The sequence below is a fragment of the Sphingomonas sp. RB1R13 genome (assembly GCF_036663775.1).
In the GTDB taxonomy this organism is placed as follows: Bacteria; Pseudomonadota; Alphaproteobacteria; order Sphingomonadales; family Sphingomonadaceae; genus Sphingomicrobium.
The window spans coordinates 994,936-1,052,469 of sequence record NZ_JAXOJM010000001.1 but is presented as its reverse complement, the minus strand read 5'-3'; the positions used below and the strand labels follow the sequence as shown (position 1 = coordinate 1,052,469).

The window sequence follows — 57,534 nt, the reverse complement described above, 5'->3', positions numbered from 1 at the left end:
AGTCGTCGCCGCCGTGACCCGCTACAAGCTGTGGGGCTGGCTGTGGCGAGAGTGGTTCACGACTGTCGATCACAAGAAGATCGGCATCATGTACATCATTCTTGGCGTCATCATGCTGGTGCGAGGATTTGCCGACGCGCTGATGATGCGCGCGCAGCAGGCGATGGCGTTCGGCGCCAACGAGGGTTATCTCAACGCCCACCATTACGACCAGTTGTTCACCGCCCACGGAACGATCATGATCTTCTTCGTGGCGATCCCGCTGATCGTTGGCTTGGTCAATTTTGTCATGCCGCTTCAAATCGGCGCGCGCGACGTGGCTTTCCCCTATCTTAATAATCTGAGCTTCTGGCTGACCGTGGCCGGGGCGCTGTTGGTGATGGTGTCGCTGTTCGTCGGCGAGTTCGCGCGCACCGGCTGGCTGGGCTACGTCCCCGTCGGCAATCTTCAGAACAGTCCCGATACCGGGGTCGATTATTACCTCTGGGCGCTCGAAATCGCCGGTGTGGGAACGACGCTGTCGGCGATCAACATGGTCACCACCATCATCAAGATGCGCGCTCCGGGCATGACGATGATGAAGATGCCGGTGTTCTGCTGGACCGCACTGTGCAGCAACGTCCTGGCCATCGCGATCTTTCCAGCGCTGACCGGCGCCTTCCTGATGCTCCTCCTCGACCGTTACATCGGCACGAATTTCTTCACCAACGACCTTGGTGGCAACCCGATGATGTACTGGAACCTGGTCTGGGTTTGGGGCCATCCGGAGGTCTATGTGCTGGTCCTGCCGGTGTTCGGAATATATTCCGAGGTGACCTCGACGTTCTCGGGTAAACGGTTGTTTGGCTATTCATCGATGGTCTACGCGACCGTCGTCATCACGATCCTGTCCTATCTCGTCTGGCTCCACCATTTCTTCACGATGGGGTCGGGGGCCAGCGTCAACAGCTTTTTCGGAATCGCAACGATGGTCATCGCGATCCCGACCGGGGCCAAGATTTTCAACTGGCTGTTCACGATGTACCGCGGGAAAATCCGCTTCGAATTGCCGATGCGCTGGGTCGTCGCGTTCCTGCTGACATTCACGGTCGGCGGGATGACCGGAGTGCTGTTGGCAGTCCCGCCGGCGGATTTCGTGCTCCACAACTCGCTGTTCCTAGTCGCCCACTTCCACAATGTGATCATTGGCGGGGTGGTGTTCGGCTTGTTCGCCGGGATCGATTACTGGTTCCCCAAGGCGTTCGGATTCAAGCTCGACCGCTTTTGGGGCAATGTCCATTTCTGGGGCTGGACGGTCGGTTACTGGGTCGCGTGGACGCCAATCTATATCGTCGGCTTGATGGGGGCGACCCGTCGCGTCCATCACTTCGACGATCCGGCAATGCAGCCCTTTTTCATCATTGCCGCGATTGGCGCGGTCATCATCCTTGTCGGGATCCTCGGCTTCGTGATGTCGATCGTCGTCGGCATCATTCGCCGCGACCAATTGCGCGACACCACCGGCGATCCGTGGAACGGTCGGACGCTCGAGTGGTCGACCAGCTCGCCGCCGCCGGCCTACAACTTCGCCTTCACGCCCGTGGTCCACGAACTCGACAGCTGGTACGACATGAAACGCCGCGGCTACGAGCGGCCGGCGGATGGCTATCGCCCGATCCACATGCCGCGCAACACCGGCGCGGGAGTGATCATCAGTTTCCTCGCGCTCGTCATGGGGTTCGGCATGGTGTGGTACATGTGGTGGCTCGCCGCGCTCGGTTTCGCGGGGATCGTGGTGCTTACGATCGGTCACAGCTTCAACCGGGATCGAGACTATTTCATCCCGGCCGATGAGGTCGAGCGGATCGAGACGGCACGAACCACGCGGCTTACGGGAGCGGGGGCATGAGCGACGTCACCGCAACCGGCCCCGTGACCGTGCCGCTGCCCGCGCGGCATTTCCACCACGCCCCGGGCGCGGAGCATGTTCACGAACCCGGCGAAGCAACGCTGCTTGGATTCTGGATCTACCTGATGAGTGATGCGCTCATCTTCGCTTCGCTGTTCGCAACGTTCGGGGTGCTGAGGCAAAACTATGCCGGTGGCCCTGCGCCAAGGGATATATTCGACCTGTCGCTTGTGGCGCTTAATACCGCGCTGCTGCTGATCTCGTCGATCACCTTCGGCTTCTCGATGCTGGCGATGGACCAGAACAAGGTCCGCGCGACCCAGGCTTGGCTGGTCGTCACCGCGCTGTTCGGTGCCAGCTTCGTCGCAATCGAGCTATATGAGTTCGGCCACCTTATCGCCGAAGGCGCGACGCCGCAGCGGTCGGCATTTCTGTCAGCCTTCTTCACTTTGGTCGGCACCCACGGCGCTCACGTCACCGTTGGGCTGGTGTGGATCGCAGTGATGCTCGTTCAGGTCGGGAAGCGCGGGCTGACCGGCGAAAACAAGCGCCGACTGATGTGCCTCAGCCTGTTCTGGCATTTCCTCGACGTCATCTGGATCGGTGTCTTCACCTTTGTATACCTGCTGGGGATGATCCGATGAGCTCGCCAGACGTTACCCATGGCACCGCACCCGCGCATAGTCACGGCTCGCGCAAGACCTATTTGATCGGTTTCGCGCTGTCGGCAATCCTGACTGCGGTTCCATTCTGGCTGGTGATGACCGGCGCCCTGAGTGCGCAGGCGACGGGCTTCGCGGTCATCGCCCTCGCAGTCGCGCAGATTCTGGTCCACACCACCTGCTTCCTGCATGTCAATCGCCGCGCCGAAGGCGGCTGGACGATGATTGCCCTGCTTTTTACTGCAGTCATTTTGTTGATCACGATCTCCGGGTCGCTGTGGATTATGTACCATCTCGATGCGAACATGATGCCGATGAATGCCGGCGGGGATGGCGAACTTCGGTGACCAGCCGCGGGTCAGGGCGCGTTTTGTTTTCGCCCTCCCGCTGCGCGTTGCCCTGACGTCCACTGCGCTCGGATGGTGGCAGTTCCGGCGGCGATTGTGGAAGCTGGCGATGATTGCACAGGTTGAACAGCGGCTAACTAATGGTCGCGGTCGCGCGTCGATCCGCCGCTAAACGGGATCCCGTATCGCATTTTTGCTTGCGTAAATGGAGCAAATTGCTGCATCTGCAACCAGATGCGGGGTCCCATGGACGCCGCCTTCACACATGCGCGCGATTCGCGGGAGACGGGACGATCATGCACGGCTTGCCGCCTGCCCAAGGACTGTACGACCCCGCCAACGAGCGGGACGCCTGCGGCATGGGCTTCATCGCTCATGTCAAAGGCGTCAAGTCGGCGGACATCGTGGCTGACGGGCTCAAGATCCTGGGCGCGCTGGTCCATCGCGGCGGGGTGGCGGCCGATCCCGAGGTCGGCGACGGCGCGGGGATCCTCATCCAGCTGCCCGATGCCCTGTTCCGCGACTGGGCGGCGGGGGCTTCGCTCAACCTGCCCGAGCCCGGCGATTATGCCGTCGCGATGTGCTTTTTGCCGCGCGACGAAGCGGCGTCGGCCGTGGCGATGGACCGGCTCGAGCATTTCATCCAGCTGGAAGGCCAGCGCATCGTCGGCTGGCGCGAGGTGCCGGTCGACCTCGATGCGATCGGCACTTCGGCCAAGGCGTCGATGCCGGTGATCCGCCAGGCGGTGATCGCGCGCGGGCCGTCGGTCCGCGACCAGGACGCGTTCGAGCGCAAATTGCTGTCGATCCGCAAGCAGACCCAGAATCCGCTGGCCGACCTTGCCCAGCGCAAGGCGCTGCCCGCGCTGAGGGATTTCTACATCGCGTCGATGTCGAGCCGCACCCTGGTCTACAAGGGAATGCTCCAGCCGGCGCAGATCGCGCATTTCTACAAGGATCTGTTGAACCCGCTGACGGTGTCGGCACTGGCGCTGGTCCATCAGCGTTTTTCGACGAACACCTTCCCGTCATGGCGGCTGGCGCACCCCTATCGGCTGATCGCGCACAATGGCGAGATCAACACGGTGCGCGGCAACGTCAACTGGATGAACGCGCGCCGCCGGACGATGGAATCGGCCCTGCTCGGCGCCGACCTCGACAAGATGTGGCCGATCATTCCGCATGGCCAGTCGGACACGGCGTGCCTCGACAATGCGCTCGAGCTGCTGATCGCGGGCGGATATTCGCTGGCGCATGCAATGATGCTGCTGATCCCCGAGGCATGGGCCGGCAATGCCGCGATGGATCCGGCGCGACGGGCATTTTACGAATATCATGCCGCGCTGATGGAGCCGTGGGACGGACCGGCGGCGGTGGCCTTCACCGACGGGCGGCAGATCGGCGGCACGCTCGATCGCAACGGGCTTCGTCCGGCGCGCTATCTGGTGACCGACGACGACCGGGTGATCATGGCCTCGGAAAGCGGCGTCCTGCCGATTGCCGAAGAAAAAATCGTCAAGAAGCACCGGCTCCAGCCGGGACGGATGCTGCTGATCGACCTGGAGCAGGGACGGATCATCGAGGATGAAGAAATCAAGGCCCAGCTGGCGGCCGCCCAGCCTTATGCCGAGTGGCTTCGCGAAACCCAATTCCGGGTCGAGGAATTGCCCGCCGGCGCCGAGCCGCAGGTTACGCCGCGGGCCGAACTGACCCAGCTGCAGAAGATCTTCGGCTACACCGCCGAGGATCTGAAATTCTTCCTGGCGCCGATGGCGCGCGATGGCGACGATCCGCTGGGGTCGATGGGGACCGATACGCCGCTGGCGGTACTGTCGGACCGGCCGCGGATGCTGTATGATTATTTCAAGCAGAACTTCGCGCAGGTGACCAATCCGCCGATCGACCCGATCCGCGAAAGCCTGGTGATGAGCCTGGTGTCGATGGTCGGGCCAAGGCCCAATCTGCTCGGGCTGGAAGCGGGCAATCACAAACGGCTGGAAGTGAGCCAGCCGATCCTGACCAACGTCGAAGTCGAGAAGATCCGGTCGATCAGGGACAGCCTCGACGGGGCGTTCAGCACGGTCACGCTCGATGCGACCTGGCCGGCCGGGGGCAATGGCGAAGGGCTTGAGGCGGCGTTGCAGCGGCTTTGCTGGGAAGCGACCGAGGCCGTGCTGGCCGACGTCAATCTCATCATCATTTCGGACCGCGCGGCGAGCGTCGAGCGGGCGCCGATCCCGGCCGCGCTGGCGGTTGGGGCGGTTCATCACCAGCTGATCCGTCAGGGCCTGAGGATGCAAGCCGGGCTAGTGGTTGAGACCGGCGAAGCGCGCGAAGTCCATCACATGTGCGTGCTTGGCGGCTATGGCGCCGAGGCGATCAATCCGTGGCTGGCGTTCGATACGATCGATGCGCTGGATCAATCGGGCAAGGGACAGGAAAAATACATCAAGAGCCTGGGCAAAGGGATGCTCAAGGTGATGTCCAAGATGGGCATTTCGACCTTCCAATCCTATTGCGGGGCGCAGATTTTCGACGCGATCGGGATCGGGCAGAAGGTCATCGACCGCTATTTCACCGGGACCAAATCACCGATCGGCGGGATTGAACTGGCCGAGCTTGCCGAGGAATCGGCGCGGCGCCATCGCTTTGCGACCGGCCCCGACGAGGAACTCGACCTAGGCGGAATCTATGCCCAGCGCGAGGGCGGCGAAGCGCATGCCTGGACCTTGTCGAGCATCGCCAACCTGCAGCATGCGGTGCGCGGCAATGTGCCCGCGAAATTCCGTGCCTTTTCGGCCGAAATCGACGCCGGCGACCCGCGCCTGCCGACGATCCGCAGCCTGTTCACGCTGAAGCCGGCGGGCCCGGCGATCGACGTGTCCGAGGTCGAGGCAGCGGCGTCGATCGTGCGTCGCTTCGCCACCGGGGCGATGAGCTTTGGGTCGATCAGCCGCGAGGCGCATACCACGCTGGCCAAGGCGATGAACCGCATCGGCGGGAAGTCGAATACCGGCGAGGGCGGCGAGGAAGCGGCGCGCGCCATCCGGCTGGCCGATGGCGACAGCGAGCGATCGTCGATCAAGCAGATCGCCTCGGGTCGTTTCGGGGTGACGACCGACTATCTGGTCGAGGCCGACGAATTGCAGATCAAGATCGCGCAAGGAGCCAAGCCCGGCGAGGGTGGCCAGCTTCCGGGGCACAAGGTCGATGCCGCCATCGCCGCAGTGCGCCACTCGACGCCCGGCGTAGGGCTGATCTCGCCCCCGCCGCATCACGACATTTACTCGATCGAGGATCTGGCGCAGCTGATCCACGACCTGGGTTCGGTCAACCCGACGGCGCGGATTTCGGTCAAGCTGGTGTCCGAAACCGGGGTCGGGACGGTCGCGGCGGGGGTTGCCAAGTGCAGCGCCAACCACATTACCATCTCGGGCTATGAAGGCGGGACTGGGGCGTCGCCGCTGACATCGCTGACCCATGCCGGGCTGCCATGGGAAGTGGGGCTGGCCGAAACCCACCAGACGCTGCTGCTCAACGGACTGCGCGGACGGATCACGGTGCAGGCCGATGGCGGACTGAGGACCGGGCGCGACGTGCTGATCGCGGCGCTGCTGGGCGCCGATGAATATGGCTTTGCGACCGCGCCGTTGATTGCGGCTGGCTGCATCATGATGCGCAAATGCCATTTGAACACCTGCCCGGTGGGGATTGCGACGCAGGATCCGGTGCTTCGCGCGCGCTTCACCGGAGCGCCCGAGCATGTCGTCAACTATCTGTTCTTCGTCGCCGAGGAATTGCGCGAACTGCTGGCCTCGCTTGGGCTGCGCTCAATTGGTGAAGCGGTCGGGCGCGCCGACCTGATCAGTGCCGCGCACAGCGATCACTGGAAGGCGCACGGGGTCATCCTCGATGCGCTGCTGTTCCAGCCACCGGGGGGATTGCCCGAGCGTGAACCGCTCGAGGCGCGGACCCCCAAGCGGATCGACGCGGCGATCATCGAGGCGCTCGGCAAGGAGGGCAAGCAGACCATCGAGCTTCGCGTCGGCAATAACGACCGCACCGTCGGCGCGGCGGCATCGGGCGAGCTGGTACGACGGATGGGGGCAAGACGCCCGGCCGACGACAGCATCACCGTGAAACTGACCGGGTCGGCGGGGCAAAGCCTCGGCGCGTTCCTGGTCGAGGGAATTACCATCGAGGTCAGTGGCGACGCCAATGACTATGCCGGCAAGGGCTTGTCGGGGGGGCGGATCGTGGTTCGCCAGCCCGAGGGCGCGCCGCGCATCGCGGCCGACAACATCATCGTCGGCAACACCTGCCTGTATGGCGCGACTGCGGGCGAAGCCTATTTCAATGGTGTCGCCGGCGAGCGGTTCGCGGTGCGTAATTCGGGCGCGACTGCGGTCGTCGAGGGGATCGGCGACCACGGCTGCGAATATATGACCGGCGGGATCGTTGTCGTGCTGGGCAAGGTCGGGCGCAATTTCGCGGCAGGCATGTCTGGCGGGATCGCGCTGGTCTATGATCCCGATGGCAGCTTCGGACAGCGCTGCAACATGGCCAGCGTCGAGCTCGGCCCGATCGAGGATGCGGGGCAGTTGAAAGCGCTGATCGAGGCGCATCATGCTCGCACCGGAAGCGCCCGCGCGGGCGACATCCTTGCCGACTGGGACCGATCGATTGGCCAGTTCAAGCTGGTCATGCCGACCGATTATCGCCGCGCGCTGGACGCGTTGTCGGCCAAGCAGGATCTTGCCGCATGACCGATCCGACCGGCTTCCTGACGATAGAGCGCAAGGACCGCACCGCGCGCCCGATCGCCGACCGCCTGACCGATTTTCGCGAATATGTCTTGCCGCTGGGCGATCAGGACGTCGCGGTGCAGGCAACGCGCTGCATGGATTGCGGCGTGCCCTTTTGCCACACGGCGTGCCCGGTCGGGAATCTGATCCCCGACTGGAACAGCCTGGTCAGCGAGGAAGACTGGCAAACGGCGAGTGAGCGGCTTCACCGCACCAATAATTTCCCCGAATTTACCGGTCGCGTCTGCCCGGCGCCGTGCGAGGCGGCGTGCACCCTCAACCTCGACGACGTGCCGGTGACGATCAAGACGATCGAATGCGCGATCGTCGACAAGGCGTGGCAGCAGGGCTGGATCCGCCCGCAGGTCGCGGCGCGGGGTACCGGCAAGCGGATCGCGGTCGTGGGATCGGGACCGGCGGGCCTCGCCTGCGCGCAGCAGCTGGCGCGGATGGGACATGCCCCGACGGTATTCGAGAAGAATGACCGGATTGGCGGACTGCTCCGTTATGGCATCCCCGACTTCAAGATGGACCGCGCGCTGATCGACCGGCGGATTGTCCAGATGGAAGCCGAGGGGGTGATCTTCCGCCCCAATATGGAAATTGGCGTGACCGTTTCAGTCGACCGGATCCTCGACGATTATGACGTGATGGTGCTCGCCGGGGGGGCGGAATGGCCGCGCGACCTCGACATCCCCAATCGCGGGGCAAGCAATATTCATTATGCGATGGATTTCCTGACCCAGTCGAACCGCCGCCAGGCAGGATTGCCGATCGAGGGCGAGGAGTTGCTGGCGACGGGCAAGCATGTCGTCGTCATCGGCGGGGGCGACACCGGGTCGGACTGCATCGGCACGTCCAACCGCCAGGGCGCGGCATCGGTCACCCAGCTGGAGATCATGCCCGAGCCGCCGCTGCGCGAGAACAAGCCGTTGGTGTGGCCGCACTGGCCGCTGAAGCTGCGCACTTCGACATCGCAGGAAGAAGGGGTCGAGCGGATGTTCTCGGTGGCGACCCGCGATGCGATTGCCGAAGGCGGGCAGGTCCGGTCGCTGCTGGTCGAGCGCGATGGCGAGCAGATCGAGATACCCGCCGACCTGGTGCTGCTGGCGATGGGGTTTTTGGGATCCCCAGCCGATGGGGTGGTCGGCAAGGCGGGGGCCGAGATCGACCGCAACTCCTATGCCACCAGCCGCGCCAGCGTGTTCGCGTGCGGTGACATGCGGCGCGGACAGTCGCTCGTGGTGTGGGCCATTCGCGAAGGACGCGAGTGTGCCAAGGCCGTTGGTGAACATTTGACTGCAACAAAAACGTCATAACATACGGGATCCCGTTGTGCGCTGCAGCAAAGTGACGCACAAGGTCGGGATTGCCTGAGTATCCGCTCGTCGAATGAAGCGGGACTCCGGCGGGGAGAGGGTCAACCAAATAGGGGACCCCGTTATGAACAAACTATCGATCGCCGCCGCATTGTTGATCGGCCTGTCAGGCGCCATTGCCGCGCCAGCCGCCGCTGCCGACCTGGGTGGGGGATTTTCCGCATCGGGCGGGGCGACCCTGGTTTCCGACTATCGATTCCGGGGGATTTCGCAGACCGACCGCCGCGCCGCAGTGCAGGGCACCTTCACGATCGGCCATTCGTCGGGCTTTTATGCCACCGTCTGGGGGAGCTCGATCGATGATTATGTCGAGAATGGATCGGACCAGGAAATTGACCTGATCGCGGGCTATTCCAAGACCTTCGGCGCGACCAAGCTCGATGGCGGCGTGCTCTATTATTATTACCCGGGGTCGGGCGGGATCAACTCGGACTTCTTCGAGCCTTACATCTCGGTGTCGCAAACCTTCGGGCCGGTGACCGCCAAGGCGACCGCCAATTATGGCTTCAAGCAACGGGCGCTGGCGCTCAACCAGGTCAGCCCGAAAGAGGACAACCTCTACCTCGCCGGCGACCTCAGCGCCGCCATTCCCAAGACCCCGGTAAGCCTGACGGCGCACCTCGGTCACACCTATGGGCCGAGCTATCTGTCGATCGGCAAGGGCTATACCGACTGGGGCGTGGGGGCGAGTGTCGCGGTCAAGAACTTCTCGGTTGGCGTGCAATATGTCGACGCCAGCAAGGACTTCATCAACCCATTCAACGGTCGCAACGAGAGCAAGGCCGGGGTCGTCGGAACAGTCGGCGTGACCTTCTAGCGATCGCCACATCGGCCACCAAATGACGCCCGTCGGGACCATCCCGGCGGGCGTTTTTCCGTGGCGTTCGAGCAGGATGTGCGGTGGGTGGAGACACGGTTGGACACGGTATCACCGGACGCTAAGTGGCCGAAAAAAAGGCCGGGCACTGCTGCCCGGCTGGATAAGGTTCAGGAGAGGATGCCTCGAAAGGCATGACTTACATCGCACTGCAGCAAAGATGTTGCAAGTGCGAATAGTTCACCGGTCCGTTGCTACAATTTCACCATGCCGGCGAGTCGGCGGAGCAAGGCGCGCGGCAGCAGCCGATGGCCCTGCGCACCTGCCTTGTTGAGCAGCCCGGGAATAACCACCGCGCGCCCGGCGTCGATACCGTCAAGCCCGGCGCGGACGACGTCTTCGGCGTTGGCTGCCAGCCGGTTGATGGCGCTACTCGGGGCGAAGCCCGCCGCCGTTCCGAATTCGGTCGCGGTCGGGCCGGGGCACAGTGCCGAGACGGTGATCCCGGTGGTCCGAAGTTCCTCATGGAGGGCTTCGGTGAACGACAGCACGAACGCCTTGGTCGCAAAATAGACCGCCATGCCGGGACCGGGCTGGAAAGCCGCGGTCGAGGCGACGTTGAGGATGCGGCCCTGCTTGCGCGCCATCATGTCGGGCAGGACGGCGTGGGCAAGCTGCGTCAGCGCGCCGCAGTTGAGGTCGATCATCGACCGCTGGCGGGGGCCGTCGAGACTGGCAAAGCGACCGCCGAGCCCGAAGCCGGCATTGTTGACCAGCAGGCTGACGGTTTCGCCGTGCGCGAGAATGTCGGCCATCAACCCCGCCACGGCGCCGGCCTCGCCCAGGTCGCAGGCCATAACGCGGGCATTGCCGAGTTCGGCGGCAAGCGCATCGAGCCGGTCCTTGCGGCGGGCGACGAGCACCAACCGATGCCCGCGCGCGCTCAGCTGGCGGGCGAATTCGACGCCGAGGCCGGCCGAGGCGCCGGTAATGAGCGCAACGGGCGCGGCCATGACGTTTCCCTGAAGTGCGAGTGCGTTAGGCGACGGTCGCCTTGACGATGAAGCCCGGCTCCCGCGGCGGCTCGCCCTTGGGCAGGGCGTCGACATGCTCCATGCCGCTTTCGACCTGGCCCCACACGGTATATTGCTTGTCGAGGAAGCTGGCGTCGTCGAAACAGATGAAGAACTGACTGTTGGCGCTGTTCGGGGCAGCGGTGCGCGCCATCGAGCAGGTGCCACGGACATGCTTAGTGGCATTGAACTCCGCCTTCAGGTCGGGCAGCGACGAGCCGCTCATGCCGGTGCCGGTGGGATCGCCACCCTGCGCCATGAAGCCGGGGATGACGCGGTGGAACTTCACCCCATCGTAAAAACCTTCGCCGGCCAGCTTGGTGATCCGCTCGACATGGCCCGGGGCGACGTCTGGAAGCAGCTTGATGACGACGTCGCCGCCGCTCGAAAGGGTGAAGGTCAGCGTGTTGGCGTCGGCCATGGGGAGTCTCCGGTTGGAAAGATTATGCGGCCATGTAGGGACGCGACCCGGGTTGCGCCAGCCGTAAGCGCGCCATAGAGCAACCCCGGCGACGCCAAGCGAGAGGGAGGGCCATGAGCGAGAGCGAACTGCCCATCGTCGAGCGGACAGCCGACGCGGTCGAAACGCGGGTTCCCGAACCGCGTGAAACGATCATGGATCGCGAGGACCGGTTGAAGCCGGCCTTCGTCGACAAGGTGCTCGACGCGGTCGAGGCGGGGGATAACGAGACCGCGCGCGCGCTAGTCGAACCGCTCCACCCGGCCGACATCGCCGACTTGATCGAACTGGCGCAGGCCGACGAGCGCGAAGGGCTGGTCGCGGCGCTGGCGGGGATCGTCGACGCCGACGTGATCGCCGAACTCAATGACCACGTCCGCGAGCTGCTGATCGACGAGATGGAGCCGCAGCAGGTCGCCGACCTGGTCGGGCAGCTCGACACCGACGACGCGGTCGCGCTGATCGAGGATCTGGAGGACGACGAACAGCGCGCGGTGCTGCGCGCGATGGAACCCGACGATCGTGCCGCGATCGAGGAAGCGCTGAGCTATCCCGAGGAATCGGCCGGGCGGATGATGCAGCGCGACCTGATCGCGGTGCCCGAACATTGGACCGTCGGCCAGGTGATCGATTATCTGCGGTCGGGCGACGATCTGGCGACCGATTTCTGGGAAGTGTTCGTGGTCTCGCCGACGCACCACCCGGTGGGGACGTGCAAGCTGTCGGCCATCCTGCGGTCGGACCGGGCGGTTGCGGTGGTAAGCGTGATGGCCGAAGAGCAAATGCTGATCCCGGTCGGCATGGACCAGGAAGAGGTTGCGCTGCGCTTCCAGAAATATGCACTGATTTCGGCGGCGGTGGTCGATCCGGCCGGGCGGCTGGTCGGCATGATCACGGTCGATGACATCGTCCACATCATCCAGGAGGAAGCTGGCGAGGACACGCTGCTGCTATCGGGCGCGGGCGATGGCGATATCAACGAGCCGATCCACCTGACCATTCGCACGCGGCTGTGGTGGCTGGTCGTCAATCTTGGCACGGCGATCCTGGCAGCAGCGGTAGTCGGCGGGTTCGAGGCCGAAATTGCGAAACTTGCGGTGCTGGCGGTGCTGATGGGCATCATCTCGGGAATGGGCGGCAACGCCGGGACGCAAACGCTGGCGGTGGTGGTGCGGGCGTTGGCGACCAACCAGCTGACCAGTTCCAACACCGTGCGAATGATCCGGCGCGAATTGCTGATTGCAATCACCAACGGCGTGGTGCTGGCACTCATTACCGGTGGGGGGACGATCCTGATCTATCACAATGTCCCGCTCGGACTGGTGATGGGCGCGGCGATGATCATCAACAATATCGTGGCTGGGCTGTCGGGCATCCTTGTGCCGATCGGCCTGGAGAAGATGCGGATCGATCCGGCGGTGTCGTCGGCGGTATTCGTGACGATGGCGACCGACGTGATGGGCTTTTTCAGTTTCCTTGGGCTGGCTCAGATGGCGGGGCTGGCCGGATAGGGATTGATCGGTCCCCGGGGTCGCCTATGTCATCAGCGTGCCGCTTCACCTGACCAAGACTGCCGTTGGCTGTGCGAGCATCGAGGCGCTGGGCAATCGCCTGGCGCGGCGCGCCTCTGGCGGGATGGTCCGAGTGCCGACGCGGATGCGGCCAAAGCGCGCCACCGAGCTGATCGGCGGATCGCTCCACTGGATCGTCAAGCACCGCATCGTCGCGTGCAACGAGATCATCCGGATCGACGACCGCAGCGACGGGCGGATCGACATTGTGTGCAGCGACCAGCTGGTCATCCTGCCCGCCGCGCCCAAGCGCGCGCACCAGGGCTGGCGATACCTGGAGGAAGAGGCTGCGCCCGACCCCGAGGGCGGGGACGACAGCGGGCTGGGGCAGTTGCCGCCGTCGCTGTACGGCAAGCTGGCGAAGCTCAATCTGGTCTAGCGGATGGCTGGTCTAGCGGATGGCTGGTCTAGCGGTAGGCTGGTTTAGGGTTGGCGCAGGGTTTGGCCGGGCCTAGCGTCGGCAGAAAGGGGATGGGTCGATGAAGACGATGTTGCTGATCATCGGAGTGTTTGCGCTGCTGATGGGCCTGCTGTGGGTCGGACAGGGGCTGGGCATAATCCACTGGCCGGCGTCGAGCTTCATGCTCGACCAGCGGCCGTGGGCAACGCGCGGGGCGATATTGGCCGTGGTCGGGCTGGCGCTGATCGTGTTTGCCAAGCGGACTTAATTCCCCGACTTGCAGCCTTCGACGGCAGACGATCCGGTCGTGCGGATGATGCAGGCGGGGGCGCCCGTCAGGCTGACTAGCGCCACGCCGTAGGCTTCGACCTTTGCGGTGTCGCTGACCGCGGCTTTGACGACGGCGGGGCCTTCGGCGGTGATGGTGGCGTCTTTCAGGCTTAGTGCCGAGGCATCAAGGCTGGACGCGCCACGAACGAAGGCGGTCATGCGCAGTGATGCGCCACTGAGCCGGGCCGAGGCCGCGCCGCCAATGGTGATTCGTAGTTGATCGACAGCGACCTGGCCGATGTCGGCAAGCCCCGAGCCATTGATCGACAGGTCGAAGCCGAGCCCCTTGACCCGGTCGATCGCGAGGCTGCCCGAGCCATTGAGCCAGGCGGCGGCAAGGTCGTGAGTGCCAAGCGCGATCGTCGCGGGGCCGGGCGATGTGCCGGTAAAGCCGCCCCAGCTCGAGCGGTTGACGTGGACGACGAGGGTGTTGCCCTGGACATCGAGCGCGATCGCATCGAGCGCGGCCTGGCTGCCGGTGGCGGTGGCGTAGGGGGCGACCCCGGTGGCGAGAGTGACCTTGTAGGGGCCCTCGACGCGAACCCGGTCGAACGAGGTGATGGCAAAGGTGCGGGTCGCAGCAGTCGCCGGGGTGGCGACGGTCGCGAACAGCAAGGCGGCAGCGAGGATGGCTTTGGTCATGCGCCATCCTCGCCGCACATGGTTAACGAATGATGTTCACGAGCAGGCGACGTTGCCCGAGCCATGCTTTTCAATGGTGCATTTCGCGCCGCCGGTGAGGGTGACGTCGCCCGAACCGAGGATTTCAATGTCGGCGGTGCCCGTGGAGTGGCCCTTGATGTCACCCGAGCCGGCAATGCTCAGCTTGGCGATTTCGGCGGTCAGCGCGGCGGCGTCAATTCCGCCCGAACCGGCAATTTCGTAATTGACGGTCTTGGCCTTGCCGGTTGCCATGACGCTGCCCGACCCGGCAATTTCGAACGAGACGTCGGCGACGTCGACCGCGGCGAGTTTGAGATCGCCCGAGCCGGCGACTTCGCCCTTGAAGCGCGGACCGCTGAGCTTGTCGATGCTGATCCCGCCCGAGCCGGCGATGGCGGCATGGTCGAGGCTTGGGACGGTCACGACAAAGGTGACGGCGTCGGCCTTATGGCTGCTCCAGCCCCAGCTCCAGTTCCACCCGTGGCGCTTGGCCGTGCCAATTTCGAGCGTGCCATCTTCGACTTCGACGCGCAGTCGGTCGAGCGCCTTTTCGCTGCCGGTGGCGTGAACGCTTGCGGCGGGGCCGGTTCGGACAGTGACGTCATAGGGGCCCGCGACCTCGATCCCAGTGAAGCCCGCGACGGTGAAGGCGCGATCGACCTTGGGGCCGGAGTCGGCGCTATCCGATCGGTTGCAACCGCTCAGGGCGACGATCGCAGTGCCGGCAACGAGAATATGGGTGACGCGCATGAAGCCCTCCTGTGTGTTGCTAGGTTAATACAGTGAGGCGGAGGGTTGCGCAAGACACAAAAAAGGCGCGGCGTGTGACCGCCGCGCCCCTTGTCGTGGGTTTGAGGATCGCGCCCGTTAGGCGGCGAGCTCTTTCGCCTTGTTGTGGATCGTCGCGGCGGCGTTGAGGATTTCGAGAATCTGCTTCAGCGCAGTCGGCTCGTCGACCTGCTCCATCGCGGCCAGCTCGCGAGCGAGACGCGACGAGGCAGCTTCGAAGATCTGCCGTTCGGAATAGCTCTGCTCGGGCTGGTCGTCGGCCCGGAACAGGTCGCGGGTGACTTCGGCGATCGAGGTGAGGTCGCCCGAGTTGATCTTGGCCTCATATTCCTGGGCACGGCGCGACCACATGGTGCGCTTTACCTTGGGCTTGCCCTTGAGCGTCTCGAGCGCGTCCTTCATCGTCTTGTCGCTCGACAGCTTGCGCATGCCGACGGCATCGGCCTTGCCGACCGGAACGCGGAGCGTCATCCGCTCTTTTTCAAAGCGAAGGACATAGAGGTCGAGGCTGGTGCCCGCGATCTCGGTGTTCTGAATTTCGGTGACCTTGCCAACACCGTGCTTGGGGTAAACAACATAATCGCCAACATCGAAGCTAAGCGCCTTCGCAGCCATTCGTTCGCCTTCCTATGCTTTGCGAGCCCGCCGACGCGCCTCAAGTGCACCATGCCCCCCAATTGGCGATGCATTCGAGACGACCCCCGGTCGTAGCGATCCCGTCTTGTCGTCGTTCGACTGTTACCCCCCGCAAGGAATGCGGCGGCCTGTGACACTCTTGTAACATGTTTTTTATCAAATCGCCAGTCCAAGCTGGATGGGTTCGATATCCGAATCGGTGACGAGTGCATGGAGGCCAAGCCCGAGCAGGCGGATCCCGCGCGGGATCGGGAAGAGCGCGACGAGCAGGGCTTGCCCGGCGGCGGTGAAGGTGGCGGGATCACGGATCGGCGCCGCAAAGCTTTTCGAACGGGTTATGAGGGTGAAGTCGCCATATTTGACCTTCAGCGTCACCGTCCGCCCGGCGACCCCGCCGCGCTGGATGCGGTCCCAGGCGAACCCGGCGACGCGATCGAGCTGATCGGCCAGCGCGGCGGGATCGGACAGGTCGTCGTCGAAGGTCCGTTCGGCGCTGACCGATTTCGATTCGCGATGGGCGCGGACCTCGCGATCGTCGATGCCGCGCGCGATCCGCCAATACCAGCCGCCCGACGAACCGAAATGGGCTTCAAGTTCGGGTAGCGACCAGGCGGCGAGGTCGGCGCCGGTGTGGATCCCGAGCCGCTCCATCCGGGCGGCGGTGACCGGGCCGACGCCGTGAAAGCGCTTGACCGGCAGAGTCGCGACGAAGGCTGCGCCGCGGTCGGGCGGGATGACGCAAATGCCGTCGGGCTTGTTATGGTCCGAGGCGAGCTTGGCGATGAACTTGCAATAGGACACGCCGGCCGAAGCGGTAAGCCCGGTGTCGGCCTTGATCCGGGCGCGGATCTGCTGCGCGATGGCGCGCGCGCTGCCGAGGCCGTGGCGGTCTTCGCTGACGTCAAGATAGGCCTCATCGAGGCTGAGCGGTTCGACGTGGGGGGTATAGTGTTCGAAGATCGCGCGGATCTGGTGCGACACCGCACGATAGACGTCGAAGCGCGGCTTGACGAAAATAAGGTCGGGGCATCTGCGGCTGGCGGTGACCGAGGGCATCGCCGAACGGACGCCAAAGACGCGGGCTTCATAAGAGGCGGCGGCGACCACTCCGCGATGCCCGCCGCCGACCGCAACCGGGCGCCCTCGCAACGCCGGGTCGTCGCGCTGTTCGACCGAGGCGTAGAAGGCATCCATGTCGATGTGGATGATCTTGCGGGGAACGTCGTTCACGCCCCGTTCTATCAAATCCTCGCGCCAATGGGGAGAAGCTTTCCTTGCCCGCCGAGTCATGCTTTAGGGCGCGCAATTGCAACATCGATCATCAGACGGGACGCGCCATGAACATTCATGAGTATCAGGCCAAGGAACTGCTCGCGAAGTACGGCGTCCCCGTCCCCGCCGGCCATGCCGCAATGACCGCCGACGAAGCCGTTGCCGCCGCCAAGCAGCTGCCCGGACCGCTGTGGGTGGTGAAGGCGCAGATCCACGCCGGCGGGCGCGGCAAGGGCAAGTTCGTCGAGCTCGGCCCCGATGCCAAGGGCGGCGTCCGTCTGGCGAAATCGATCGACGAGGTTCGCGCGCACGCCGAGGAAATGCTCGGCAAGACGCTGGTGACGATCCAGACCGGGGATGCGGGCAAGCAGGTCCAGCGGCTGTACATCACCGATGGCGTGGACATCGCCAAGGAATTCTACCTCGCGCTGCTGGTCGATCGCGACAGTGGGCGGATCGCGATGGTCGCGTCGACCGAGGGTGGGATGGATATCGAGGCGGTGGCGCACGACACGCCCGAGAAGCTCCATACCATCACCATCGACCCGGCGACCGGTTTCATGCCGCATCATGGCCGCGCGGTGGCGGCGGCGCTCGAACTGACCGGTGACCTCGCCAAGCAGGCGGCGAACGTCGCGTCGAAGCTGTACGACGCCTTCATCGGCACCGATGCCGAGCAGATCGAGATCAACCCGCTGGCGGTGTCGGCCGATGGCAAGCTGCTGGTGCTCGACGCCAAGGTGGCGTTCGACGGCAACGCCATGTTCCGCCACAAGGACCTGGCCGAACTTCGTGATTTGACCGAAGAGGATCCGGCCGAGATCGAGGCATCGAAGTACGACCTGGCTTACATCAAGCTGGACGGGGACATCGGCTGCATGGTCAATGGCGCGGGCTTGGCGATGGCGACGATGGACATCATCAAATTGAACGGCGCCTTTCCGGCCAACTTCCTCGACGTCGGGGGCGGGGCGACCACAGAGAAGGTCACGGCGGCGTTCAAGATCATCCTGAGCGACCCGGCGGTTAAGGGCATCCTCGTCAACATCTTCGGCGGGATCATGAAGTGCGACATCATCGCCGACGGGATCGTCGCGGCGGCCAAGGAGGTCAATCTGTCGGTGCCGCTGGTGGTTCGGCTCGAGGGTACGAACGTGCAGCAGGGCAAGGATATTCTCGCCAATTCGGGGCTGCCGATCGTGGCCGCGAACGACCTTGGCGATGCGGCGCGCAAGATTGTGGCGGAAGTGAGGAAGGCGGCTTGAGACCCTAAGGCGTCGGCTTGGGTTCGGGGAGCAGCGGCGGCGTCGAGTCGATGTAGCTGAGGAAGTCGCTCCAGATGTCGTGGGTTTCCCGGTCGATCAGCCGCAACGTACATCCCTGATGCATGGCGTAGCGAATCGAGCCTTCGATCCATTGCTGATAGACAGCGTCGCAATAGGTGGTCCGATAGGCGTCGGCGCTGACCGCCGAATTCTCCAGCGCCTTGGCGGTAGCCGCGTCCTGGCCCGCACCCTCGCCGTGGAAGCGATTGAACGCCACTGCGCGATAGTGTTTGAGCCGCGCGGTCGCCCGCCCGATCTTGCCGTCCATGCATTGCGCCATCGAGCGGGTGTCCGAGCCATTGCAGGGATCAACCTTCGCCGGGGGCGGTGCGGCGGCGAGCGCAATCACGAACAGCATCATCATGGCTTACTCTCCGACACGATCGGCGATGTTCACCATGGGCACGCCGCAAAGTCCATCGCACGACCTTACGGAATGCGTCCGATTTGACCTTCCTGCATATCGGCAACATAGGCACCTTAACCATTGGTGTTGGAGAGACGCATGAAGCTGCTCGTCGCGGTCAAGCGGGTGATCGATTATAATGTGAAACCCCGCGTCAAGATGGACGGCTCGGGGATCGACCTTGCCAACGTCAAAATGTCGATGAACCCGTTCGACGAAATCGCCGTCGAGGAAGCCATTCGCCTGCGCGAAAAGGGCGCGGCGACCGAGGTTGTCGCGGTCTCGGTCGGACCGGCCAAAGCGCAGGAGACGCTCCGCACCGCGCTGGCGATGGGCGCCGATCGCGCAATCCATATCATCTGCGAAGACGAGGTCGAGCCGCTCGGCGTGGCGAAACTGCTCGCCAAGGTCGCCGAGGAGGAAGCCCCGGGGATGATCATCCTTGGCAAGCAGGCGATTGACGATGATTCGAACCAAGTCGGGCAGATGCTCGGCGCGCTGCTCGGGTGGCCGCAAGGGACGTTCGCGAGCAAGGTCGAGGTCGCCGGCGACACGATCAACGTGACGCGCGAAGTCGATGGCGGGCTGGAGACGGTGGCGCTTAGCGGACCGGCGATCGTAACGACCGATTTGCGGTTGAACGAGCCTCGCTATGCTTCGTTACCCAACATCATGAAGGCGAAATCAAAGCCGATGGCGCAGAAGACCGCCGCCGATTACGGGGTCGATATCTCGCCCCGGCTGGAGACGCTGAAAGTGGTCGAACCGTCGAAGCGCCAGGCCGGGATCAAGGTCGCCTCGGTCGACGAACTGGTCGGCAAGTTGAAGAACCTGGGAGTGGTGGCATGAAGACGCTGGTGCTGGTCGAGCATGACGGTTCGACCGTCAAGGACCCGACTCTGCCCGCGGTGACCGCAGCGGCGCAGATGGGCGAAGTCCACCTGCTGGTGATTGGGTCGAACGTTGGCGCGGTGGCGGCCGAGGCGGCGAAGATCGCCGGTGTCGGCAAGGTCCATGTCGCCGATGCGCCCGGGCTTGAGCACCCACTGGCCGAGGCGCTGGCGCCGATCGCGGTGCGGCTGATGGCCGACCATGATGCGTTCGTGGTGCCGTCGACGACAACCGGGCGCAACGTTGCCCCGCGAGTTGCGGCAATGCTCGATGTGATGCAGCTGAGCGATATTACCTCGGTCGAGGGCGACAACACGTTCACGCGGCCAATCTATGCCGGCAACGCCATCGCGACGGTCAAGTCGAAGGATGCCAAGCTGGTCGTCACGGTGCGCGGGACAGCGTTCGAGAAGGCGTCGCGTGAGGGTGGTTCGGGGACGGTCGAGGCGGTCGACGGATCGGGCGATTCAGGTAAGTCGAAATTTGTCTCCGCCGAGCTCGCCAAGTCCGAGCGGCCCGAGCTGACCAGCGCCAAGATCATCGTCTCGGGTGGCCGCGCGCTGGGATCGTCCGAGCAGTTCCACGCGCTGATCGATCCGCTTGCCGACAAGCTTGGCGCGGGCGTCGGCGCAAGCCGCGCGGCGGTCGACGCGGGCTATGCGCCCAACGACTACCAGGTCGGCCAGACGGGCAAGATCGTGGCGCCGGAAGTCTATATGGCGATCGGCATTTCGGGCGCGATCCAGCACCTTGCGGGGATGAAGGACAGCAAGGTCATCATCGCCATCAACAAGGACGAGGATGCCCCGATCTTCCAGGTCGCCGACATCGGCCTGGTCGGCGACCTGTTCAAGATCGTGCCGGAACTGACCGAGAAGCTTTAGGCATCCTCGCGCAGGTTTCTTGGGGCGGGGAAGCGGTCTTCGATGGTGTCGCGGGGTTCGTTGCCGGCGAAGATTTTCGCGGCTTCGAGTTCGTCGTCGGGGGGGCATATCTCGACCGCGGCGCGGCGCAGGACAAGGTAGCCAGCGAGGCCTGACAGCAGCGATCCGGCAAGCGTGCCGAGCTTGGCGGCTTCGACGGCTTGCGGGTTTTCGGGGAAGGCAAGCGCGCCGATGAACAGGCTCATGGTGAAGCCGATCCCGCACAGCAGGGCGGCCCCATAGAGCTGGGTGCTACTGGTGCCGGCGGGACGGGGGGCGAGGCCCGAGCGGACCGCGAGCCAGATCGCGCCGGCGACGCCGAGTTGCTTGCCGACGAACAAGCCAAGCGCGACCGCTAGCGGCAATTCAGGGGCGATCGACGACAGGCCGGCGAGCGATACGCCCGCGCTGACTAGGCCGAACAAGGGCACAACCCCGAACATCACCCACGGATGGATCCGGCGTTCGAGCCGGCGGAGCGGGGACTTGCCGCGGTCGTCGCGCATGGGAATGGTTAGCGCGGCGAGGACTCCAGCGACGGTGGCGTGGACTCCGCTGGCCAGCATCGCCAGCCATAACAGCGCGAAACCAATGAGATAGGGCAAGAGGCGACGGACCCCGAACAGGCTCATGCCGGCCATGGCGCCGAACAGGACGCCTGCGGCGCCCAACGCCATGACGTCAAGATTGCGGGTGTAGCCCAAGGCAATGACGATCACCGCGCCAATGTCGTCGACGATAGCGATGGTCACGAGCAGCAGCTTGAGCGAGGGCGGCGCGCGGGGCCCGAGGAGGGCGAGGATGCCGACGGCGAAGGCAATGTCGGTCGCGGCGGGGATCGCCCAGCCGCTGCGGTATTCGGGCGCGGCGCGGGTGACGAAGAGATAGACCAGGGCCGGGACCGCCATGCCGAGCGCAGCGGCGACGATCGGCAGGCGGCGGGCTTCGGGCGTGCCGAGGCGGCCTTCCAGCCATTCGCGCTTCACTTCCAGGCCGACGAGCAGGAAGAACAAGGCCATCGCGCCGTCGGCGATTGCGCCATGGAGCGAGAATTGGCCAACCCGCGGAAAGACCGGGCCGAGGCGCAAATGGACGAGGCCGTGAAACGCCTGAGCCAGTGGCGAATTGGCGAGCAGCAGGGCAATCGTTGCGCTGGCAATGAGCAATTGCCCGGCGCGGCGATCCTGGGTTGAGCTGTCGGCCATGACAAACGCATAGCCAGCGGCGGCCGCGCGGGCGAGCGAAACCGGCCCCCTTTATCATCACCGCATATTGCCTACATTGGAGCCAACCGGCGCGGCCATCGTTCCCGAAGCGCGCCCTGTTTCTTGTCCCCCAGGAGAATGACCCCCATGGCCGATGTCGATGCGCAGGTGCGCCGCCTGCAAGTGGCAAATCTGCCCCCCGCCGACAGCGGCCGCGGGGTTGCCCGGCTGCCCGCCAAATGGATGCAGCAATTGGGGCTGGCCGAAGGCGACGTGATCGAGATCGTCGGCAAGCGCAGCACGGCGGCGCGCGCGATCCGTCCTTATGGCGACGACGAAGGGCTGGAGATCATCCGGCTCGACGGGTTGCAGCGCGCCAATGCCGAAGTTGGCTCAGGCGACTATGTCGAGGTTCGCAAGGTCGAGTCGAAGGCGGCGACACGCGTGGTGTTCGCGCCCGCCGCCGAGCAGGTCCGGCTGACCGGATCGGCCGAGGCACTGAAGCGCAGTTTCGAAGGGCGACCGCTGACCGAGGGCGATACGGTGGCAACCGCGGGCCACCAGCGGGTCAACGCCGACATGCCCGAACATGTCCGCCAATTGCTCAACGCGCCGGCGTTCGCGTTGCAGGAAGTGCGGTTGCGGGTGGTGTCGACCGTGCCGCGCGGGATCGTCCACATCGAGGCTTCGACAGTGGTCGAGCTGTTGCCCGAATTTACCAAAAAGGCCGGCGAACGCCGCGCCGATGTGACCTACGACGACCTTGGTGGAATGAAATCGACGATCGACGCCTTGCGCGAGATGGTCGAGCTTCCGCTGCGCCATCCCGAACTATTCCAGCGGCTAGGCGTCGACCCGCCGAAGGGGGTGTTGCTGCATGGCCCGCCCGGGACCGGCAAGACCCGGCTGGCGCGCGCGGTGGCCAACGAGAGCGATGCGCAATTCTTCACTATCAACGGTCCCGAGATCATGGGATCGGCCTATGGCGAGAGCGAAAAGCGACTCCGCGAAGTGTTCGAGGAAGCGGCCAAGGCGGCGCCGTCGATCATCTTCATCGACGAGATTGATTCGATCGCGCCCAAGCGCGGGCAGGTGTCGGGCGAGGCAGAGAAGCGGCTGGTCGCGCAATTGCTGACGCTGATGGACGGGATCGAGGCTCGCCAGAATCTGGTGGTGATCGCCGCAACCAACAGGCCCGAGGCGATTGACGAGGCGCTGCGCCGGCCGGGTCGGTTTGATCGCGAGATCGTCGTCGGCGTGCCCGACGAAGCGGGGCGGCGCGAGATATTGGGGATCCACACGCGCGGGATGCCGCTGGCCGACGGAATCGACCTCGATGACCTGGCACGGCGGACCTATGGATTTGTCGGCGCGGATCTTGCGGCGCTGGTGCGCGAGGCGGCGCTGGAAGCGGTGCGGCGGATCCTGCCGCGGATCAACCTCGACGACGCGACGATTCCGCCCGAAATCCTCGATTCGCTCTCGGTCGATTCGAATGATTTCGAAAATGCCCTGAAGCGCGTCTCGCCATCGGCGATGCGAGAAGTGATGGTCCAAGTGCCGACGCTTCGCTGGGAGGATGTCGGCGGGCTCGACGAGTCGCGTGACAAGTTGCGCGAAGGGGTCGAGCTGCCGCTCAAGCATCCCGAGGCGTTCAAGCGGCTCGGCATCCGCCCGGCCAAGGGCTTCCTGCTGTACGGGCCACCGGGGACGGGCAAGACGCTTCTGGCCAAGGCGACGGCGCGCGAGAGCCAGGCCAATTTCATCTCGGTCAAATCGTCGGACCTGTTGTCCAAATGGTATGGCGAGAGCGAGCAGCAGATTGCGCGCCTGTTCGCCCGGGCACGGCAGGTCGCGCCGACGGTGATCTTCATCGACGAGCTCGATTCGCTGGTTCCTGCGCGCGGAGCCGGAATGGGGGAGCCGCAAGTCACCGAGCGAGTGGTCAACACGATCCTCGCCGAAATGGATGGGCTCGAGGAGCTCAACAATGTCGTGGTGATCGGAGCGACCAATCGGCCGAACCTGATCGACCCGGCTTTGCTTCGCCCGGGACGATTCGATGAGCTGATTTACGTGGGCGTGCCCGATGCCGCCGGGCGCGAACGGATCCTTGCGATCCATGCCAAGGGGATGCCGCTGGCCGCCGATGTCAATTTGAAGGCGCTCGCTGAGCGGACCATGCGTTTTACCGGCGCGGATCTGGAGGACCTGACCCGGCGTGCGGGGCTGGCGGCGTTGCGGCGCGGGCTGGAGTCGGCTGAAGTGACGATGGCCGATTTCGAATTTGCGCTGACCGAGACGCGAGCGTCGGTGACCGACGAGATGCTGACCGATTATGAGCGGATCCAGGACACGCTGAAGTCCGACGCGGTGCGGCCGTTGGGCGGGATCGGCTTCGTGCTTCCGGGGATGCTGCGGTCCAAGAATGCAGAAAAAGGGGATTAAGCGTGGAGGCTGGTCCGGCCCCATACCGCCAGCCCGATCAGCAGTGCCGCTGACACGAGAAACGGCAGGTCGGGGTTGAGGCCGTAGAGCGCCATGCCGATTGATGGGGCGGCGACATAGCTGATGCCGTTGGCGCCGGTAATCGCGCCCGCGACCCCGCCCTGTTCGGAGAGTGGGACGGCGAGGCTGGCGCCGCCAGTGAAGCCCGGGCGGGTGAAGCCGAACCCGAGGCTGGCGAGCCCGAAGGCGACGACGAGGCCGTAAAGATTGTGCGCAACGACCATCGCCGCGCAGCCCGCCGCAGCGACAATCGCGCCGGCGACGATCATCGTGCGCGGGGTCAGGCCCAGGCGCGGGATGATCCCCCATTGTGCCGCGAGCGTGGCCGAGGCGCCCGCCATCATGACGATCGAGATCGGCATTTCCGACCCGCTGGGAGGAAGCGCCAGCCGGTCGATGATGAAGAAGCCGAGGCAGGTCAGCGTCGCCGCCTGGGCATGGCCCGAGACGATCCCGGCGGTGATCCAGCGGGCAATGCGGGGATCGCGCCATTTCATCCGGCGGCCGCGCGGCTGGGTTGCGGCAACGACGCTGGCGCCGGTCGGACTGGTCGCCAGCGAGGGATAGGACATCGCCGCGCCCTGCCCTTCGCGGACAAGGTCGCGACTGTCGTCAGGGAGCCAGCGCCAGATAGCGAGGAAGACGCCCAGCGCGATGAGCGCAAAGGCAAACAAGGGTCCGGGCAAGCCAACGAACGGGAGCACGAACAAGGGCGCGAGCGCGGGGCCCAAAATGGTGCCGAGCCCGAACGACGAGGACAGCGACGACAAAGCCGCGACTCGCCCCGAACGGCGGGTGCGCGACGCGAGATAGGCCTGCGTCGCGCTGGGTGTTGCGCAGCCCAGCGTGCCGTAAATCGCGCGGGCAATCGCAAACAGGACGAACGTCGTCACGCCGGGGATCATCCGCGACAGGCCGGCGCGAAGGACGAAGCCGCACAAGGTCATTGAGACGATGAACCCGCCGACCCCCATCAGCATGAGGCGCTTGCGGCCATGGGTGTCGCTTTTCTGCGCCCAGAATGAGGCCAATAGCACCCAGATGACGGCCGACCAGGTATAGGCGACCGCGACCCAAAAATCGCCGATACCGATCTCGCGCCCGATCGCGGGCATGACCGACTGGAGCGCGGTATTGCCCGCAGCGGCGACGAGCATCGCGGCAAACAACAGCAGGAATTGAAGGTTGGTGAGCGCAGTGGTGCCGATGGCCGAGCGCTTCGTTGCGGGATGATTGGCAGTCTTGCGCATCACTTGCCCCTAGACCGTGATCGCTTCAGATTGAAATAATCTGAAGCATGAATCACGGTCTAGCCTTTGATGCGAGCCTGATTCACGCCATCGGCGGAAGCGCATCGCGCTTCCTTCTCCGACGATCAGGCTCGTTACCGCGACGGAGCGAAGCGCAGAGCCGGGCGTTGGAACTTGCTAATCGGCCCGGCATTTGCGAACGAAGCCGACCTGCCCCCGTCTGGAGCTTTCATGAATCCGTCGACTGCCCGAGCGCTCAAAGGTCCGCGCAGCTTTGCGCAGCGGCGCCTGGCGAGCCCCAAGCTCCAGTTCCTCAAGGAATTCATCAAGCATCCGGTGATGGTCGGGTCGATCATTCCGTCGAGCGACCGGCTGATCGAGAAGATGCTTGGCCCGGTCGACTGGGCGAGCACCAGTCTATTCGTCGAATATGGCCCTGGGGTCGGCACCTTCACCCGCCCGATCCTGGAGCGGATGGCACCCGATGCAACGCTTCTGACGATCGACACCAATGCCGATTTCACCGCCTATCTGAAGGCCGATATTCAGGATGAGCGGCTGGTCGCGGTCACCGGGTCGGCGGCCGACGTCGAAAAGATCATCGCTGCGCACGGCTTTGAAAAAGCCGACTATGTCCTGTCGGGGCTGCCCTTTTCGACGCTTCCGACCGGGGTCGGCGACGCGATCGGCGCGGCGACGGCGCGCGTAATCCGCACGGGCGGGGCGTTCCTGGTCTATCAGTTCAGCCCCAAGGTGCGCGACTTCATTGCACCACACTTCGAGCGGCTGGACCGAGGGTTCGAATGGTGGAACGTGCCCCCGGCGACGCTGTTCTGGGCGTGGCGCGAAGAGGTGATTGAAGCCTAGCGCTCTCTCCGCGCCAAATTGCGCGTCACGGTGAAGTCGAGACTGTTCACCAGGAAAAAACCGACCCGCCAGCGGATCCGCTCCCACAGCGTGCCGCGTTGTTTGTGGAGCTGTTTGGTAATCTCCTCGCTGTCGCCGATTTCATGTTCGAAATAGCCGCGCATCATCATCGCGAATTTCGGATCGTCGACGCGAAGCATCATTTCCATGTTGAGATATAGCGAACGAATGTCGAAATTCGACGAGCCGATGTGGACGATGTCGTCCATCACCAGCAGCTTTGAATGAAGCTTGGTCGGCAGATATTCGTACATTTCGACCTTGCGGCGGAGCAGCTTGCGATACGTGTAGCGCGCGGCATCGATCGTCGCGCGATTGTCCGATTTGGATGCGGTGATGACGCGCACGCGGCCACCGGTGCTGGCAACCCGCGAAATTCGCACGAGCATGCTGGTCATCGGCGCGAAATAGGCCGCGATCATCTCGAGGTTTTTCGCATTGGCGAGGTCTTGCGCGGTCGATAGCGCCCATGGCGACTTGCGCTGCATCGGGCCGCCATATTGCCACTGCAACTTGCCCTCATGTTCGGAGAAATGACGGACAACCGCGCGCAACGCCTTCAGCCGCGCGCCCTTGTGCAGCGCCCAGCCCATCAGCGCGTCGAAATAATGACCAAGCCGCTCGGCCGCCGGACCCTCGACAATCAGCCCGATGTCGCGCCATGCGCCATCCTCGGCGGTGCCAAAATAGTCATTTTCGACGTTGAAACCGCCGATCAAAGCAATCCTGCCGTCGGCCAGCGCTAGCTTCTGGTGATTGCGCAGCAGGTAGCGGCGGCCATAGCTGGGGTTGAAGCGGCAGAAGCGGGCGCCCCGGTTGTGGAGTTCCTTGAAATAGGTGTCGGGGGTCTTGCTGCTGCCGAATCCGTCGATCAACAGCGACACTGCGACCCCGCGATCGACCGCGCGCATGAGTGCGTCGCGCACTCGTTCGCCAGCCTCGTCGCCCATGAAGATGTAATAGAGGACGCGGAGGCTATGTTCGGCCTCGTCGATCAGCGCGAGGAGTGCCGCGAGCCGCGCCGGGCCTTCGGTCAGCAGGGTCAACTGGTTGCCGTCGACGGTCAGGCTGCAGTCTTGTGGGGTAGGAAGCGGCATTGCTTTGCCTTGGGGCCGCGACCGCGCCAAGGCAAGCGCGGCGCCTTTCATTGACTTTCGCGGGGGCCGTCACTAGGTCCAGCCCCTTCCCGGCCCTGCCGTACCCCTGTCCCAAGGCGAACCACCATGGCGCGCGTTACCGTCGAAGATTGCGTCGACAAGATCCCCAACCGTTTCGACCTGGTGCTGATGGCTGCCCAGCGCGCCCGCCAGATTTCGGGCGGGGCCGACCTCACGATCGACCGCGATCGCGACAAGAACCCGGTCGTGGCGCTGCGCGAAATCGCGGAGACGACCGTTCGTCCCAAGCATCTGGAGGAAGCGATCATCTCGAGCCTGCAGCGCGTGCGGATCGACGAAGAAGACGAGACCGACGAACTGGCGAGCCTCGCCGATTCGGCCGAAGCGCTCCGCCTCACCGCAGCGGCGCCGCCGCGCCCGAGCCCGTCAGGCGGCGATTACGAATAAGCGTTTACGCAGCAATGTTCGCAAGGGGCGGTTCCGGTGAGGAGCCGCCCTTTCGCTTTCAGGCGTCGGCCGGTTTTCACAACGCCCTTTGGACATCGCTCGCGGACAGACGCTCGACCCATTTCAGATCGCGCAGACCAAGTTGGCGCCCATCTTCGCCGAGCACGCAGATCCGTCTGATCGGCCGATCGCCGACCCGGTCGACGAGGATCAGGTGCTGCTCGCCATGGCCCCAATCTTCGCCCCACTGACGAAGCGCCAGAACCACAGGCAACAGTCCCTCGCCCTTGCTTGTCATCGAATAGATCACCTTGCGTCGGTCGCCGGGATCGAGCGTCCGGGCGAGAATCCCGCCCGCCACCAGCTTGCCAAGCCGATCCGACAATATGTTGCGCGCAATGCCAAGCCCGGCCTGAAACTCTTCAAAATGAACCAGCCCGTTGAGTGCCCCGCGAAGAATCAGGAAGGCCCATTTTTCGCCGATCAATTCTACCGCAGAGGGCAAGGGACAGCGCAAGGCGGCAGCCTTGAACGCGTTCATGTGGGCGGCGCGGTCGCTCATGCCTGGGTGAAGCTCCTCTCTCTCGAGGCAACATAATCACAATCCGTCGAGAAATAACAGTTGCAAAACAAAACTGGCAAGAATATCCAGTTGCAATCCGCTACGGATAATCAAAGGGGATTGTCATGCACCGCTTCTTAGCACCACTCGCTGCTCTTGCGTTTATCGTCGTACCAACCGCCGCCTCTGCGACCATCTACGCCGCCGTTCCGATCACCCACGCGCCCCTGGGGCGGATCATGGCCAGTGACATCAGCTGGTACTGCGGTAGCGACGCCTGCCAGGGCAGCAGCGAGGAAAGCCGACCGCTGGTGCTGTGCCAAGGCCTTGCCGCACGCACCGGCCGGCTCGCTTCCTTCCTGGCCGACGGTCGTGCTTTCAGTCCGACCGAACTCGACCGCTGCAACAGCCGCGCACGCGGCCCCGCACCGCTCGCCCGCGCCAACTAGGCGCTACCCAGCCGTCATCCAGCACAGTTGCAGATGACGGCTGGCCTTTTTCGCGCTTGCAACATCGGCGCGAACCCCCACACTGGTGTCATGCTTCGTCAATATGAACTCGTCGAGAAGGTTCGGGCTTATGATCCCGATGCTAACGAGGACATGCTCAACCGCGCCTACGTCTTCTCGATGAAGGCGCATGGCACGCAGGTGCGGGCCTCGGGCGACCCCTATTTCAGCCATCCGATCGAGGTCGCGGGCATCCTCACCGACCTGAAGCTCGACGACGAGACGATCGTCACCGCGATCCTCCACGACACGATCGAGGACACGGTCGCGACGCACGAGCAGATCGAGAAATTGTTCGGGGCGTCGGTCGCCCGGCTGGTCGACGGAGTGACCAAGCTCAGCAAGATCGAGGCCCAGTCGGAGAATGAGCGCGCTGCCGAGAATTTGCGCAAATTCCTGCTGGCACTGAGCGACGACATTCGCGTGCTGCTCGTCAAGCTGGCCGACCGGTTGCACAATATGCGCACGCTGCATCATGTGAAATCGGAGGACAAGCGCCGCCGGATCGCCAAGGAAACGATGGATATCTATGCCCCGCTGGCCGAGCGGATTGGCATGTACGAGATCATGAACGAGATGCAGACGCTCGCGTTCAAGCAGCTCGAACCCGACGCCTATTCGTCGATCGCGCGGCGGCTGTCACAATTGCATGCGGCCGGCGGCGACCTCGTCAACCGCATCGGGCTGGGGCTACAGCTCCACTTGGCCGACCATGGCCTTGAGGCCGAGGTGATGGGGCGCGAGAAGCATCCCTATTCGATCTGGAAGAAGATGGCCGAGCGCCACATCAGCTTCGAACAATTGTCCGACGTCATGGCGTTTCGGGTGATCGTAGACCAAGTCGATGATTGCTACCGCGCGCTGGGGCTGATCCAGCAGCGCTGGCCGATGGTGCCGGGGCGGTTCAAGGATTTCATCTCGACCCCGAAGCGCAACGGCTATCGGTCGCTCCACACGTCGGTGATCCACGACAGCAAGATGCGGATCGAGATCCAGATCCGTACCCGCGAAATGCATCTGCAGGCCGAACGCGGTCTGGCGGCGCACTGGGCCTACAAGGAGGGCAAGCCCGCCGCCGAGGTCAAGGTGCCGTGGATTTCGGACCTGGTCGAGATCCTCGATCATGCCGAAAGCCCGGAGGAGCTGCTCGAACATACGCGCATGGCGATGTACCAGGATCGCATCTTTGCGTTCACGCCGAAGGGCGAGCTGATCCAGCTGCCCAAGGGCGCGACCCCGGTAGATTTCGCTTATGCGGTCCACACTGATCTTGGCGACCAGACGGTGGGCGCGAAGGTCAACAGCCGGGTGGTGCCACTGCGCACGCTGCTGGAAAATGGCGACCAGGTCGAGATTCTCGCCTCGGCAGCGCAAAATCCACAACCGTCTTGGCTGCGCTTCGTCGCGACGGGCAAGGCGCGCGCCGGAGTGCGGCGCTTCGTCCGCCACAAGGAGCGCGACGAGATGATCCTGCTCGGGCGCAAAATCTATGACGAGCTGGTCGACCGGTTGCCGGCGCCGGTCGCCCCCGAAGCGGTGACCCGCGCGATCAAGAAGCTGAAGGTCGAGAGCAGGGACGAGTTGATGGTTGCGATCGCCAAGCGGCGCTTTTCGGACGAAGCGCTGATGGAGGCGCTAATGCCCGGATCGACCGGAGGCGACATTGCCCCACGCCCGCCGGCGCAGCAGACCGCGATCTCGATCAAGGGGCTGACCGCCGGGGTCGCCTACACGCTGGCGGTGTGCTGCCATCCAATCCCGGGCGACCGTATCGTCGGGCTGCGGCGCGAGGACGAAAGCATCGAGGTCCATGCCATCGGCTGCGACACGCTGGCCAACGGCACCGATGCCGACTGGCTCGACCTTGCCTGGGGTGACGGGTCGGACGGCGGAACGGCGCGGCTGAGTGTCATCGTGCGCGATGTGCCCGGTGCGCTGGGGGCGGTGGCGGCAATGCTGGGGACCAAGGGTGCCAACATCGTCAATTTGAACCTGGTCCACCGCGACGGCAGCTTCCACACCTTCCACCTCGACGTCGAAGTCCACGACCTCGCGCATCTCCACACGATCATGGCGGCGCTGCGCGACACCGACGGCGTGTCGAAAGTCGAGCGGCTTTAGAGTCTGTTTCAGTTGAACTGTGCCGGCCCGCACCCCCACCCGGCCAACCCATAAGATACACTGAGTGGGTTGGCCGGGTGGGGGTGCGGGCCGGTACCGATTCAGCTTGGCTGAAAAAGAGTCTAGCCTCTAGGCTATCTGGCCTTGCGAACCGCGTCGGTGCCGCCCCCGGCAAGCACCGCCAGCGTCAGCAAGTCGGCCGAACTCGCGGTCATCGGGGCGATCTGGACCGGGAGCGCCATGCCCATCAGATAGGGCCCGAGGATATTCTCCCCGCCCAGCGCGCGAAGCAGTTTCGATGCGATATTGGCCGACTGGAGCCCCGGCATGATCAGGATGTTGGCCGGGCCGGTGAGCCGGCTGAACGGATAATATTTGCGCTGCGCGTCGATATTAAGCGCCAGGTCGGGGCCCATTTCGCCTTCATATTCGAAATCAGTCTGAAGCGTGTCGAGCAGTTTCACCGCGTCGCGAAGCTCGGCGATGTAGCGCCCCGGGGGGTTGCCGAAAGTCGTGTAGCTGACGAATGCGACGCGCGGTTCCTGCCCCATCCGCCGGGCGAATGCTGCTGCGCGGATCGCCATCGCGGCGAGCTGTCCCTCGGTCGGGCGCTCGTTGACCGCGGTATCGGCGATCATCACCGTCCCGCGCTTGCCGGGAATGATGGTAATCCCGAACGGGGTGGTCCCCTGCTCTTCGTCGATCACGCTGCGGACCTGCGCCAGGCTCTGGCTGAACGGCCGCGTCGTCCCGGTGATCATCGCATCACCCTCGCCCAGCGCAAGCATAGCCGCCGTGAACGTGTTGCGATCCTGGTTGACCAGTCGCTCGACCTCGCGGCGGAGCATGCCGTGGCGCTGGTGCTTGGCGTAGATGTAGTCGACCGCGCGCCCGACCAGCGGCGAATTGCGGCTGTTGAGGATCTCGTAGTCGTCCGGGTTGACGCCAAGCTCGGCGAGCTGGTCACGAACGCCCTCGCGTCCGACCAACACGGGAGTGCCATAGCCACCTTCGCGGAACGCAATCGCGGCGCGCTGGACATTGGGCTCCTCGCCCTCGGCGAACAGCACGCGCTTGGGGTTCGATCGCGCGGCTTCGAATGCCAGGCTCATCACCGACGCGGTCGGGTCGAGCCGGGCGCGAAGCTGTTTGCGATAGGCGGCCATGTCGGCGATCGGCTTGCGCGCGACGCCGGTGCGCATCGCCGCCTCGGCAACCGCGACGGGGACGATTTCGATCAAGCGCGGGTCGAACGGTGCGGGGATGATATAGTCGGGGCCGAAATGCTGGTCGATTCCGCCATAGGCGAGCGCGACTTCCTCGGGCACCGGCTCGCGCGCCAGTTCGGCGAGCGCATTGGCGGCAGCGATCTTCATCTCGTCATTGATCCCGGTCGCGCGGACATCGAGCGCGCCGCGAAAGATGAACGGGAAGCCGAGCACATTGTTGACCTGGTTGGGGTAGTCCGAGCGGCCGGTCGCGACGATCGCATCGGGGCGCGCCATCTTGGCTTCGGGCGGGGTAATCTCGGGGTCCGGATTGGCCATCGCGAAGATGATCGGCGACGGCGCCATCGCCATCACCATTTCGGGCTTCAACGCCCCTGCCGCCGAAAGGCCGAGGAAGACGTCGGCGCCGACCAGCGCCTCGTGGAGGTTCTGCGCCGTGGTCTCGACCGCATGGGCCGACTTGAACTGGTCGAGGTCGGTGCGGTCCTTGCGGATCGTGCCCTTGCGGTCGCACATGATGACATGGTCGCCGCGCACCCCCATCGCCTTGATCAGCTCGGTGCAGGCGATCGCCGCCGCGCCGGCGCCGTTGACGACCACCTTGATCGTCTTGAAGTCGCGTCCCGTCAGCAGGCAGGCGTTGATCAGCCCCGCGGCGGTGATGATCGCGGTACCATGCTGGTCGTCATGAAACACCGGAATGTTCATCCGCTCTTTCAACCGCTGTTCGATGATGAAACAGTCGGGGGCGGCGATGTCTTCCAAGTTGATGCCACCGAAACTCGGCTCCATCAGCTCGACCGCGTCGACGAAGCGGTCGACGTCTTCGGTGGCGAGTTCGATGTCGATCGAATCGACGTCGGCGAAGCGCTTGAACAGCACCGCCTTGCCTTCCATCACCGGCTTCGACGCCAGCGCACCCAGATTGCCGAGACCGAGGATCGCGGTGCCGTTGGAAATGACCGCAACGAGATTGCCCTTGGCGGTATAGTCATAGGCCTTGTCGGGATCTTCGGCGATGGCGAGCACCGGGACGGCGACGCCGGGCGAGTAGGCTAGGCTGAGGTCGCGCTGGGTCGCCATCGGCTTTGACGCAATGATCTCGATCTTGCCGGGGCGGCCGCGCGAATGGAAGTCGAGGGCTTCGGCTTCGGAGAAGGTGACATTGCTTTCGGACATGCGCCGTCTTTGGCGCCTGACGTAGCGGAAGTCACCCCTCCCCTTGGCGCACGCCGCCTGCTACCCCTGCCGCCATGGCCCGCGCCGACGCTACTCCCCCTGCCGCGCTCACTCCGATGATGGCGCAATATCATCGCCTCAAGGCCGAGGCGGCGGACGCGCTGCTATTCTACCGGATGGGCGATTTCTTCGAACTGTTTTTCGATGACGCCAAGGCTGCGGCAGCGTGCCTCGACATCGCGCTCACAAAACGCGGGGAATCGGGGGGCGAACCAATCCCGATGTGCGGGGTGCCGGTCCATTCGGCCGACGCCTATCTCGCGCGGTTGATCCGCGGCGGTCACCGGGTTGCCATCGCCGAGCAGATCGAAAGCCCGGCTGAGGCACGCAAAGCACGCGGGGCAAAAGCATTGGTCGATCGCGCGATCGTGCGGCTGGTGACGCCGGGCACGCTGACCGAGGAGGTATTGCTCGACAGCGCGGCGGCCAACTGGCTGGCGGCGGTGGCGAAGGTCGGCGACCCCGGATCGGCGCCCGGGGCAGGCGAGTGGGCCATTGCCGCGGCGGATATCTCGACCGGGCGGTTCGAGCTCGTCGCGTGCGGGCCGGGCGAGTTGGCTGCCGAACTGGCGCAGATCGGGCCGGCCGAGATCATCGCCGACGAGAAGGTGCCCGGGATAACGACGGTACGCGGCAAGGGCGGGTTCGACAGTATCGCCGGCGAGCGGGCGCTTCACGCGCGGTTCGGGGTGGCGACTCTCGACGGGTTCGGGTCGCCGGGACGGGCCGAGCTGGCCGCGGCGGGAGGGTTGCTCGCCTATCTCGACGCCACGCAGAAAGACGCGGTGCCCTTCCTTGCCGCACCGCGCCGGATCGCGCGATCGGCGCATATGGCGATCGACCCGGCGACTCGCGAAAGCCTCGAGATTTTGCGAAGTCCTTATGGGACCAGCCTGTTTGCGACGATCGATCGCTGCGTGACGGCGTGCGGCAAAAGGCTGCTCGCCGCCGACCTGTCGGCCCCACTGACCGATCGGCGCGCGATCGAGGCGCGGCTGGCGCTGGTGGCATGGTTCCATGGCGCGAGCCTTCGGCGCGACCGGGTGCGCGGGGCGCTCAAGGCAATGCCTGATCTTGGGCGAGCATTGGGGCGGCTCGTCGCGGGCCGGGGCAGCCCGCGCGATCTGGCATCGTTGCGCGATGGGCTGACGGCAGCGGCACGGCTTCGGGCCGAGCTTGACGAGGAGCCCGAGCGGCCGCCCCTGCTCGAGGCGACGATGCCCGACCTTGGCGGGCATGCCGCGCTGGTCGACCGGCTTGGCCTCGCGCTGATTGAGTCTCCGCCGCTCGACAGCGCCAAAGGCGGGTTCATCGCGGAGGGATATGACGCCGCGCTCGACGCGCTTCGCGTGGCCGCGTCTGACGGGCGCCGCGCCATTGCCCAGCTGGAAGCGCGCTATCGTGACGCCACCGGCGTCGCGTCGCTCAAGATCCGCCACAATGCCGTGCTCGGCTATCATGTCGAGGTCGGCGCGCGCCACGCCGATGCGCTGATGGTGGCCGACAGCGGTTTCACCCATCGCCAGACGCTGGCCGGGGTGGTGCGGTTCAACTCGCCCGACCTTCATGCCGAGGCCAGCCGCGTGGTCGAGGCGGGAGGCCATGCCATCGCCGCCGAGCATCGCCATTTCGCCGATCTCACCGCCCTTGCCGTCGCCACCGCCGCCGCCATCGCCGCAACCGCCGACGCCATCGCCCGGATCGACGTCGGCGCAAGCAATGCGGCACGCGCCGCCGAGGGCGGATGGTGCGCGCCGAGCCTCGTCGACCAGCCGTGCCTCGAGATTGATGCCGGGCGCCATCCGGTGGTCGAAGCGGCGCTCGCAGCATCGGGTGACCGCTTCATCGCCAATGATGTCGCAATTGGCCCGCACGACCGGCTATGGCTGATCACGGGGCCTAACATGGGCGGCAAGTCGACCTTCCTCCGCCAGGTCGCGCTTGCCGCGCTGCTTGCCCAGGCAGGAAGCTTCGTCCCCGCCGCCCGCGCGAAGATCGGCATCGTCGACCGTTTGTTCAGCCGCGTCGGGGCGGCCGACAATCTGGCGCGCGGCCGATCGACCTTCATGGTCGAGATGGTCGAGACCGCCGCGATCCTGGCGCAGGCGACGCCCTCGAGCCTGGTCATCCTCGATGAGATCGGGCGCGGGACATCGACCTATGACGGTCTCGCCATTGCCTGGGCGGTGGTCGAGGCGATGCACGACACGGTCCGCGCGCGAACCCTGTTCGCGACCCATTATCACGAGCTGACGCGACTGGCCGACCGGCTCGATGCGCTGTCGCTCCACCATGTCCGGGCGCGCGAGTGGAAGGGCGATCTTGTCCTGCTCCATGAAGTCGCCGCCGGGCCGGCCGACCGCAGCTATGGCATTGCCGTTGCGCGGCTGGCTGGGGTGCCCGGCCCGGTGCTGGCGCGCGCCAAGTCGGTGCTGGCCAAGCTCGAGGCGGGGCGCGATGCGACCGGCGGGATTGCCGCCGGGCTCGACGATTTGCCGCTGTTTGCCGTGCTGGTCCAGGCCGAACCCACACCCGATCCGCTGCTCGCCGCGCTCGCCGCAACGGATCCTGATGCGCTCACCCCGCGCGAGGCGCTCGATGCGCTCTACGCCCTCAAACGCCTTGCCGCGGAGGCCACATGATCGACGTCGAACAGCGCCGCCAGATCATCGACCGCCGCGCGGTCGGCGACGCTCTGGCGTCACTCCCGAAAGGCAGCGACCTCCAGCCCGCCGCCACCCGAATATTGCGTGACGCGCTTGACCAGGGCCGCGCCGAGATTGCCGCGCGGGTCGTCGCCCAGCCGGGCCGAGGCCGCGCCCATGCCGCCGCTTACGCCTTCCTTGCCGACCAGATCGTCCGACTGGCCTATGATTTCGTGACCCAGCGGCTCTACCCCAACGCCAATCCGACGGCATCCGAGCGGATCGCGCTGGTCGGGCTGGGCGGCACCGGGCGCGGCGAGATGGCGCTGTTCTCCGACATCGACCTGATGATGCTGGTGCCGCAGGGCCGAGCGCCGTGGTGCGAGCAGGTGGCCGAAGCGCTGCTCTATCTGCTGTGGGATTTGAAGCTGAAGGTCGGCCAGTCGCTGCGCACCCCGCAAGAGGCCATTGCCCTGGCCAAGTCCGACATGACGGTGCGCACGGCGCTGCTCGAGGCGCGCTTCCTGTGGGGCGACGAGAGCCTGTCGGAGGAGACCCGGCTTCGCTTCCGCCGCGACGTCGTCGCCGGGACCGCGCGCGAGTTCGTCACCGCCAAGCTCGCCGAGCGCGACGAGCGCCATGCGCGGATGGGGGACAGCCGCTATGTCGTCGAGCCCAACGTCAAGGACGGCAAGGGCGGGCTTCGCGATCTCCATACGCTCTACTGGATCGGCAAATATATCCATGGCGTGCAGCAGCCGGCCGCACTCGTCGGGGCGGGCTTGCTGACCGCCGATGAATATCGCAGGTTCGAGCGTGCCGAGCGCTTCTTCTGGTCGGTGCGGTGCCATTTGCACCTCGCCGCCGGGCGCGCCGAGGAGCGGTTGGGGTTCGACAAGCAGCGCGAGATTGCCGCGGCGATGCGCTATTCGGATCGCCCCGGCAAAAGCGCGGTCGAGCGCTTCATGCAATTCTACTTCCTCAACGCCAAGACCGTCGGCGATTTGACCGGACTGTTCCTGGCGCAGGTCGACGAGCAGATGGCGCGCAGCGGGCGGCGTTTTGCCTTGCCCACGCTGCGATCGCGTCGCCCGGCACGGCTTGGCGGGTTCATTCTCGATCGCGGGCGAATTTCGATCCCGAGCGACGACTATTTCGCTGGCGATCCGGTGCGCCTGATCGAGCTGTTCGCGGTCGCCGCGCGCGAGCGGCTGGAGATCCACCCCGCCGCGATGCGGGCCGCGTCGCGCGATGCGCGGCTGGCTGACAGCGTGCGGACTGACCCCCGCGCCAATGCCCTGTTCCTCGATGTGCTCACTAACCGCGACGGGCCCGACACGGTGCTTCGCTGGATGAACGAGGCGGGGGTGTTCGGGCGCTTCATTCCCGACTTCGGCCGGGTCGTCGCGCAGATGCAATTCGATATGTACCATCATTACACGGTCGACGAGCATAGCATCCGCGCGATCGGTCTGCTGGCGCAAATCGAGCGCGGCGAGTTGGAAAAAGACCACCCGCTGTCGACGCGCCTGTTCGACCAGATCGCTTCGCGTCGCACGCTTTATGTAGCGGTGCTGCTGCACGACATCGCCAAGGGGCGCGGCGGGGATCACAGCGAATTGGGGGCCAAGATCGCGCTCCAGCTGTGCCCGCGCTTCGGGCTGGATGCCGGCGAGACCGAGACGGTGGCGTGGCTGGTGCGGCACCATCTGCTGATGTCGAACACCGCCTTCCGCCGTGACCTGGCCGACCCCAAGACGATCGAGGACTTCGCGCATATCGTGCAAAGCCCCGAGCGGCTGCGGTTGCTCTTGATCCTCACCGTGGTCGACATTCGCGCTGTCGGGCCGGGGACGTGGAACGACTGGAAACGAAGCCTGTTGCAGAGCCTGTTCGACGCTGGCGAGGAGCGGCTGCGGCTGGGCCATGTCGAGCATGGGCGGAGCGAGCGGGTCGCCGACCGGCAGGAGGAATTAGCGCGCGCACTGCAGTGGAGCGCGGCGACGACGATGGCGCATCACCGGCGGCTGCCCGATAGCTATTGGGTGGCCGAGCCCCCCGAGTGGCTGCTCGCCAATGCCCGCCAGATTGCCGACGTTGAAGACAATAGTCCGCCCGGAACGCCGAGCGTCGTCGCCGAAGATGACCGCAATTCGGGGGCGACTCGGATCAGCGTGTTCGCCCCCGATCGCCCGGGGCTGTTCTACCGTATCTCGGCAGCGCTGGCCGATGTCGGGGCGAGCATTGTCGATGCCAGGATCCACACCACGCGTGACGGCATGGCGCTCGACAATTTGCTGGTCCACGACCGGCAAGGCCGCGCCTATGCCGATGCCAAGCTGCGCAAGCGGCTGGCGAGTGCGGTGGCCGATGCCATTGCCGGCGAGCCGCCCGTGCTGCGGGCCATCGACACCCGCGGCGTCGACACGTTCCGCGTGGCGCCGCGCGTGCTGATCGCCGACAAGGCGTCGAGCCGGACGACCGTGGTCGAGGTCAACGCGCTCGACCGACCGGCGCTGCTGGCGCGGCTGGCGGGGACGATCTTTGCCCACGGCCATCAACTCCATTCGGCGCATATCGCCACTTATGGCGAACGGGCGGTCGACGTTTTCTATGTCACTAACGGCGCCGGCAAGAAGCTGGTCCCCGACGAGGTGGCCGCGCTTCGGGCGGCGCTGCTCGAGACGGTCGCCCAGCCCGGGACGGCGCGGGCGGCCTGAGCTGGAAGTTCACGAAGTTCGCACTCTCCCTCTGACGGATCGGTGGGCCGGGACAGCAAAAGGCCCCGCAGTTTCCTGCGAGGCCCTTTTACTTTTTCGTGACGTAGCCGAGGCTTAGCCGCGCTCGCCCTGCGACGGGGCGGGAGCAGGCGGCGGCGGCGGCGGTGCGATGACGGGGCAGGCTGCCGTCGCGTCAATAACGCTGCCATCGGCGCAGGTCTGCGTCGCAGGAGGCGGCGGCGGCGGCGGGGCCGGCGGGGCGACATATTCGGGCACCGAACGCGGGCTCGCCGCGAGCTTGGCACGAAGCGTCAGGCCGTAGGTGCGCGGTTCGGCCAGGAACAGGCCGAACAGCTGGTTGGCGCGGGCATAGCGGCCTTCCTGAACGCCGCGGGCGGTGTTCGAGTAGGCGCCAGTGCCGGTGCCCTGAAGCGGAGCGTCGAAGCCGACCTGGGCATAGGTCTTGTTGAACAAATTCTGGCCCCACACTTCGAGCGCCCACATGCCGTTGGGGCCGTGGATGCCGACGCGACCGTTGACGACGTTAAAGCTGCGCTGGATCTTTTCGATGTCCAGATCCGAGCCGGTGTTGAAGGTGCTCATGTGACGACCGTCGACGTAGAACAGGGCCTTGGTGCCGTTCGAAGCGATTTGAGGCATCCAGCTCAAGGACGCGGTGGCGGTGAACTCGGCCGAGTTCGACAGCGCGCGGCCCGGCAACTGGAAGAAGTTGGGCGACAGCGGACGGCCAGCGGAGCCGACCAGATTGCGACGATATTCGGTGGCGGCATAGACCGCGCCGAGGTTGAACGACACGTCACGGAAGGGACGCGTGAAGAGCTCAAACTCCATGCCGATCGAGCGTACACCCGACTTGAGCTTGCCGGTGCAGGCGCCGGTGTTGCTGAAGATGTCGCTGTCGGTGCCGTTGAGGTCGGTCGAGCAGCTGTTGATGTTCTCGACCTGGAAGTTGATGCCGTTGAAGGCGTTCAACTGGAAGTCGCGGAACAGCTGATGGAAGGCGGCGACGTTGATGTCGATGCCGCGGCCGTTATACTTTACGCCCAGTTCGAACGCATTGTTGATCTCGGGCGCGAAGGCCAGCGAGCTGACCCGCGCCAAGCCGGTGCAACCCGCCTGCGTCGACGATCCGCACACCGGGCCGGTATTGGGATCGGTGATCGCGCCGTTGAACGAACGCGGCAGGGCCGAACGATCGAGGTTGAAGCCGCCCGCCTTATAGCCGCGCGAGAAGCTGGCGTAGGTCAGCAGTTCGGGGCTGAGCTTGTAGCTGAGCACCGCCGTTCCCGAGATCTTGCTTTCGGTCTTTGACGCGCTGTCGTTGAGCGCGCCACCCGGAACCGTCGCGAGGACGCACGGCAGGGTCACCAGCGCAGCCAGCGGGGTCGCGTTGAGAATGCCGCAGAAGTTATTGCCGGGGTTGGAGTCGCGCAGTGACGCATCGAGCGTCTTCTTCTCGTGGGTGTAGCGAAGCCCGACGGTGAACTTCAGCTTGTCGGTGATCGAGAAGATGTTGTGGGTGAAGATCGCGTAATTATTGCTCTTTTGATTGTAGAGATCGTTGATGCCGTTCTGGCCGATCTGCAGTTGCGGCTGGCCGATGCGGGCCGAGACGGCGTCGAAGCCACCCTGCGGAAAGCCCGGGGCAATCCCGGCGAACAAGCCGATGACGCCGCGCGTTGCCGCCGGAATGGCGGTGATCGACTGCGCCGCAATGGCCACCTGGCGGTTAAAGCAGCTGCCGTTGGCGGCGGTCGGCGAAACCAGGGGAACCCCGGTCAGCGTCTGGATCTTGGTCGCCACGAGGCAATTGGCGAAGGCTTCATAGTCCTTGCCGTAAGCGAGGTTGTCCTTCACCCGCAGCTTCTCGTTCGAATAATAGCCACCGATCAGCCAGTCGAGCTTGTCACCCAGCGTCGAGCCCTGGAAGCGGACTTCCTGAGTGAAGGTGCGGAAGCGGTTGGCCGCTCCGCCGTCAGCCTTGCGGTAGAGGATGTCGAGCGCGTTGAAGTCGGCGTCCTGGCCGCGGATAAATTCATTCGAGCGATAGGCGGTGATCGACGTCATCTGGATGCCGCCGCCAAGCTTGTAATTGATTTCGCCCGAGAGGCCGTAATCCTCGACGTTTGAGGTATAGTCGCGGCCCGGCGTGATCGACACGCGGCGCGCCTTGGCATTGTCCTGGATGCGGGCACCGAGGGCGTTTTCATAGCCGGCGACGGTCGACGGCTTGGGACCGGTGGCGGTAAAGTCGCGCACCGGGAAATAGACCGCGGCGCAGCATTCTTCCTTGCGCTTGGCATAGTCGGCGATGAGGCGGAACGAGAGGTCGGACGAGGGCTCGAACAGCAATTGGCCACGAACGAGGTAGCGATCGCGGTCATTGACGTCGCGGCCCGACACGACATCCTTCAGGAAGCCATCGCGCTTCATGTAGACGCCGTCGATGCGCGCGGCGAGGGTGGAGCTGATCGGCCCCGTCACGCCAAGTTCGAGGCGGCGGTAGTTATAGTTGCCGACATCGGCCTGGGCGTTGGCGCCGAACTGAAACTTGGGTTTGGCAGTAATGATCGAGATCAGGCCGGCCGAGGCATTGCGCCCGAACAGGGTGCCCTGCGGGCCACGAAGGACTTCGATGCGATCGATCGCGCCGAGTTCGGTCAGGCCGACGCCGGTGCGCGAACGATAGACGCCGTCGATGAACACGGCGACCGAGCTTTCGAGGCCAGGGTTGTCGCCGACGGTGCCGACGCCGCGGATACGCGCCGCGCCGCCGCCAGCTTCGGACGAGGTCGACGAGACCAGCAGCGAGGGGGACAGCTGGGTCAGCTGGCGGATATCGGTCGCGCCCGAATTTTCAAGGCTCTGCGCGGTGACCGCGCTGACCGCCAGCGGCACGTCGGACAAGGCTTCGTTACGACGAGTCGCGGTCACGACGATGTCGCCGGTGTCGATCGGCGTATCGGCGGTGGCGGTGTTGGCGACCTTGCCTGACTTGGCGGTGGGGCTGTTCTGCGTGGTGGGATCGACTTGCCCGGCGGTCTGCGCAAAGGCGGGACTGGCCAGCAGGGTGACGGCGCTCACCGACGCGAGCAAAAGCGACTTGTTCATTATGTCCTCCCTGGGAGATTTTTTCGTTATCATTCTTGGGCTAAGACTAATCTGCTCGCGCGCTGATGGGAACATGGTCGCCGCATTTCTGCCGCTTTCGCGCGCCTCTGCGGCATAGTTGCAACAATCGATGTCATGCAGACACAGGAAAGCCCGGCTGCCGTAAGGGCAACCGGGCTTGGTTATTTCCCGAAATTCCGGCGATTTCAGCCTATTTGGGCGACAGCACCATCAACATCTGGCGACCTTCCATGCGCGGATGGGCTTCGACCTTGGCGATTTCGGCGGTTTCGGCCTGGACTCGCTGAAGCACCGCCATGCCGAGCTGGCCGTGCGCCATCTCGCGACCGCGGAAGCGCATCGTCACCTTGACCTTGTCGCCATCCTCGATGAATTCGACCACCTTCTTCATCTTCGTATCATAATCATGATCGTCGATGTTGGGGCGCATCTTGATCTCTTTGATCTCCTGCGTCTTCTGGCGCTTGCGCTGTTCATTGGCCTTTTTCTGGGCTTCATATTTGAAGCGGCCGATGTCGAGGAACTTGGCGACGGGCGGATCGGCATTCGGGCTGATCTCAACCAGGTCGAGGCCGACGCCCTGCGCCTGTTCAAACGCCTCGCGCGTATACATGACGCCCAAATTCTCGCCATTTTCGTCGATCACCCGGACTTTCTGCGCCTGGATAAACTCGTTGTAGCGAGGGCCGGTAAACTGCGGCGGCGCCTGCGATCGGCGCGGATAGGGCGGGGGTATAGCGCAATCTCCAAAGTTAATGTCTGGCGCCAGCTAGTCGTTCGCGGGCGAATTGTGAAGGGCGACCACGCCGATTTCAGTCCAGCTGTGGCGGGGTCGCGTCACTTGGGCGCCTTGAGTCAGATCGGCAACCCGCGCAGGAGCAGCGGCAATTCGCCGCTCGTCCCGCGCGCTTCGGCCATCAGCCGTGCCTTGAGCGGCGCGATCCGGTCGACCATCCCCATGCCGAAGCGACGCACCGCCGCAGCGGTCTTGCCGGGGACCGAGTAGAGGCGGTTGAGGCCATCGGTCGACATCGCCACCATCAGCGTGTCGAGGCTGCGCCAGCGCTGGTAGCGGTCGAGCAATTGCCGGTCGCCAAGGTCGAGCCCGAGCCGGGCGCCTTCGACGAGGACCTGCGCCAGCGCGGCGGAATCCCGGAAGCCCAGGTTGAGCCCCTGCCCCGCAATCGGGTGAACCGCGTGGGCGGCATCCCCGACGAGCGCGAGTCGCTGGTCGGTGATTCGCGCGGCATGGTGGAAGCCGAGCGGGTAGGAGGAGCGCGGGGCAAGCATCGCCAACGGTCCGAGGAAGCCGCCCATCGCCGCCTGGGCCTCGGACGCGAACTGATCGTCGGTCAGGGCGAGGAGGCCGGGGGCATCGGCCTCGGTGATCGACCAGACGATCGCCGAGCGCGGCCCCGTCTCGTCGTCGGTCATCGGTAGCAGGGCGAACGGGCCGCCGGGATAGAAAATCTCGTAGGCGATGCCGTCGTGGGGGATCGCGTGGCGGAGGATCGAGACGATCGCGCGATGATCATAGGACCATTTGGCGAGGCGAATTCCGGCGGTCGCGCGAGTCGCCGAATTGCGGCCCTCGGCCGAAACCAGCAGCGGCGCGCGGAGCATCTCGCCACTGTCGAGGGTGACAGTCACGCCATGCTCGCCGCGATCGATGTGCGTAGCCGACGTCTGGTAGTGAAGGGTGATCGCCGTGCCCGCCTCGGCCCGGGCGCGGAGTGCGGCGCGCAAATTACGATTCTCGTGCATCCAGCCGAGCGGCTCGCCTTCCTCGCCTGCGTCGAACGTCAGGCTGCCCGGAGCGAGGCCGTCCGAGGTGCGGATCTGGCGAATCGGGCCGCCGGGAGCGGGGAAGTGTGCGCTGATCCCGATCGCGTCGAACATTCGCGCCGAGGAGGACGACACCGCGCTGGTCCGTCCGTCGAACGCGGCGTCGAGGCGAAGGTCGGGATCGGCGGGATCGATGACGGTGGCCGACAGGCCGCTCGAGTCGAGCGCGGCGGCGAGCGCCAGTCCGACCAGCCCTCCGCCAAGGATGATGACGTCGCTTTGCTGCATGGCTTTCCTCTACGCATTTGGGCCCGGCGAGGAAAGCCTTGCGCCGGGAGTCCCCGACAAGGCATTGTGCGCGCGTGACAAGTGACGCCACGACGGCGGGGGAAGACATGGCAAGCGTTGCACAACGCGCGCAGAAGCGCGACCTGGGACCCGACTGGCGCGACACGCTCGCCGCATCGGTACGGCGCTTTGCCAGGCGTACGGTCGGAGCGCTGCTGGTTGCGCTGGCGATTGCGCTGGCGATCGCGCTGGCGACGCACAGTACGACCGATCCCAGTTTCACGACCGCCGCCGGAGGGCCTCCGGTCAACTGGCTCGGCGGGTTCGGCGCCTATGCCAGCGACTTGCTGATGCTGCTGTTCGGGCTTGGCGCGGTGCTGTTGCTGCCGATCGTGGCGCTGGGCGGGCTGAGGATGGTGCGTGACGTTCCTGGCAGTCGCTTCGGGCGCGCGCTGACCGTGGCGATTGCCGCGGTCATCCTGATCGGGATCGCACTCGGGCTGCTGCGCGGATCGACCGTGTCGGGGCTCCCCGCCGGGTGGGGCGGGGCGATCGGGCTGGGCGGGGCTCATGCGATCGAGACTGGGCTGGCGATGATCGGCAACAGCGCGATCGCCGGCCCGGCGAAGCTCAGCCTGCTGGCCCTGTTGGCGATCGGCGGGCTCGCACTGTTCTGGATTGCCTGCGCGATCGACGAGGGTGAGCGAGCGTGGGTCGGTGGAATCTTCCGCCGCGATCCCGATGCCGTGGTTCGCGCCAAGCCGCCGCGCAAAACTCGTCAGCGCGAGGAGGAACAGCGCGACGCCGCCCCAGCCCCGCCGCGATCGCGCCCCGCGGTCGCCGTTACCGAATCATCGAGCGCGATTGCCCCCGCACAGCGCCGCGATAGCGGGCGCAAGGGCCGCGCGCCGGGCCAGGCAAGCCTTGCGTTGGGCGACAATTATGCGCTGCCGCCGATCGAGCTGCTGTCCCATCCGCCCGAAAGCGGCAAAGTGCCGATCGATCGCGCCGGGCTGGAGCGCAATGCGCGGCTGCTCGAAAGCGTGCTCGAGGATTTCCACGTTCGCGGCGACATCGTCGAGGTACGCCCCGGGCCGGTCGTCACGATGTACGAGCTCGAGCCCGTCAGCGGGATCAAGGCGAGCCGGGTGATCCAGTTGGCCGACGACATTGCGCGCAACATGTCGGCGCTGTCGGCGCGGGTCGCAACTATCCCCGGGCGAAGCGTGATCGGCATCGAACTGCCCAATGTGAAACGCGAATCGGTTGCCCTGCGCGAGCTGATCGGGAGCCAGGCGTTCGAAGACCAGAATATGTCGCTGCCGCTGATCCTGGGCAAGAATATCGCCGGCGATCCGGTCATCGCCGACCTGGCACCGATGCCGCATCTGCTTGTCGCCGGCACCACCGGGTCGGGCAAGTCGGTCGGCCTGAACTGCATGATCCTGTCGCTGCTCTATCGCATGGGGCCCGACGAATGCCGGATGATCATGATCGATCCCAAGATGCTCGAGCTGTCGATGTACGAGGATATTCCGCACTTGCTGGCGCCGGTAGTGACCGAGCCGGGCAAAGCGATCCGCGCGCTCAAATGGACCGTCGAGCAAATGGAGGAACGCTATCGGATGATGGCCAGCCTGGGGGTGCGCGCACTCGCCAGCTTCAACGCCAAGGTGCGCGATGCCAAAGCCAAGGGCACCCAGCTCGGGCGGCGGGTGCAGACCGGCTATAATGCCGAGACGGGCCAGCCGATCTACGAGACCGAAGAGCTGGAATATGACGTCCTGCCGCAGATCGTGGTGATCGTCGACGAGCTAGCCGACCTGATGATGACCGCGGGCAAGGAGGTCGAGTTTTTGATCCAGCGGCTGGCGCAAAAAGCGCGTGCGGCGGGGATCCACCTGATCATGGCGACCCAGCGCCCGTCGGTCGACGTCATAACCGGGGTGATCAAGGCGAACCTGCCGACCCGCATCAGCTTCCAGGTGACAAGCAAGATCGACAGCCGCACCATCCTTGGCGAGCAGGGCGCCGAACAGCTGCTGGGCAAGGGCGACATGCTCTACATGCCGGGCGGCAAGCAGATCATGCGCGTCCATGGCCCGTTCGTCAGCGACGACGAGGTCCGCGCTGTCGCCGACCATTGGCGCAAGCAGGGCTTCCCCGACTATATCCAGGCGGTGACCGAGGAGCCCGAGGACGGCGGTTATCTGTTCGATGGCCAGCCGGTCGGCGAGGATGATGCCGAGACGGCGATGTACCGGAAAGCGATCCAGGTCGTGGCCGAGAGTCAGAAGGCGTCAACGAGTTACCTCCAACGGCAATTGCGGATCGGCTATAACAGCGCGGCGCGGCTGATCGAGCGGATGGAAAAGGACGGTCGGGTCGGGCAGCCCGACCATGTCGGCCGCCGCGAAGTGTTGATGGACACCGACGGGCACCAGTTGTGAGGGGGATTCACGACTGAATCCTGATGTGTTACGAACGTTACTGCCCGAAGGGAGGCGATGATGGATCGTGAGCGCCAAAACGTCGAAGTCGACCGTAACTATGATGCGTTTGTCCGCATGCTCGGCAATATTCTACCCGAGCATCGGAACCAGCTAGCACTGATGCGCGATGGCAAGGTTGTCGCTTACTTCGATGAGCCGGGCGACGCACATCGCGCCGGGATGGAACGCTTCGATGACGAGATTTTCTCAATTCAGGAAGTGACGGACGAACCGATTGATCTCGGTTTCTGGTCACATGTCGGAGGTTAGCTGGCGGCACAACGGGCGTCAGCCGCTTTTCAGGGTAACAATCCTCCCTCCGGCGCCAACGACCGACCTTACAGGCGTAACTGATGTTGCGCTTCTAGATACGGGATCAACGTCCAGTGGGATCACTCGGCAACTAGCGGAATCGTTGGGTTTGGTTGGTCGTGGAAAGCGGCCTATCGCCTCAGCGCACAGTGAAAGCCAGGTAGAGCATTACTGGTTTCGAGTGGCCCTCCAGCCCGACAGCACGGACAGCGCGCCAGCTTTTCCGTTTGTCTTTGAAGAAGTCGTAGGCTTCGAGCTGCGCAATGCCTTTCAATTCCAGATCCTGATTGGAATGGACATCCTGCGCCAGTGCGACCTTAGGATGACGCGTGACCACCGATGCCTCCTGCAGTTTGGCCGGAGCTGAACGGATCGGAACGCGCGGGTTCAGCGGGCATTCAATGGGTCGAGGCCAGTGTCCGGCCAAATCCTTCTTTCGGAGACCGACATGTCCTTTTCGAGCCACTTTGCGCGCCTCGCCGCGCCGATCGCCCTGATCGCGGTCGCCGCGCCCGCCGTTGCGGCCGATGCCGGGGTCGACCAGGTCCAGCGCAGCCTGGCTGCGACCGGTTCCATGACCGCGACCTTCGTCCAGACCAATGGCAAGGGCCAGCAGCTGAGCGGCAAGCTGGTCCTCAAGCGCCCGGGCAAGGCGCGGTTCGATTATGGTGCGGGCGCCAACATGCTGATGGTCGCTGACGGGGCGAGCCTTTATTTCATTGATTATGACGTCGGCCAGAAGAACCGCTGGCCAATTGCCAAGTCGCCGCTGGCGCCGCTGCTGTCGAGCAATCCCGACCTTGGCCGCATCGCCCATTCGATGCCGACGCAGGATCCGCGGGTCGTGCTGGTCCGCCTGCGCGATGCTCGCCGCCCTGAATTCGGGACGATGATCATGGCGTTCGTAAAATCCCCGGGCGCGCCCGGCGGGCTCCAGCTGGAAGGCTGGACGGCGATCGACGCGCAGAACAAGAAGACCACGATCAAGCTTGACCAGCAGCGCTATAACGTCCCCGTGGCGGACGCCGCCTTCACCTTCGCCGAGCCGCAGAAGCGCCGCAAGTAATGGATCGGGCGAAAAAGCGTCTTTTCTGACTACTCGTTCATCGCTCCGACAGGGACGCGCGCCTAAAGGTTAACAAGATCGCTGAGCGGCCAGGGGTTTCCCCCTGTTACTCCCGGTGCCAGCGATCGCCTTGCGTGACGAAATACGCTTGGTCGGCCCTCGCTCCATGCCCCCGGAGCGGGGGCCTTTTATTTGTGGTAGTGCCGTTCTTCGCAAACAGATAACGGACACCCGTGACCAAGCTTAAGATCGCCTCGTGGAACATTAATTCGGTTCGTGCCCGCGCCGGGATCGTCGAGCGGCTGCTGTGCGAGGAAGCGCCCGACATCTTGTGCCTGCAGGAAACCAAGGCGATGGATTCGGTTTTCCCAGCCGAGCTGTTCCATCGCCTTGGCTATCGCCACCAACTGCTCAACGGGCAGAAAATGCATCATGGCGTGGCGATCGTGTCGAAGTTGCCGCTGCATGACGACCTGCGCCACGACTGGCAGGACAATGGCGAAGCGCGGCATGTCGGGGCGCGGCTGGACTGCGGGCTGCGGATCGAAAATGTCTATATTCCGGCCGGCGGCGACATCCCCGACCGGACGCTCAATCCCAAGTTCGGTCAGAAGCTCGACTTTCTCGAGCGGATGACAAAATGGTCCGAGAAGTTGGCTGAGCCGACTTTGATAGTGGGTGATTTCAACATTGCGCCGCTCGACTGCGATGTGTGGAGTCACAAGGCACTGGTCGATGTGGTCAGTCATACGCCGATCGAGATCGAGGCGCTGGGACGGCTTCAAGCGGCGCATGGCTGGGTCGATTTGGGGCGCCAATTCATCCCCGCGCCGGCGCGCAATTTCACCTGGTGGAGCTATCGCGCGAGCGACTGGGCGGCGAGCGATCGCGGGCGGCGGCTCGACCATATGTGGGTCTCGCCGCAGCTTGCCGGGCAGGCGACAGGGCATAGCGTGCTCGAACCAGTGCGCGGGTGGGAGAAGCCGTCGGACCATGTCCCGCTGGTCGTCGAGCTGGCGCTTTGAGCGTTGCCCGGGCGATCGCCGCGCTTCGGGGCGGGCGTCCGATCGGGATTGAAAACGCTGGTTTCCTGTCATTGGAGACCGGCTCGTCGGCGATGATCGAGCTTGTCGACCCGCGCGGCGAGGCACGGCTGCTGATCAGCGGGGCCCGCGCCGCCGCGCTTGGCCTCGCGAACCAGGCCAACGCCGCTGACGCCGCGCGGCCGGTCCTGCTGGCACGAAGTGCGTGGCTCGACCGGACGAGCGCGATGGCGCTGGCCGACCCTGCCAACGACTATTCGCGCGGCCCGATCGGTCCGCTCGAGCCCGTCGCGATGACCCGCGAAGAAGCGGAGATCGGCCGCGCCGCAATTGCCATATCGGGAAGATCGGGGCTGCTTCCGGCGTTGTGGTGGTTGCCTGACAGCGGGGGCGGAAACACGACCCAGGATGTGCAAATCACGACCCAGGATGCGCTGGCGACGACCCAGGATGCGGTGGTGCTGGCGCGCGCGAAGTTGCCGCTGGCGGGGATCAGCGACAGCCAGATCGTTGCCTTTCGCGACGCCGCCAATGGCGACGAGCATGTCGCGCTGATCATCGGTGCGTTCGGGGGCAAGCCGCCGCTGGTCCGGCTGCACAGCGAATGCCTGACGGGAGATGTGTTCGGCAGCCTCAAATGCGATTGCGGCCCGCAGTTGCATGAGGCGCTGCGGCTGATCGAGGCCGAGGGCGGCGGGGTATTGCTCTATCTGCGGCAGGAGGGGCGCGGGATCGGCCTGGCCAACAAGATCCGCGCCTACCAGCTTCAGGATCGCGGGCTCGACACGGTCGACGCCAACCGCCGGCTGGGCTTTGCCGACGATGCGCGCGACTATGGCATGGCGGCGGCGATGCTGCGCGCACTGGGGATCGACGCGGTGCGGCTGCTGACCAATAATCCGAAAAAGATTGCCGGGCTCGAGGCGGCCGGGATCAAGGTCGTCGAGCGCGTCGCGCATCATTTGCCGACCAACCCCCACAACGCCGATTATATTTCGACCAAGCAGGACCGCAGCGGGCATCTTTAGTGAGAAGTGCGCCGGCCCGTCAGTCGAAAAATGCTGTCCCGACCCGAACTGCGGTGGCGCCGAGCATGATCGCAGTCGGGTAATCGCTCGACATGCCCATGCTGAGGCCAGTGACGTCATGGCGTTTGGCGAGCTTGGCGAGGAGGGCGAAATAGGGGCCGGGCTGGGGGCCGAGTGGCGGGATCGCCATCAGGCCGATGAGTGGCAAGGGCGAGGCGCGAACGCGATCGAGAAACGCCGGGAGGTTGTCGAGCGGGACCCCGCCCTTTTGCGGTTCGTCGCCGATATTCACCTGGACATAGACGGACGGGACGCGACCCGAGGCAGTGGCGGCGGCAACCAGCGCGTCGAGCAGCGAGACGCGGTCGAGCGAATGGATCGTGTCGAACAGCGCGACCGCGTCGGCAGCCTTGTTCGATTGCAAGCGGCCGATGCAGTGGAGGCGAAGGTCGGCATGCGCGGCACGAAGGGCGGGCCATTTGTCCTGCGCTTCCTGGACCCGGCTTTCGCCGAAATCGCGCTGCCCGGCGGCGATCAGCGGTTCGATCTCGCTGGCCGGATGCGTCTTGGTAACGGCGATCAGCTGGACGTCGGCCGGATCGCGCTTCGCCAGCCGCGCGGCGGCCGCGATCGAGTCGAGAATGGTCGAGCGCCGATCGGTCGCCATACTCATCACATCGGCACTTTCAGTTACAGCCAGCGGCGATCAGAATTTGAGCGCGGTTCCGACATAGACCGCCTGGCTGTCACGCCGCTGGTCGGCGAGCGCGGCAACGCGGTCACGCTCGACTTTATAGCGGACCCCGCCGGTGACCGCGAGGTTGCGGGTCAGCGAGTAGGCCCCGCCGAGGTCGAGCGCGACATTATCCTTGCGGGTCAGCGCCGGGACCTGGCTGTTGTCACCACGATCGGCATCGACCGCGACGCGGCCGGTAAAGCGCTTCAGATTATAGGACAGCGCCAGCGCGGCGCTTTCACGGCCACCGACGGGCGAACCCGCACCGGCAACCTTGGCCAGGTCACCCGACACGGCAAAGCGACGCCAGCCGACGGCGACCCCGAGGTTGTACGTCGCCGGGACCAGCGCAATCGGCGAGTCGCTCATCGAGCGGCCAACGCTGTCACTGGCGCGGATCGAGGTCGCGCCACTGGCGCGGGCGCGGATGGCAACGCGCAGCTGGGCCGGGCGGCCATGCGCAGCGGCCGGAGTGAAGTTGAAATCGCTTGCTGCGGGCGCGCGGCTGGCGAAGGCTGCGGCCAGCCGGGGATCGGCGCCAGCGGGGGTGAAGTTGGTCAGGCGATCGATGCTGAACGCAATTGCGGGCGGCGCGCGCCGGGCCGAATCGCCACGCGCCAGAAGCGCCGCCGGGGTCAAGGCGAGCGCCAGCGCGGCTGCAACGGCAGCATTGCGAAGCGTTTTCGACTCGGCCTTCGGGTGCACCATGATCCTCCAATTCCCAGATATAGGCTTGGGATCCAAATTCTTCTACCGCTGAGTCCGTTTCGGCGGGCGCTGTGGCGCATTAGGCACAAAGCTGCTCCGCTATGGGACGATACGAGCGTGCTTGCGGCTGCCGACCCCTCTGCTACACGGCATGATATTGATCTGCGGCCCCACGGCCGCGCCGCCTGTCGTCCGCGGCCTTTCGCCGCCCCGTTGAGGACTTTTCCATGCGCCGTTTCGCTCCGCTGACCCTTCTTCTCCTGGCTGGCCTTGCGCTCGGCGGGTGCGCGCGTGATCGCCGCCTGCCGACGACGCTGGCGCCGTCACGGATGACGACCATCGGGGTCAACGCCTATCTGTGGCGCGCCGCGGTCGACACGCTGTCGTTCGCCCCGCTGACCCAGGCCGATTCGAACGGCGGGGTGATCGTCACCGACTGGTATTCGACCGCCAAGGCCCCCGGCGAGCGGGTCAAGATCACCGCCTCGATCCTCGACCAGGATTTGCGCGCCGATGCGCTGCGCGTCGCCGCCTCGCGCCAAGTCAATCAGAACGGCGCCTGGGTCGACGCCCCGGTTTCGGCCGCCACCGTGCAGAAGCTGGAAGACATCATCCTGACCCGCGCCCGCGACCTGCGCCGCTCCGCCGTCGGCGGCTAAAAGATCGATCATGATTGACCGCTTCGACCCTGCGGCGGCCGACGCGCGCTGGCAGGCGCGCTGGGCCGAGGCGGGGAGCTTCACTGCCGATTCGGCTTCGTCCAAGCCCAAGACTTTCGTCCTCGAAATGTTTCCCTACCCTTCGGGGCGAATCCACATGGGGCATGTTCGCAACTACACGATGGGCGACGTGCTGGCGCGGTTCCGGCGGATGCAGGGGTTCGAAGTCCTCCATCCGATGGGCTGGGACGCGTTCGGCATGCCGGCCGAAAATGCCGCGATGGAAAAGGGGGTTCACCCCGGCGGCTGGACGCGCGCGAATATCGCGACGATGCGCGATCAGTTGAAACGGCTGGGCTTTGCTCTCGACTGGAGCCGCGAGCTGGCGACGTGCGAGCCCGATTATTACGGGCATGAGCAGGCGCTGTTCCTCGACCTGATGGAAGCCGGGCTGGTCTATCGCAAGGAGAGCGAGGTCAACTGGGACCCGGTCGACGCGACCGTGCTGGCCAATGAGCAGGTCATCGACGGGCGCGGCTGGCGATCGGGGGCGCTGGTCGAGCGGCGCAAGCTAAACCAGTGGTTCCTCAAGATCACCGACTTCGCCGAGGAATTGATCGACGGGCTGGGGACGCTCGACCAGTGGCCCGACAAGGTCCGGCTGATGCAGGAGAATTGGATCGGGCGGAGCCAGGGGCTGAAGTTCAGCTTCGCGCTGGCCGATCCTGCCGCCGCGGGCATGAGCCAGATCGATGTGTTCACGACGCGGCCCGACACAATCTTCGGGGCGAGTTTCGTGGCGGTCTCGGCGGGTCATCCGATCGCCCAAGGCGTGGCGCTCGGACACGGTGGTGCGCGCAAGTTCATCGACGAATGCCGCACCGGCGGGACGACCGCGGCCGAGATAGAAACGGCGGAAAAGCGCGGCTTTGACACCGGGCTGGAAGTGATCCATCCGCTCGACCCGACGCGCCGCCTGCCCGTCTGGATCGCCAATTTTGTCCTCATGGATTATGGCACCGGGGCGCTGTTCGGGGTGCCCGCGCACGACGCCCGCGATTTCGAATTCGCGACCAAGTATGACCTGCCGATCCGCCGCGTCGTCATCCCCCAGGGGGGCGACCCCGAGGCGTCGGTCGACGAGCCCGAGAGCGGTTATGGAGTCGCCGTCCACTCGGACTTCCTCGACGGCCTGTCGAGCGAGGAGGCGATTGACGAAGTGATCCGCCGCGCCGAGGCTGGCGGCTGGGGCACGGGCACGATCCAGTATCGGCTGCGCGACTGGGGCGTGTCGCGGCAGCGCTACTGGGGAACGCCGATCCCGGTGGTCCATTGCGCCGGGTGCGGGCCGGTCGGCGTTCCGCGCGACCAGTTGCCGATCATCCTGCCCGAGGATGTCAGTTTCGACGTTCCCGGCAACCCGCTCGACCGTCACCCGACGTGGCGCGATGTCCCCTGCCCGTCGTGCGGTGCGGCAGCGCGGCGCGAGACCGACACGCTCGACACGTTCGTCAATTCGTCCTGGTATTTCATCCGCTTCGCCAGCCAGCCCAAGGACCAGCCGTTCGACCGCGCCGAGGCCGAGCAATGGTTGCCCGTCGCGCAATATATCGGTGGGGTGGAACATGCGATCCTGCACCTGCTCTATGCGCGATTCTGGACGCGGGCGCTCAACCGGATCGGCAAGATCGGCATGACCGAACCGTTCAAGGGACTGTTCACCCAAGGGATGGTGACTCACGAGACATACAAGTCGCTCGACGGGCGCTGGCTGGGCCCGGACGAGGTGGCCGATGGCGCGGGCGGGACGATGACCGAGCTTGCGACGGGGACGGCAGCGATCCGCGGCCGGATCGAGAAAATGTCCAAGTCGAAGAAGAATGTCGTCGACCCCGAGCCGATCGTCGACCGTTATGGCGCCGACGCGGTGCGCTGGTTCATGCTGTCCGATTCGCCCCCCGAGCGCGACCTGGAATGGTCCGAAGCGAGCATCGAGGGCGCGGCGCGGTTCGTGCAGCGGGTCTGGCGGCTGGTCGGGTCGGTCGGGACGAACGAGGGATCGGACCCGGCGATCGACAAACGTCTCGCGCGCACCATTTCGGCCGTGGGTGCGGCGATCGACGGGTTGGCGTTCAACAAGGCGATTGCGGCGGTTTACGAGCTGGTCGGGGCGCTCGAGAAGGCCAAGCCTTCGGCCAGCCGCGATGACGCGATCGCCAAGCTCGTTCGCCTCATCTCGCCGATGGCGCCGCATCTGGCCGAGGAAAGCTGGGCGCTGCTGGGGCACGGCGGGCTGGTGTCCGACGCGGCGTGGCCGACCTTCAATCCGGCGCTGCTGGTCGACGACGAAGTGACCATCGCGGTCCAGGTCAACGGCAAGCTGCGCGACACGATCACGATCGCGCGCGGGATGGACCGGGATGCGGTCGAGGCGCTGGCGCTGGCGTCGGACAAGGTCATCCGCGCGATGGACGGCGCGGCCCCGCGCAAAGTGATTGTCGTTCCCGACCGGCTGGTCAATATCGTCGCATGATGAAGGACCGCCCCCTTCCCGTTGCCCATAAAATGTCCGCCTCGCTCGGCGCGTTTTTGTTGGCCGCCCTTTCGCTGCCGCTCGGCGGCTGTGGCTTGCACCCCCTCTACGCAGGGGGCGAAAGCGGTCCCGCGGCGACCGGACTTCGCTCGATCGAGGTGGCGCCGATTCCGCAACGGTCGGGCTGGCTGACCCGCAATGCGCTGGTCGACCGGCTAGGCGGCGAGCATCCCGGCGCGACCTACCGGCTCGAGGTCGAGCTCGACGATACGCTGACCGGTTTTGGTATTCGCGGCGATGCGGCGACCACTCGCGAACGGCGGACCCTGCGCGCGCGCTATCGGCTGGTCGATCGGGCAAGTGGCGCGGTGCTGGTCGACGCCACTGCCGGATCGGACGAGGGGATCGACGTCGTCTCCTCCGAATATGCCACCGTTGCCGCCGAGCAAAGCGCCGCCGAACGGCTGAGCCAGATCGTCGCCGACCAGATCGTCGGGCGAATCGCGCGCATCATGACCGTCACGCCGCCGCGCCCGTGACCGCGCGATGAAGGTCGCCAAGGGAAGTTTCCCCGGCGCGCTCGACCGGCCCGACCCGGCGATTCGATTCTATCTATTTCATGGCCCCGACGATGCCGGGTCGAACGCGCTGGCGCAGCGGCTGCTGAAGTCGCTCGGCGCCGAGCGGTTTCTGGTGACGGCGGGATCGCTACGCGGCGACCCCGGACTGCTCGCCGACGAGGCGGCGGCGATGGGGCTGTTCGGCGACACCCGACTGTTGTGGATTGAGCCCGCCGGGGACGAGATTGCCGAAGGAGTCGCGGGGCTGTTGTCGGCGACCGCTGTCGAGAGCGTCGCGATCGCGATTTCGGGGGCACTCAAGAAGAGTTCGGCGCTGTTGAAGCTGGCCGAAGCCCATCCGCGAGCGCTGGCGCATGCGTCCTATCTGCCCGAGGGGCGCGACGCCGACCGGATCGTGCTCGAACTGGCGCGCGCGGAGGGCTTGCGGATGAGCGGCGAGATTGCGACCCGGGTGGCGGTCGCGGCGGGCGCCAATCAAGCGATCATCGCCTCGGAACTCGCCAAATATGCGCTCTATCTGGGAGCGACGCCCGACACGATGTGCGAGCTGGATGGCGCGACGCTCGACCGGCTTGGCGCCGGCAGTGCCGAGAGCGACTGGATGCGGATCGGCGACCTGGCGCTCGACGGGCGAATCAGCGAGCTTGGCGATGCGCTGCAGCGGCTGTCCCCGGGTGCGTCCGAAGTGGTGCCGATCGTCCGGTCGTTGCAGCGGCGGGTGCTCCAGCTGGCGCCGCTGCGAGCGCGGGTCGAGCAAGGCGAGCGGGTCGATGGCGTCTTGGCGTCAATGGGCAAGGCATTGTTCTGGAAGGATAAAGCGATCCTCCACCGACTGCTGTCGCAATGGAGCGCGGCGCGGCTGGCGCACTTGTCCGAACGGGTCAGCAAGCTCGAGCGGCGGCTGATGTTTTCGAGCGTGCCGGGGGATGCGGCGCTGGGTGAGGAGCTGATCGCGATCGCACGGGCGGCGCGGAGGTAGGTTTTTTGTTTGGCAGCTGGTTCACGCCGGGCGACGCCGAGCGGTGCGCACCCTCGTCCGACGACCGGCTAACCTAGATCTTTTCGCCTGAGAGCCGCTGGCAAATCATGTCGAGCTGGTCGAGGGTCGAATAGGCCAGGCTGAGCGTCCCGCCTGCCCCGTTGTGCGCAACCTTGACCTTGAGCCCGAGCAGGTCGCCGAGCTGGCGTTCAAGCGCGGCGAGGTCGGCGTCGACCGGCTTGGGCGATCGCGGCTTTCCCGATGAGGCCTTGCCCGTCGAAGGTTTCGACGCCCGCGCGCGCTCTTCGACCTGGCGGACGGTCAGCCCGTTGGCCACGATCTCGCGCGCAAGGCCCGAGGCATCGGGCGCCCCGATGATCGCGCGGGCGTGGCCCATGCTGATGTCGCCGGAGACCAGCAAGTCACGGACATCGCTCGGAAGGTCCAGCAATCGCAAGAGGTTGGCGACGTGGCTGCGCGACTTGGAAACGAGCTTGCCGAGCTGGTCCTGGGTATGGCCGTGGCGATCGATCAGCTTCTTGTAGCCCTCGGCCTCCTCGATCGCGTTGAGGTCCTCACGCTGGATATTCTCGATCAGCGCGATTTCGGCCGACGAGGCATCGTCGATCGCCTTGATCATCGCCGGGATCGAATGGAGCTGGGCCTGCTGCGCCGCGCGCCAGCGACGCTCGCCGGCGATCAATTGATAGCCGCCGTCAACCGGGCGGACGAGGATCGGCGAGATGACCCCGCGTTCGCGAATACTCTCGGCCAGTTCGTCGATTGACGTCACATCAAAATGTGATCGGGGTTGGTTCGGGTTTGGATATATGAGCCCGATCGAGATCTCGCGGACGACGCCAGCCGGGGGAATTGCCGGCTCTTCGGGCTCGGGCCGGGCAGCCTCCCCCATCAGCGCCGACAGCCCGCGGCCAAGCCCCGGACGGCGGCTCATGCCGCCACCGCGGGGGTGCGGTTGAGGCGGCCGATCACTTCGCGTGCCAATCGAACATAGGCTTCGGATCCTGGGCATTTGAGGTCGTAGATGAGGGCG

Annotated in this window: 49 protein-coding genes and 1 pseudogene (2 of these 50 cut by a window edge); 30 read left to right on the top strand and 20 right to left on the bottom strand. The window is 65.2% G+C overall.

Features of this window, described 5'->3' with window-relative positions; genetic code table 11:
- The 7 genes from cyoB to U1700_RS05010 all read left to right on the top strand — a co-directional run.
- Positions 1-1,888, top strand: the 3' portion of a protein-coding gene (cyoB, locus tag U1700_RS05035) for a cytochrome o ubiquinol oxidase subunit I (RefSeq protein WP_332750685.1). 116 nt of this gene lie to the left of the window's left edge; the window shows 1,888 of its 2,004 coding nt (coding positions 117-2,004); its start codon lies off the left edge, out of view; it ends in the stop codon at positions 1,886-1,888.
- Positions 1,885-2,532, top strand: a complete 648-nt coding sequence (cyoC, locus tag U1700_RS05030; protein WP_332750683.1) for a cytochrome o ubiquinol oxidase subunit III — start codon at positions 1,885-1,887, stop codon at positions 2,530-2,532. The genes cyoB and cyoC overlap by 4 nt, the downstream gene beginning before the upstream one ends.
- Complete coding sequence (gene cyoD, locus U1700_RS05025) at positions 2,529-2,897, top strand: cytochrome o ubiquinol oxidase subunit IV (RefSeq protein WP_332750681.1); 369 nt, start codon at positions 2,529-2,531, stop codon at positions 2,895-2,897. The genes cyoC and cyoD overlap by 4 nt, the downstream gene beginning before the upstream one ends.
- Positions 2,869-3,069, top strand: a complete 201-nt coding sequence (locus U1700_RS15580) for an SURF1 family cytochrome oxidase biogenesis protein (RefSeq protein ID WP_443025877.1) — start codon at positions 2,869-2,871, stop codon at positions 3,067-3,069. The genes cyoD and U1700_RS15580 overlap by 29 nt, the downstream gene beginning before the upstream one ends.
- A gap of 124 nt (positions 3,070-3,193) precedes the next feature.
- On the top strand, positions 3,194-7,663 hold the full coding sequence (gltB, locus tag U1700_RS05020) for a glutamate synthase large subunit (protein ID WP_332750679.1): 4,470 nt from the start codon (positions 3,194-3,196) through the stop codon (positions 7,661-7,663).
- Positions 7,660-9,021, top strand: coding sequence for a glutamate synthase subunit beta (locus tag U1700_RS05015; protein WP_332750677.1), 1,362 nt, complete (start codon positions 7,660-7,662; stop codon positions 9,019-9,021). Before gltB ends, U1700_RS05015 begins: the two co-directional genes overlap by 4 nt.
- 124 nt (positions 9,022-9,145) lie before the next feature.
- Positions 9,146-9,898 (top strand): TorF family putative porin, encoded by a 753-nt coding sequence (locus tag U1700_RS05010; protein ID WP_332750675.1) that lies wholly within the window; start codon positions 9,146-9,148, stop codon positions 9,896-9,898.
- 254 nt (positions 9,899-10,152) lie between these two features.
- Here the strand turns inward: U1700_RS05010 and U1700_RS05005 are convergent, their stop codons facing one another.
- Positions 10,153-10,911 (bottom strand): SDR family NAD(P)-dependent oxidoreductase, encoded by a 759-nt coding sequence (locus U1700_RS05005; protein ID WP_332750673.1) that lies wholly within the window; start codon positions 10,909-10,911, stop codon positions 10,153-10,155.
- Positions 10,912-10,936: 25 nt separating this feature from the next.
- The gene (locus U1700_RS05000; RefSeq protein WP_332750671.1) at positions 10,937-11,392 is read right to left on the bottom strand and encodes a peptidylprolyl isomerase; all 456 of its coding nucleotides are present in this window, start codon (positions 11,390-11,392) and stop codon (positions 10,937-10,939) included.
- Positions 11,393-11,505: 113 nt separating this feature from the next.
- On the opposite strand from U1700_RS05000, the gene mgtE reads away from it, so the two are divergent.
- The 3 genes from mgtE (at position 11,506) to U1700_RS04985 (ending at position 13,670) form a co-directional block, all read left to right on the top strand.
- Positions 11,506-12,942 (top strand): magnesium transporter, encoded by a 1,437-nt coding sequence (mgtE, locus tag U1700_RS04995; protein ID WP_443025876.1) that lies wholly within the window; start codon positions 11,506-11,508, stop codon positions 12,940-12,942.
- Between the two features lie 37 nt (positions 12,943-12,979).
- The gene (locus U1700_RS04990; protein ID WP_332750670.1) at positions 12,980-13,381 is read left to right on the top strand and encodes a DUF1489 family protein; all 402 of its coding nucleotides are present in this window, start codon (positions 12,980-12,982) and stop codon (positions 13,379-13,381) included.
- Between the two features lie 100 nt (positions 13,382-13,481).
- On the top strand, positions 13,482-13,670 hold the full coding sequence (locus tag U1700_RS04985; RefSeq protein WP_332750668.1) for a hypothetical protein: 189 nt from the start codon (positions 13,482-13,484) through the stop codon (positions 13,668-13,670).
- Here U1700_RS04985 and U1700_RS04980 read toward each other — a convergent pair.
- The 4 genes from U1700_RS04980 to dinB form a co-directional block, all read right to left on the bottom strand.
- Positions 13,667-14,374, bottom strand: a complete 708-nt coding sequence (locus U1700_RS04980) for a GIN domain-containing protein (RefSeq protein ID WP_332750665.1) — start codon at positions 14,372-14,374, stop codon at positions 13,667-13,669. The two genes, U1700_RS04985 and U1700_RS04980, sit on opposite strands and share 4 nt — an antisense overlap.
- A 36-nt stretch (positions 14,375-14,410) precedes the next feature.
- A complete protein-coding gene (locus tag U1700_RS04975; protein ID WP_332750663.1) occupies positions 14,411-15,145 on the bottom strand; it encodes a head GIN domain-containing protein in 735 nt (244 codons plus the stop codon).
- Positions 15,146-15,262: 117 nt separating this feature from the next.
- The gene (locus tag U1700_RS04970) at positions 15,263-15,799 is read right to left on the bottom strand and encodes a CarD family transcriptional regulator (RefSeq protein WP_332750661.1); all 537 of its coding nucleotides are present in this window, start codon (positions 15,797-15,799) and stop codon (positions 15,263-15,265) included.
- Positions 15,800-15,976: 177 nt separating this feature from the next.
- Positions 15,977-17,050 (bottom strand): DNA polymerase IV, encoded by a 1,074-nt coding sequence (gene dinB / locus U1700_RS04965; protein WP_332750659.1) that lies wholly within the window; start codon positions 17,048-17,050, stop codon positions 15,977-15,979.
- 107 nt (positions 17,051-17,157) lie between these two features.
- Between dinB and sucC the strand changes: the two genes are divergently transcribed.
- Positions 17,158-18,357, top strand: a complete 1,200-nt coding sequence (gene sucC, locus U1700_RS04960) for an ADP-forming succinate--CoA ligase subunit beta (RefSeq protein WP_332750657.1) — start codon at positions 17,158-17,160, stop codon at positions 18,355-18,357.
- 4 nt (positions 18,358-18,361) lie between these two features.
- Here sucC and U1700_RS04955 read toward each other — a convergent pair whose 3' ends face one another.
- Positions 18,362-18,781, bottom strand: coding sequence for a hypothetical protein (locus U1700_RS04955; RefSeq protein WP_332750655.1), 420 nt, complete (start codon positions 18,779-18,781; stop codon positions 18,362-18,364).
- 141 nt (positions 18,782-18,922) lie between these two features.
- Here U1700_RS04955 and U1700_RS04950 point away from each other — a divergent pair, with 141 nt between their 5' ends.
- Entirely contained in the window at positions 18,923-19,672 is a 750-nt protein-coding gene (locus U1700_RS04950) for an electron transfer flavoprotein subunit beta/FixA family protein (protein WP_332750654.1), read from the top strand.
- Positions 19,669-20,598 carry an electron transfer flavoprotein subunit alpha/FixB family protein gene (locus U1700_RS04945; protein ID WP_332750653.1) on the top strand — a complete coding sequence of 310 codons (930 nt, stop codon included), beginning with the start codon at positions 19,669-19,671 and terminating at the stop codon, positions 20,596-20,598. The genes U1700_RS04950 and U1700_RS04945 overlap by 4 nt, the downstream gene beginning before the upstream one ends.
- On the opposite strand, the gene nhaA is transcribed toward U1700_RS04945, so the two are convergent.
- Positions 20,595-21,842: a Na+/H+ antiporter NhaA gene (gene nhaA, locus U1700_RS04940; protein WP_332750651.1), complete on the bottom strand. Its 1,248-nt coding sequence runs from the start codon at positions 21,840-21,842 to the stop codon at positions 20,595-20,597. The genes U1700_RS04945 and nhaA overlap by 4 nt on opposite strands.
- Before the next feature lie 147 nt (positions 21,843-21,989).
- Here nhaA and U1700_RS04935 point away from each other — a divergent pair, with 147 nt between their 5' ends.
- Positions 21,990-24,290 carry a CDC48 family AAA ATPase gene (locus tag U1700_RS04935; protein ID WP_332750649.1) on the top strand — a complete coding sequence of 767 codons (2,301 nt, stop codon included), beginning with the start codon at positions 21,990-21,992 and terminating at the stop codon, positions 24,288-24,290.
- Here U1700_RS04935 and U1700_RS04930 read toward each other — a convergent pair.
- Positions 24,287-25,600, bottom strand: a complete 1,314-nt coding sequence (locus U1700_RS04930) for an MFS transporter (protein WP_332750647.1) — start codon at positions 25,598-25,600, stop codon at positions 24,287-24,289. The two genes, U1700_RS04935 and U1700_RS04930, sit on opposite strands and share 4 nt — an antisense overlap.
- 231 nt (positions 25,601-25,831) lie before the next feature.
- Between U1700_RS04930 and U1700_RS04925 the strand changes: the two genes are divergently transcribed.
- A complete protein-coding gene (locus U1700_RS04925) occupies positions 25,832-26,467 on the top strand; it encodes a class I SAM-dependent methyltransferase (RefSeq protein ID WP_332750646.1) in 636 nt (211 codons plus the stop codon).
- Here the strand turns inward: U1700_RS04925 and U1700_RS04920 are convergent.
- Positions 26,464-27,624 (bottom strand): phospholipase D-like domain-containing protein, encoded by a 1,161-nt coding sequence (locus U1700_RS04920; protein ID WP_332750644.1) that lies wholly within the window; start codon positions 27,622-27,624, stop codon positions 26,464-26,466. The two genes, U1700_RS04925 and U1700_RS04920, sit on opposite strands and share 4 nt — an antisense overlap.
- 126 nt (positions 27,625-27,750) lie before the next feature.
- Between U1700_RS04920 and rpoZ the strand changes: the two genes are divergently transcribed.
- Positions 27,751-28,092, top strand: a complete 342-nt coding sequence (gene rpoZ, locus U1700_RS04915; protein ID WP_332750642.1) for a DNA-directed RNA polymerase subunit omega — start codon at positions 27,751-27,753, stop codon at positions 28,090-28,092.
- A gap of 76 nt (positions 28,093-28,168) precedes the next feature.
- Here rpoZ and U1700_RS04910 read toward each other — a convergent pair whose 3' ends face one another.
- Positions 28,169-28,654, bottom strand: coding sequence for a winged helix-turn-helix transcriptional regulator (locus tag U1700_RS04910; RefSeq protein ID WP_332750640.1), 486 nt, complete (start codon positions 28,652-28,654; stop codon positions 28,169-28,171).
- A gap of 125 nt (positions 28,655-28,779) precedes the next feature.
- On the opposite strand from U1700_RS04910, the gene U1700_RS04905 reads away from it, so the two are divergent.
- Positions 28,780-29,103, top strand: coding sequence for a CC_3452 family protein (locus U1700_RS04905; RefSeq protein WP_332750639.1), 324 nt, complete (start codon positions 28,780-28,782; stop codon positions 29,101-29,103).
- A gap of 90 nt (positions 29,104-29,193) precedes the next feature.
- A complete protein-coding gene (locus tag U1700_RS04900) occupies positions 29,194-31,284 on the top strand; it encodes a RelA/SpoT family protein (RefSeq protein WP_332750638.1) in 2,091 nt (696 codons plus the stop codon).
- Between the two features lie 134 nt (positions 31,285-31,418).
- Here U1700_RS04900 and U1700_RS04895 read toward each other — a convergent pair whose 3' ends face one another.
- Complete coding sequence (locus U1700_RS04895) at positions 31,419-33,692, bottom strand: NADP-dependent malic enzyme (RefSeq protein ID WP_332750636.1); 2,274 nt, start codon at positions 33,690-33,692, stop codon at positions 31,419-31,421.
- Between the two features lie 74 nt (positions 33,693-33,766).
- On the opposite strand from U1700_RS04895, the gene mutS reads away from it, so the two are divergent.
- Together mutS and U1700_RS04885 are read left to right on the top strand one after the other, a co-directional pair.
- On the top strand, positions 33,767-36,394 hold the full coding sequence (gene mutS, locus U1700_RS04890) for a DNA mismatch repair protein MutS (RefSeq protein ID WP_332750633.1): 2,628 nt from the start codon (positions 33,767-33,769) through the stop codon (positions 36,392-36,394).
- A complete protein-coding gene (locus tag U1700_RS04885; RefSeq protein WP_332750631.1) occupies positions 36,391-39,117 on the top strand; it encodes a [protein-PII] uridylyltransferase in 2,727 nt (908 codons plus the stop codon). The genes mutS and U1700_RS04885 overlap by 4 nt, the downstream gene beginning before the upstream one ends.
- A 114-nt stretch (positions 39,118-39,231) precedes the next feature.
- On the opposite strand, the gene U1700_RS04880 is transcribed toward U1700_RS04885, so the two are convergent.
- The 3 genes from U1700_RS04880 to U1700_RS04870 all read right to left on the bottom strand — a co-directional run bounded on the left by U1700_RS04880 (position 39,232) and on the right by U1700_RS04870 (position 44,343).
- Positions 39,232-42,249: a TonB-dependent receptor gene (locus U1700_RS04880; RefSeq protein WP_332750629.1), complete on the bottom strand. Its 3,018-nt coding sequence runs from the start codon at positions 42,247-42,249 to the stop codon at positions 39,232-39,234.
- A gap of 211 nt (positions 42,250-42,460) precedes the next feature.
- Positions 42,461-43,006 carry a translation initiation factor IF-3 gene (gene infC / locus U1700_RS04875; RefSeq protein WP_332751139.1) on the bottom strand — a complete coding sequence of 182 codons (546 nt, stop codon included), beginning with the start codon at positions 43,004-43,006 and terminating at the stop codon, positions 42,461-42,463.
- Positions 43,007-43,125: 119 nt separating this feature from the next.
- Complete coding sequence (locus tag U1700_RS04870) at positions 43,126-44,343, bottom strand: FAD-dependent monooxygenase (protein ID WP_332750627.1); 1,218 nt, start codon at positions 44,341-44,343, stop codon at positions 43,126-43,128.
- Positions 44,344-44,450: 107 nt separating this feature from the next.
- Here U1700_RS04870 and U1700_RS04865 point away from each other — a divergent pair, with 107 nt between their 5' ends.
- The 3 genes and pseudogenes from U1700_RS04865 to U1700_RS15575 all read left to right on the top strand — a co-directional run.
- Entirely contained in the window at positions 44,451-46,793 is a 2,343-nt protein-coding gene (locus U1700_RS04865) for an FtsK/SpoIIIE family DNA translocase (RefSeq protein ID WP_332751137.1), read from the top strand.
- 60 nt (positions 46,794-46,853) lie between these two features.
- Positions 46,854-47,105 carry a hypothetical protein gene (locus U1700_RS04860; protein WP_332750625.1) on the top strand — a complete coding sequence of 84 codons (252 nt, stop codon included), beginning with the start codon at positions 46,854-46,856 and terminating at the stop codon, positions 47,103-47,105.
- Positions 47,092-47,265: pseudogene (locus U1700_RS15575) on the top strand (hypothetical protein); the annotation flags it as partial. The gene U1700_RS04860 and the pseudogene U1700_RS15575, both read left to right, overlap by 14 nt.
- 21 nt (positions 47,266-47,286) lie before the next feature.
- Here U1700_RS15575 and U1700_RS04855 read toward each other — a convergent pair.
- On the bottom strand, positions 47,287-47,484 hold the full coding sequence (locus U1700_RS04855; protein ID WP_332750623.1) for a hypothetical protein: 198 nt from the start codon (positions 47,482-47,484) through the stop codon (positions 47,287-47,289).
- A gap of 111 nt (positions 47,485-47,595) precedes the next feature.
- On the opposite strand from U1700_RS04855, the gene U1700_RS04850 reads away from it, so the two are divergent.
- From U1700_RS04850 to ribA, 3 genes are all read left to right on the top strand, one after another.
- Positions 47,596-48,213 (top strand): LolA family protein, encoded by a 618-nt coding sequence (locus U1700_RS04850; protein ID WP_332750622.1) that lies wholly within the window; start codon positions 47,596-47,598, stop codon positions 48,211-48,213.
- 233 nt (positions 48,214-48,446) lie between these two features.
- On the top strand, positions 48,447-49,238 hold the full coding sequence (gene xth, locus U1700_RS04845) for an exodeoxyribonuclease III (protein WP_332750621.1): 792 nt from the start codon (positions 48,447-48,449) through the stop codon (positions 49,236-49,238).
- Positions 49,235-50,284 carry a GTP cyclohydrolase II gene (gene ribA, locus U1700_RS04840; RefSeq protein ID WP_332750619.1) on the top strand — a complete coding sequence of 350 codons (1,050 nt, stop codon included), beginning with the start codon at positions 49,235-49,237 and terminating at the stop codon, positions 50,282-50,284. The genes xth and ribA overlap by 4 nt, the downstream gene beginning before the upstream one ends.
- 19 nt (positions 50,285-50,303) lie before the next feature.
- Here the strand turns inward: ribA and U1700_RS04835 are convergent, their stop codons facing one another.
- Together U1700_RS04835 and U1700_RS04830 are read right to left on the bottom strand one after the other, a co-directional pair.
- Entirely contained in the window at positions 50,304-50,957 is a 654-nt protein-coding gene (locus U1700_RS04835) for a YggS family pyridoxal phosphate-dependent enzyme (RefSeq protein ID WP_332750618.1), read from the bottom strand.
- Between the two features lie 33 nt (positions 50,958-50,990).
- Positions 50,991-51,725 carry a hypothetical protein gene (locus U1700_RS04830; RefSeq protein ID WP_332750617.1) on the bottom strand — a complete coding sequence of 245 codons (735 nt, stop codon included), beginning with the start codon at positions 51,723-51,725 and terminating at the stop codon, positions 50,991-50,993.
- A gap of 230 nt (positions 51,726-51,955) precedes the next feature.
- Between U1700_RS04830 and U1700_RS04825 the strand changes: the two genes are divergently transcribed.
- The 4 genes from U1700_RS04825 to U1700_RS04810 are packed head-to-tail and all read left to right on the top strand — an operon-like array spanning position 51,956 to position 56,480.
- Positions 51,956-52,387: a DUF3576 domain-containing protein gene (locus U1700_RS04825; RefSeq protein ID WP_332750615.1), complete on the top strand. Its 432-nt coding sequence runs from the start codon at positions 51,956-51,958 to the stop codon at positions 52,385-52,387.
- Positions 52,388-52,397: 10 nt separating this feature from the next.
- Entirely contained in the window at positions 52,398-54,920 is a 2,523-nt protein-coding gene (gene leuS, locus U1700_RS04820; protein WP_332750613.1) for a leucine--tRNA ligase, read from the top strand.
- A complete protein-coding gene (gene lptE / locus U1700_RS04815) occupies positions 54,920-55,459 on the top strand; it encodes an LPS assembly lipoprotein LptE (RefSeq protein ID WP_443025874.1) in 540 nt (179 codons plus the stop codon). Before leuS ends, lptE begins: the two co-directional genes overlap by 1 nt.
- A gap of 7 nt (positions 55,460-55,466) precedes the next feature.
- Complete coding sequence (locus U1700_RS04810) at positions 55,467-56,480, top strand: DNA polymerase III subunit delta (RefSeq protein WP_332750612.1); 1,014 nt, start codon at positions 55,467-55,469, stop codon at positions 56,478-56,480.
- A 73-nt stretch (positions 56,481-56,553) separates the two neighbouring features.
- Here the strand turns inward: U1700_RS04810 and U1700_RS04805 are convergent, their stop codons facing one another.
- Positions 56,554-57,435, bottom strand: coding sequence for a ParB/RepB/Spo0J family partition protein (locus U1700_RS04805; RefSeq protein ID WP_332750610.1), 882 nt, complete (start codon positions 57,433-57,435; stop codon positions 56,554-56,556).
- Positions 57,432-57,534: the final stretch of a ParA family protein gene (locus U1700_RS04800; RefSeq protein ID WP_332750609.1), read on the bottom strand. The gene runs 683 nt beyond the window's last position; only the last 103 of its 786 coding nucleotides appear in the window; its start codon lies beyond the right edge, outside the window — the gene reads right to left on this strand; it ends in the stop codon at positions 57,432-57,434. Before U1700_RS04800 ends, U1700_RS04805 begins: the two co-directional genes overlap by 4 nt.

Coding starts and splice junctions, on each gene's coding strand:
- cyoC (WP_332750683.1), top strand. CDS start 1,885: ATGAGCGACGTCACCGCAACCGGCCCCGTGACCGTGCCGCTGCCCGCG.
- cyoD (WP_332750681.1), top strand. CDS start 2,529: ATGAGCTCGCCAGACGTTACCCATGGCACCGCACCCGCGCATAGTCAC.
- U1700_RS15580 (WP_443025877.1), top strand. CDS start 2,869: ATGCCGGCGGGGATGGCGAACTTCGGTGACCAGCCGCGGGTCAGGGCG.
- gltB (WP_332750679.1), top strand. CDS start 3,194: ATGCACGGCTTGCCGCCTGCCCAAGGACTGTACGACCCCGCCAACGAG.
- U1700_RS05015 (WP_332750677.1), top strand. CDS start 7,660: ATGACCGATCCGACCGGCTTCCTGACGATAGAGCGCAAGGACCGCACC.
- U1700_RS05010 (WP_332750675.1), top strand. CDS start 9,146: ATGAACAAACTATCGATCGCCGCCGCATTGTTGATCGGCCTGTCAGGC.
- U1700_RS05005 (WP_332750673.1), bottom strand. CDS start 10,911: ATGGCCGCGCCCGTTGCGCTCATTACCGGCGCCTCGGCCGGCCTCGGC.
- U1700_RS05000 (WP_332750671.1), bottom strand. CDS start 11,392: ATGGCCGACGCCAACACGCTGACCTTCACCCTTTCGAGCGGCGGCGAC.
- mgtE (WP_443025876.1), top strand. CDS start 11,506: ATGAGCGAGAGCGAACTGCCCATCGTCGAGCGGACAGCCGACGCGGTC.
- U1700_RS04985 (WP_332750668.1), top strand. CDS start 13,482: ATGAAGACGATGTTGCTGATCATCGGAGTGTTTGCGCTGCTGATGGGC.
- U1700_RS04980 (WP_332750665.1), bottom strand. CDS start 14,374: ATGACCAAAGCCATCCTCGCTGCCGCCTTGCTGTTCGCGACCGTCGCC.
- U1700_RS04975 (WP_332750663.1), bottom strand. CDS start 15,145: ATGCGCGTCACCCATATTCTCGTTGCCGGCACTGCGATCGTCGCCCTG.
- U1700_RS04970 (WP_332750661.1), bottom strand. CDS start 15,799: ATGGCTGCGAAGGCGCTTAGCTTCGATGTTGGCGATTATGTTGTTTAC.
- sucC (WP_332750657.1), top strand. CDS start 17,158: ATGAACATTCATGAGTATCAGGCCAAGGAACTGCTCGCGAAGTACGGC.
- U1700_RS04955 (WP_332750655.1), bottom strand. CDS start 18,781: ATGATGATGCTGTTCGTGATTGCGCTCGCCGCCGCACCGCCCCCGGCG.
- U1700_RS04950 (WP_332750654.1), top strand. CDS start 18,923: ATGAAGCTGCTCGTCGCGGTCAAGCGGGTGATCGATTATAATGTGAAA.
- U1700_RS04945 (WP_332750653.1), top strand. CDS start 19,669: ATGAAGACGCTGGTGCTGGTCGAGCATGACGGTTCGACCGTCAAGGAC.
- nhaA (WP_332750651.1), bottom strand. CDS start 21,842: ATGGCCGACAGCTCAACCCAGGATCGCCGCGCCGGGCAATTGCTCATT.
- U1700_RS04935 (WP_332750649.1), top strand. CDS start 21,990: ATGGCCGATGTCGATGCGCAGGTGCGCCGCCTGCAAGTGGCAAATCTG.
- U1700_RS04930 (WP_332750647.1), bottom strand. CDS start 25,600: ATGCGCAAGACTGCCAATCATCCCGCAACGAAGCGCTCGGCCATCGGC.
- U1700_RS04925 (WP_332750646.1), top strand. CDS start 25,832: ATGAATCCGTCGACTGCCCGAGCGCTCAAAGGTCCGCGCAGCTTTGCG.
- U1700_RS04920 (WP_332750644.1), bottom strand. CDS start 27,624: ATGCCGCTTCCTACCCCACAAGACTGCAGCCTGACCGTCGACGGCAAC.
- rpoZ (WP_332750642.1), top strand. CDS start 27,751: ATGGCGCGCGTTACCGTCGAAGATTGCGTCGACAAGATCCCCAACCGT.
- U1700_RS04910 (WP_332750640.1), bottom strand. CDS start 28,654: ATGAGCGACCGCGCCGCCCACATGAACGCGTTCAAGGCTGCCGCCTTG.
- U1700_RS04905 (WP_332750639.1), top strand. CDS start 28,780: ATGCACCGCTTCTTAGCACCACTCGCTGCTCTTGCGTTTATCGTCGTA.
- U1700_RS04900 (WP_332750638.1), top strand. CDS start 29,194: ATGCTTCGTCAATATGAACTCGTCGAGAAGGTTCGGGCTTATGATCCC.
- U1700_RS04895 (WP_332750636.1), bottom strand. CDS start 33,692: ATGTCCGAAAGCAATGTCACCTTCTCCGAAGCCGAAGCCCTCGACTTC.
- mutS (WP_332750633.1), top strand. CDS start 33,767: ATGGCCCGCGCCGACGCTACTCCCCCTGCCGCGCTCACTCCGATGATG.
- U1700_RS04885 (WP_332750631.1), top strand. CDS start 36,391: ATGATCGACGTCGAACAGCGCCGCCAGATCATCGACCGCCGCGCGGTC.
- U1700_RS04880 (WP_332750629.1), bottom strand. CDS start 42,249: ATGAACAAGTCGCTTTTGCTCGCGTCGGTGAGCGCCGTCACCCTGCTG.
- U1700_RS04870 (WP_332750627.1), bottom strand. CDS start 44,343: ATGCAGCAAAGCGACGTCATCATCCTTGGCGGAGGGCTGGTCGGACTG.
- U1700_RS04865 (WP_332751137.1), top strand. CDS start 44,451: ATGGCAAGCGTTGCACAACGCGCGCAGAAGCGCGACCTGGGACCCGAC.
- U1700_RS04860 (WP_332750625.1), top strand. CDS start 46,854: ATGGATCGTGAGCGCCAAAACGTCGAAGTCGACCGTAACTATGATGCG.
- U1700_RS04850 (WP_332750622.1), top strand. CDS start 47,596: ATGTCCTTTTCGAGCCACTTTGCGCGCCTCGCCGCGCCGATCGCCCTG.
- U1700_RS04835 (WP_332750618.1), bottom strand. CDS start 50,957: ATGAGTATGGCGACCGATCGGCGCTCGACCATTCTCGACTCGATCGCG.
- U1700_RS04825 (WP_332750615.1), top strand. CDS start 51,956: ATGCGCCGTTTCGCTCCGCTGACCCTTCTTCTCCTGGCTGGCCTTGCG.
- leuS (WP_332750613.1), top strand. CDS start 52,398: ATGATTGACCGCTTCGACCCTGCGGCGGCCGACGCGCGCTGGCAGGCG.
- lptE (WP_443025874.1), top strand. CDS start 54,920: ATGAAGGACCGCCCCCTTCCCGTTGCCCATAAAATGTCCGCCTCGCTC.
- U1700_RS04810 (WP_332750612.1), top strand. CDS start 55,467: ATGAAGGTCGCCAAGGGAAGTTTCCCCGGCGCGCTCGACCGGCCCGAC.
- U1700_RS04805 (WP_332750610.1), bottom strand. CDS start 57,435: ATGAGCCGCCGTCCGGGGCTTGGCCGCGGGCTGTCGGCGCTGATGGGG.